This window comes from Actinocatenispora comari (assembly GCF_017312725.1).
In the GTDB taxonomy this organism is placed as follows: Bacteria; Actinomycetota; Actinomycetes; order Mycobacteriales; family Micromonosporaceae; genus Actinocatenispora; species Actinocatenispora comari.
Genome location: NZ_BOPO01000108.1, coordinates 1 through 49,806, shown reverse-complemented (window position 1 = coordinate 49,806; position 49,806 = coordinate 1). Strand labels below are relative to the sequence as shown.

44 protein-coding genes and 2 pseudogenes are annotated in these 49,806 nt (G+C 73.1%); 30 read left to right on the top strand and 16 right to left on the bottom strand.

All coding sequences use genetic code 11. The features are described 5' to 3' along the window. The 3 genes and pseudogenes from NUM_RS25795 to NUM_RS25785 form a co-directional block, all read right to left on the bottom strand. Positions 1 to 298 (bottom strand): annotated as a pseudogene (locus NUM_RS25795) (hypothetical protein); the annotation flags it as partial. Between the two features lie 336 nt (positions 299 to 634). Further along, the gene (locus NUM_RS25790) at positions 635 to 2,155 is read right to left on the bottom strand and encodes a pyridoxal phosphate-dependent decarboxylase family protein (RefSeq protein ID WP_207127514.1); all 1,521 of its coding nucleotides are present in this window, start codon (positions 2,153 to 2,155) and stop codon (positions 635 to 637) included. Continuing rightward, the gene (locus NUM_RS25785) at positions 2,152 to 3,567 is read right to left on the bottom strand and encodes an MFS transporter (protein ID WP_225918859.1); all 1,416 of its coding nucleotides are present in this window, start codon (positions 3,565 to 3,567) and stop codon (positions 2,152 to 2,154) included. Before NUM_RS25785 ends, NUM_RS25790 begins: the two co-directional genes overlap by 4 nt. A gap of 122 nt (positions 3,568 to 3,689) precedes the next feature. Here NUM_RS25785 and NUM_RS25780 point away from each other — a divergent pair, with 122 nt between their 5' ends. Next, positions 3,690 to 5,498 (top strand): gamma-glutamyltransferase, encoded by a 1,809-nt coding sequence (locus tag NUM_RS25780; RefSeq protein WP_225918858.1) that lies wholly within the window; start codon positions 3,690 to 3,692, stop codon positions 5,496 to 5,498. Positions 5,499 to 5,516: 18 nt separating this feature from the next. Here the strand turns inward: NUM_RS25780 and NUM_RS25775 are convergent, their stop codons facing one another. Continuing rightward, positions 5,517 to 6,539: a hypothetical protein gene (locus NUM_RS25775; RefSeq protein WP_225918861.1), complete on the bottom strand. Its 1,023-nt coding sequence runs from the start codon at positions 6,537 to 6,539 to the stop codon at positions 5,517 to 5,519. Here NUM_RS25775 and NUM_RS25770 point away from each other — a divergent pair. The 3 genes from NUM_RS25770 to NUM_RS25760 all read left to right on the top strand — a co-directional run bounded on the left by NUM_RS25770 (position 6,538) and on the right by NUM_RS25760 (position 8,043). Beyond that, a complete protein-coding gene (locus NUM_RS25770) occupies positions 6,538 to 6,852 on the top strand; it encodes an RICIN domain-containing protein (RefSeq protein ID WP_263975144.1) in 315 nt (104 codons plus the stop codon). The two genes, NUM_RS25775 and NUM_RS25770, sit on opposite strands and share 2 nt — an antisense overlap. A gap of 134 nt (positions 6,853 to 6,986) precedes the next feature. Continuing rightward, complete coding sequence (locus NUM_RS25765; RefSeq protein ID WP_207127511.1) at positions 6,987 to 7,601, top strand: dihydrofolate reductase family protein; 615 nt, start codon at positions 6,987 to 6,989, stop codon at positions 7,599 to 7,601. Between the two features lie 34 nt (positions 7,602 to 7,635). After that, positions 7,636 to 8,043, top strand: a complete 408-nt coding sequence (locus tag NUM_RS25760) for a VOC family protein (protein WP_207127510.1) — start codon at positions 7,636 to 7,638, stop codon at positions 8,041 to 8,043. Here NUM_RS25760 and NUM_RS25755 read toward each other — a convergent pair. The 5 genes from NUM_RS25755 to NUM_RS25735 all read right to left on the bottom strand — a co-directional run bounded on the left by NUM_RS25755 (position 8,030) and on the right by NUM_RS25735 (position 13,608). After that, on the bottom strand, positions 8,030 to 9,412 hold the full coding sequence (locus NUM_RS25755; protein ID WP_207127509.1) for a cellulase family glycosylhydrolase: 1,383 nt from the start codon (positions 9,410 to 9,412) through the stop codon (positions 8,030 to 8,032). The two genes, NUM_RS25760 and NUM_RS25755, sit on opposite strands and share 14 nt — an antisense overlap. An 89-nt stretch (positions 9,413 to 9,501) precedes the next feature. Continuing rightward, positions 9,502 to 10,326, bottom strand: coding sequence for a carbohydrate ABC transporter permease (locus tag NUM_RS25750; RefSeq protein ID WP_207127508.1), 825 nt, complete (start codon positions 10,324 to 10,326; stop codon positions 9,502 to 9,504). Beyond that, positions 10,323 to 11,267, bottom strand: coding sequence for a carbohydrate ABC transporter permease (locus NUM_RS25745; RefSeq protein ID WP_207127507.1), 945 nt, complete (start codon positions 11,265 to 11,267; stop codon positions 10,323 to 10,325). Before NUM_RS25745 ends, NUM_RS25750 begins: the two co-directional genes overlap by 4 nt. Beyond that, positions 11,264 to 12,622, bottom strand: a complete 1,359-nt coding sequence (locus NUM_RS25740; protein ID WP_207127506.1) for an extracellular solute-binding protein — start codon at positions 12,620 to 12,622, stop codon at positions 11,264 to 11,266. The genes NUM_RS25745 and NUM_RS25740 overlap by 4 nt, the downstream gene beginning before the upstream one ends. Beyond that, positions 12,619 to 13,608, bottom strand: coding sequence for a carbohydrate kinase family protein (locus NUM_RS25735; RefSeq protein WP_207127505.1), 990 nt, complete (start codon positions 13,606 to 13,608; stop codon positions 12,619 to 12,621). The genes NUM_RS25740 and NUM_RS25735 overlap by 4 nt, the downstream gene beginning before the upstream one ends. A gap of 185 nt (positions 13,609 to 13,793) precedes the next feature. Between NUM_RS25735 and NUM_RS25730 the strand changes: the two genes are divergently transcribed. Next, complete coding sequence (locus NUM_RS25730) at positions 13,794 to 14,570, top strand: DeoR/GlpR family DNA-binding transcription regulator (protein WP_207127504.1); 777 nt, start codon at positions 13,794 to 13,796, stop codon at positions 14,568 to 14,570. After that, complete coding sequence (locus tag NUM_RS25725; protein ID WP_207127503.1) at positions 14,567 to 15,925, top strand: 6-phospho-beta-glucosidase; 1,359 nt, start codon at positions 14,567 to 14,569, stop codon at positions 15,923 to 15,925. Before NUM_RS25730 ends, NUM_RS25725 begins: the two co-directional genes overlap by 4 nt. 117 nt (positions 15,926 to 16,042) lie before the next feature. On the opposite strand, the gene NUM_RS25720 is transcribed toward NUM_RS25725, so the two are convergent. Next, entirely contained in the window at positions 16,043 to 16,954 is a 912-nt protein-coding gene (locus NUM_RS25720) for a DUF6745 domain-containing protein (protein WP_225918857.1), read from the bottom strand. A 188-nt stretch (positions 16,955 to 17,142) separates the two neighbouring features. Here NUM_RS25720 and NUM_RS25715 point away from each other — a divergent pair, with 188 nt between their 5' ends. The 15 genes from NUM_RS25715 to NUM_RS25645 all read left to right on the top strand — a co-directional run bounded on the left by NUM_RS25715 (position 17,143) and on the right by NUM_RS25645 (position 38,391). Further along, positions 17,143 to 18,864, top strand: coding sequence for a peptide-N4-asparagine amidase (locus NUM_RS25715; RefSeq protein WP_207127502.1), 1,722 nt, complete (start codon positions 17,143 to 17,145; stop codon positions 18,862 to 18,864). Then, entirely contained in the window at positions 18,864 to 19,205 is a 342-nt protein-coding gene (locus NUM_RS25710) for a DUF6221 family protein (protein WP_207127501.1), read from the top strand. Before NUM_RS25715 ends, NUM_RS25710 begins: the two co-directional genes overlap by 1 nt. Before the next feature lie 102 nt (positions 19,206 to 19,307). Beyond that, on the top strand, positions 19,308 to 20,783 hold the full coding sequence (locus NUM_RS25705; protein WP_207127500.1) for an amidohydrolase family protein: 1,476 nt from the start codon (positions 19,308 to 19,310) through the stop codon (positions 20,781 to 20,783). A 224-nt stretch (positions 20,784 to 21,007) separates the two neighbouring features. After that, entirely contained in the window at positions 21,008 to 22,393 is a 1,386-nt protein-coding gene (locus NUM_RS25700; RefSeq protein ID WP_207127499.1) for a serine hydrolase domain-containing protein, read from the top strand. Further along, positions 22,390 to 23,313 carry a serine hydrolase gene (locus NUM_RS25695; RefSeq protein ID WP_207127498.1) on the top strand — a complete coding sequence of 308 codons (924 nt, stop codon included), beginning with the start codon at positions 22,390 to 22,392 and terminating at the stop codon, positions 23,311 to 23,313. Before NUM_RS25700 ends, NUM_RS25695 begins: the two co-directional genes overlap by 4 nt. Further along, positions 23,310 to 24,893, top strand: coding sequence for an ABC transporter substrate-binding protein (locus NUM_RS25690; RefSeq protein ID WP_207127497.1), 1,584 nt, complete (start codon positions 23,310 to 23,312; stop codon positions 24,891 to 24,893). The genes NUM_RS25695 and NUM_RS25690 overlap by 4 nt, the downstream gene beginning before the upstream one ends. 10 nt (positions 24,894 to 24,903) lie before the next feature. After that, the gene (locus NUM_RS25685) at positions 24,904 to 25,902 is read left to right on the top strand and encodes an ABC transporter permease (protein WP_207127496.1); all 999 of its coding nucleotides are present in this window, start codon (positions 24,904 to 24,906) and stop codon (positions 25,900 to 25,902) included. Further along, the gene (locus tag NUM_RS25680) at positions 25,902 to 27,806 is read left to right on the top strand and encodes a dipeptide/oligopeptide/nickel ABC transporter permease/ATP-binding protein (protein ID WP_207127495.1); all 1,905 of its coding nucleotides are present in this window, start codon (positions 25,902 to 25,904) and stop codon (positions 27,804 to 27,806) included. The genes NUM_RS25685 and NUM_RS25680 overlap by 1 nt, the downstream gene beginning before the upstream one ends. A gap of 68 nt (positions 27,807 to 27,874) precedes the next feature. After that, complete coding sequence (locus NUM_RS25675; RefSeq protein ID WP_207127494.1) at positions 27,875 to 28,924, top strand: ABC transporter ATP-binding protein; 1,050 nt, start codon at positions 27,875 to 27,877, stop codon at positions 28,922 to 28,924. Positions 28,925 to 28,986: 62 nt separating this feature from the next. Beyond that, positions 28,987 to 32,322: a serine hydrolase gene (locus tag NUM_RS25670; RefSeq protein ID WP_207127493.1), complete on the top strand. Its 3,336-nt coding sequence runs from the start codon at positions 28,987 to 28,989 to the stop codon at positions 32,320 to 32,322. After that, entirely contained in the window at positions 32,319 to 33,404 is a 1,086-nt protein-coding gene (locus tag NUM_RS25665) for a M20 family metallopeptidase (RefSeq protein WP_207127492.1), read from the top strand. Before NUM_RS25670 ends, NUM_RS25665 begins: the two co-directional genes overlap by 4 nt. A 145-nt stretch (positions 33,405 to 33,549) precedes the next feature. Further along, entirely contained in the window at positions 33,550 to 34,473 is a 924-nt protein-coding gene (locus NUM_RS25660; RefSeq protein WP_225918856.1) for a GNAT family N-acetyltransferase, read from the top strand. Next, positions 34,470 to 35,576, top strand: coding sequence for an o-succinylbenzoate synthase (menC, locus tag NUM_RS25655; RefSeq protein WP_207127491.1), 1,107 nt, complete (start codon positions 34,470 to 34,472; stop codon positions 35,574 to 35,576). Before NUM_RS25660 ends, menC begins: the two co-directional genes overlap by 4 nt. 126 nt (positions 35,577 to 35,702) lie before the next feature. Next, positions 35,703 to 37,370: a PucR family transcriptional regulator gene (locus NUM_RS25650; RefSeq protein ID WP_225918855.1), complete on the top strand. Its 1,668-nt coding sequence runs from the start codon at positions 35,703 to 35,705 to the stop codon at positions 37,368 to 37,370. Between the two features lie 103 nt (positions 37,371 to 37,473). After that, the gene (locus NUM_RS25645) at positions 37,474 to 38,391 is read left to right on the top strand and encodes an NADP-dependent oxidoreductase (protein WP_207127490.1); all 918 of its coding nucleotides are present in this window, start codon (positions 37,474 to 37,476) and stop codon (positions 38,389 to 38,391) included. A 7-nt stretch (positions 38,392 to 38,398) separates the two neighbouring features. On the opposite strand, the gene NUM_RS25640 is transcribed toward NUM_RS25645, so the two are convergent. Beyond that, the gene (locus NUM_RS25640; RefSeq protein ID WP_207127489.1) at positions 38,399 to 38,716 is read right to left on the bottom strand and encodes a putative quinol monooxygenase; all 318 of its coding nucleotides are present in this window, start codon (positions 38,714 to 38,716) and stop codon (positions 38,399 to 38,401) included. A 94-nt stretch (positions 38,717 to 38,810) separates the two neighbouring features. Here NUM_RS25640 and NUM_RS25635 point away from each other — a divergent pair, with 94 nt between their 5' ends. Beyond that, positions 38,811 to 39,410 (top strand): TetR/AcrR family transcriptional regulator, encoded by a 600-nt coding sequence (locus NUM_RS25635; RefSeq protein WP_207127488.1) that lies wholly within the window; start codon positions 38,811 to 38,813, stop codon positions 39,408 to 39,410. 130 nt (positions 39,411 to 39,540) lie between these two features. Here NUM_RS25635 and NUM_RS25630 read toward each other — a convergent pair whose 3' ends face one another. Beyond that, positions 39,541 to 40,401: a DMT family transporter gene (locus NUM_RS25630; RefSeq protein WP_207127487.1), complete on the bottom strand. Its 861-nt coding sequence runs from the start codon at positions 40,399 to 40,401 to the stop codon at positions 39,541 to 39,543. 43 nt (positions 40,402 to 40,444) lie between these two features. Beyond that, a complete protein-coding gene (locus NUM_RS25625; protein WP_207127486.1) occupies positions 40,445 to 41,311 on the bottom strand; it encodes a MurR/RpiR family transcriptional regulator in 867 nt (288 codons plus the stop codon). Between the two features lie 129 nt (positions 41,312 to 41,440). Here NUM_RS25625 and NUM_RS25620 point away from each other — a divergent pair, with 129 nt between their 5' ends. From NUM_RS25620 to NUM_RS25590, 6 genes and pseudogenes are all read left to right on the top strand, one after another. After that, positions 41,441 to 42,622: a phospholipase D-like domain-containing protein gene (locus tag NUM_RS25620; RefSeq protein WP_207127485.1), complete on the top strand. Its 1,182-nt coding sequence runs from the start codon at positions 41,441 to 41,443 to the stop codon at positions 42,620 to 42,622. Positions 42,623 to 42,710: 88 nt separating this feature from the next. Then, positions 42,711 to 43,945, top strand: a pseudogene (locus NUM_RS37985) (metal-dependent hydrolase family protein). Positions 43,946 to 44,042: 97 nt separating this feature from the next. Next, entirely contained in the window at positions 44,043 to 44,459 is a 417-nt protein-coding gene (locus tag NUM_RS25605) for a PaaI family thioesterase (protein WP_225918854.1), read from the top strand. Positions 44,460 to 44,571: 112 nt separating this feature from the next. Further along, the gene (locus NUM_RS25600) at positions 44,572 to 45,255 is read left to right on the top strand and encodes a DUF4232 domain-containing protein (protein ID WP_207127482.1); all 684 of its coding nucleotides are present in this window, start codon (positions 44,572 to 44,574) and stop codon (positions 45,253 to 45,255) included. A 315-nt stretch (positions 45,256 to 45,570) separates the two neighbouring features. Next, positions 45,571 to 45,774 carry a cold-shock protein gene (locus NUM_RS25595; protein WP_030448490.1) on the top strand — a complete coding sequence of 68 codons (204 nt, stop codon included), beginning with the start codon at positions 45,571 to 45,573 and terminating at the stop codon, positions 45,772 to 45,774. 194 nt (positions 45,775 to 45,968) lie between these two features. Then, the gene (locus NUM_RS25590) at positions 45,969 to 46,964 is read left to right on the top strand and encodes a fatty acid desaturase family protein (RefSeq protein WP_207127481.1); all 996 of its coding nucleotides are present in this window, start codon (positions 45,969 to 45,971) and stop codon (positions 46,962 to 46,964) included. A 49-nt stretch (positions 46,965 to 47,013) separates the two neighbouring features. Here NUM_RS25590 and NUM_RS25585 read toward each other — a convergent pair whose 3' ends face one another. Further along, positions 47,014 to 47,535 (bottom strand): DinB family protein, encoded by a 522-nt coding sequence (locus NUM_RS25585; RefSeq protein ID WP_207127480.1) that lies wholly within the window; start codon positions 47,533 to 47,535, stop codon positions 47,014 to 47,016. Positions 47,536 to 47,709: 174 nt separating this feature from the next. Between NUM_RS25585 and NUM_RS25580 the strand changes: the two genes are divergently transcribed. Both NUM_RS25580 and NUM_RS25575 read left to right on the top strand, forming a co-directional pair. Then, positions 47,710 to 48,099 carry a YciI family protein gene (locus NUM_RS25580; RefSeq protein WP_207127479.1) on the top strand — a complete coding sequence of 130 codons (390 nt, stop codon included), beginning with the start codon at positions 47,710 to 47,712 and terminating at the stop codon, positions 48,097 to 48,099. Between the two features lie 5 nt (positions 48,100 to 48,104). After that, complete coding sequence (locus NUM_RS25575; protein WP_225918853.1) at positions 48,105 to 49,325, top strand: RNA polymerase sigma factor; 1,221 nt, start codon at positions 48,105 to 48,107, stop codon at positions 49,323 to 49,325. Positions 49,326 to 49,352: 27 nt separating this feature from the next. Here the strand turns inward: NUM_RS25575 and NUM_RS25570 are convergent, their stop codons facing one another. After that, positions 49,353 to 49,499, bottom strand: coding sequence for a hypothetical protein (locus NUM_RS25570; protein ID WP_207127478.1), 147 nt, complete (start codon positions 49,497 to 49,499; stop codon positions 49,353 to 49,355). Between the two features lie 9 nt (positions 49,500 to 49,508). After that, positions 49,509 to 49,806, bottom strand: a 298-nt coding sequence (locus tag NUM_RS25565; RefSeq protein WP_207127477.1) for an integrase core domain-containing protein, incomplete at its 5' end; no start/stop codon positions are given.

The following is a 49,806-nucleotide window of genomic DNA, read 5'->3' as shown; positions in this document are numbered from 1 at the left end:
CCGGGCCCTCGGCGGCGACCGGCGACCGGCTCGCCGCCGGGTCGGCCGGGGTCGGCACCGGGCGCGGCGCGCGCCGCGGCTCGTGCAGCGTGGCGGCCAGTACCAGCAGGATCGCGGCGAGCAGCGCGCCGGCGCCGATGCCCGCGGGCCACCGCCAGCCGTACCTGTCCTGGTCGATGTGGCCGGTCACGGCGAGGCCGGCGCCGGCGAGCAGCACGCCGATGATCAGTCCGGCGAGCACCGCCGGTACCCACCAGACTCCGGCCCGGCGTCGCGGTCTCGCCGTCGTGTCCGCCACCTGTCGTCCCCCTTCGTCGCACCGCGCAGGCGCGCGGCGCAGCCCCGGTGTCGGCCGGCGACCGCTCGGCGGCCGCCGGGAGAGGTGGCGCGACGGGAAGACCGGCGCGCGCCGGCCGAGGGGCCCCGTCGACGGTACCCGGGCGAACCGGACACCGCGCCGGCGATCATACGCCGCCCGCCGGCCCGATCACCCGCCCGCCGACACCCCGCGAACGCCACGCCGCACCGCACCGGGCCACGCGTTGTCGTACCCGGAGGCTCAACGATCGACTCGCGCCGGAGACCCTGCCTGCCGCCGTTCCGGGCGGCAGGCGGCGAACGGTCGTACCGCTGGTCAGTGCGGTGGGGTCTGCAGCAGGCTGAGGAACTCGACGAGCAGGGTGGCGCGGCGCTCCGGCGGCAGCGTGGCGAGCAGCGTGTTGACGATCGCCATCGACTCGGGCAACCCGTCCGGGCCGAAGCCGGCCGCGGCGGCGAGCCCGGCCATCGTCTCCGGCCCCAGGGTGGCCGGGTCGAGGTCGGCGACCGCGGCGGCGAGCTCCGACGGTACCTGGATCGGGCCGGCGGCGCGGGCCGCGGCGACCGCGTCGGCCAGCGCCGGGCCGAACTGCGCGACCTGGTCGGCGACCGCGGCGGTGACCGACAGGTGGATGCTCGCCGGCAGCGGCGGGTACGGCAGCTGCGGCTGGGTGTGCCAGCCGCGCGCGGCGAGCTGGTCGGCCAGCACGTACGGATCGGGGTCGGTGCAGGTGAACACGACCACCGAGGTCTGCGGCTCGGCCAGCAGTCGCAGACCATCCACAGTGGACACCGCAGCGGCCAGGCCGGTGACCGCGGACAGCGTGCGCTCGGCCAACCTCAGGTACCCGTCGTCGCCGAGGTGGCGCAGCGTCGCCCAGGCGCCGGCGACCGGGCCGCCGGAGCGGGTCGAGGCGACAGTGGCGTTGAGCATCGGGTACCCCGGCCAGCCGGCGAACCCGAAGTACTGCGGGCGGCGCAACGCGGCGTCGCGGTGCAGCAGCACCGACACCCCCTTCGGCGCGTAGGCGTACTTGTGCAGGTCGACCGAGACGCTGGTGACGCCGGGCAGTTCGAAACCGAACGGCGGGATCGGCCGGCCCAGCCGCCGCAGGTACGGCAGCAGCCAGCCGCCGAAACACGCGTCGACGTGGCAGCGCACCCCGGCGTCGGCGGCGACCGCGGCGATCTCGGCGACCGGGTCGATCACCCCGTACGGGTAGGCCGGCGCCGAGCAGGCCACCAGCACCGTGTCGGGAGTGATCGCCGCGGCCATCGCGGCCGGGTCGGGCAGCAGCGTGCCGGGATCGATCGGGACCACGTCGAGGGCCACCCGCAGGTACTGCGCGGCCTTGGCGAACGCGGCGTGCGCGCTGGCGGGCACGACCAGCCGCGGGGTGGCGAGGTCGGGGTGCGCGTCCCGGGCGGCCTTGACCGCGAGCAGCAGCGACTCGGTACCGCCGGAGGTCACGTTGCCGACCACCCCGGCCGTCGGGTCGACACCGGAGGTCCCGTCGCCCACCGGGCCGGCCGTCGCCACGGCACCCGCGGCCCCCTCGCCGACACGGCCGGCCAGGCCGGAGGTGACCTGCGCGGCGGCGGCGACCAGGTCGTTCTCCATCGCCAGCAGGCTCGGGAACGCGGTCGGGTCCAGCCCGTTGACGTGCGCGGCCAGCGCGTACGCGGAGGCGGCCAACTCGTCCAGGCCGCCCACCGCCGCGTCGTACACGTACGCGAAGAGCCGGCCGCCGTGGGTGGGCAGGTCGTGCCCGCGCAACGCGCCCAGCTCCGCCAACACCTGCTCGGCCGGTATGCCCCGGGCCGGTAACGCCGTCATCGCTGTTCCTCCTGATCATCGGTACTGGCAGAGCCACGATCCGCTCCCCCACCGCCCGGCTCGGCGCCACGCGGAACGCGTCCGGTGCCCGGCGGGCGGGCACCGAGCTCGGCGCCGCCGCCCGGCGGGTACCGGCGAAGGGCCAGCAGCCCGAGCAGCATCACGACGGCGGGCAGCACGGTGAAGCCGACCAGGATCCCGGTACGGGCGCTCGCCGGCTGCGGCACACCGCCGCCGGTGGACGACACGTACCCGGTGGCCGACAGGAGCAGGCCGAACACGCCGGGGCCCAGCGCCAGGCCGAGCGTCTCGCCGGCGGTCCACAGGCCGGTGAACACGCCGGCCTGGCGCCGGCCGGTACGGGCGGAGGCGGCGGCGATGGTGTCGGGCAGCATCGACAGCGCGAACGTCTGCTGCCCGGCGTAGCCGATGCCGACCAGCGCGGTGCAGCCGTAGGCCCAGCCGGCGCCGAGCGCGCCGGCCGCGGCGAGCAGCAGCCCACCGGCGGCGAACAGGACGCTTGCGGTCAGGTACCCGGAGCGCTTGCCGAGGTGACGGCCGAGCCGGGTCCACAGCGGCATCACCACCAGGGCGGGCCCGACGAAGCAGGCGAACAGGATGGAGTTGGCGCCGGGGCGGTCCAACACGTGGTCGGCGAAGTACCGGACGCCGGCGAGCATGGTGCCGATCGCGACCGCCTGGATCACGAAGCAGGCGAGCAGCCGCACGAACGGCGGGTGCGCCGCGGCGACCCGCAGCTGGGCGCGCAGCGTACCGGCGGCGGTGGCGATCCGGCCGGTCGGTGCGCCGGCGGTGAGCGCGAACGCGGCGAGCGCGCCGACCGCGATGAGCGCGCCGACCCCGACACCCATCACCCGGTACCCGGCGAGCCCGCCGACCGCGTCGACCACGGCCGGTGCGAGCGCGCCGCTGACCAGGATCGCCAGCGCCAGGACCACGATGCGGGCACCGGCCAGCCGGGTGCGTTCGGTGGCGCTCTCGGTCAGCTCGGCCGGCATCGCCACGTACGGCACCTGGTAGGACGCGTAGGCGGTGGCGGTGAGCAGGAAGACCACCGTGACGTACGCGGCACCGGCGGCGCCGCGCGCCGGGCCGGCGAACAGCGCCGCGAACAGCACGGCGACGGCGATCCCGCCGCCCAGCAGGTACGGCCGGCGGGCGCCGAGGCGGGTCACGGTGCGGTCCGAGAGCCGCCCGGCCAGCGGGTTGGCGACGATGTCCCACGCCTTGGGCAGCAACACGAGGATGCCGCCGAGGCCGGCGGCGACGCCGAGCGTGTCGGTCAGGTAGGGCAGCAGGAGCAGGCCGGGCACGGTGCCGAACGCGCCGGTGGCGAGCGAGCCCAGCGCGTAGCCGACCCGTACCCGGGTGGGCAGCCGATCGTCGACCACCGCCACCTCCGCCGCTCGATCGTTCGTGAGAATTCTTCATGCTTTGCGCCTGGCCGCCGATGTTATGGCCACCCGGCCGCGCACGCCATCCACTGCACGTATCGTGCTTGCCAGGACACGCAATGTCTCCTGGATGGGTCAGGCGTGCCCGACCTGGAAAGTCATCGGCAGCCCCGCCTGCCGGCGCGACCGCGCCCGAGACCGGTGCGGCGATCGCACCGCCTCGCCGGCTGCCGCACGTCGAGGAGGCGAGTGTCACGCCAGCCGGTATCGCCGCCGGACATCCGGCCACCGCCCAGGCCGGCCTGTCCATCCTGGCCGCGGGCGGCTCGGCCGCCGATGCGGCGGTCGCCGCGGTACTGGCCAGCTGCGCCGCCGAGACCGTCCTGACCGGCCTCGCCGGCGGCGGCTTCGCCACCTACTACGACGCCGAGCACCGCACCGTGACCTGCCTGGACTTCTTCGTCGCGGTACCGGGGCTGGACGGCGACGTGACCCCGACGCCGATGACGCCCGTGTCGATCACGCTCGGCACCGTGCCCATCCCGTACGAGATCGGCGCCTCCAGCGTCGCCGTGCCCGGCGTGACCGCCGGCTGCGGCGCGCTGCACTCCCGCTGGGGCCGGCTGCCCTGGTCCAGCGTGGTGGCGCCGGCCGTCGACCTGGCCCGCCGCGGTACCGAACTGCCCGCCGCACAGGCACACACGCTGCGCGCGCTCGCCCCGGCGATGCTGCCCGCCGACGGCGCCCAGGCGTACGCGCCGCGCGGCCGGCTGCTCGACGGCGGCGAGGTGCTGCGCCACCCCGGCCTGGACAAGGCGATGGCCATCCTGCGCGACGAGGGACCCGACGCCTTCTACACCGGCCCGGTCGGCCGCGCCATGATCGACACCGTACGAGCCGGCGGCGGCGCGCTCGGCCCCGCCGACCTGGCCGAGTACCGGGTGCTGGAGCTGCCGGTCGGCCATGCCGGCTTCGCCGACGCGCACGTGTACGGCCGGAGCGACGACCTCAACCACACCATCGACACCCTCGCCGCGCTCGACGGCGCGGTGCTCGGCGCGGACCGTACCCGCCGGGCGGTGCTGCTCGCCGACGCGCTGCGCGACCATGCCCTGCAACGGCTCGGCGACACCACCAACATCTCCGTGGTCGACCCGGACGGCAACGCCTGCGTCGTCACCACCACCCTCGGCCTCGGCGCCGCCGTCTGGCTGCCCGGCCTTGGCGTGCACCTCAACTCGATGCTCGGCGAGGGCGAACTGATCATCGGCGCGCTGCCGCCCGGCGCCCGGATGAACAGCATGATGTGCCCGCTGGTGGTCACCGCCACCGAAGCCGGTCGGGCCCACACCGGCGTCGCCGCCGAGGTGCCCACCGGTACCGGCAGCGCCACCTCGCCCGGCGCCGGGCTGCCCGACGACACCCGGGTCGAGGTCAGTACGGTGTTCGGCCCCGACCAGCCCACCGCCCGCGAGTCGGTCGCCGAGCTGGGCGACGTCACCGCCCCGATCCCGGTACCCGGCGACGGCTCCCGCTCCGACGCCGGCTCCCGTTCCGTTCCCGGTTCGGAGGCCGGGGCAGGCGCCGAGCCGTCGCCCGCTCCCGGGCCGCACGGGGACCTGCTGCTCGCGGTGGGTGCCGCCGGGGCGTCCCGGATCCGTACCGCGCTGGCGCACACCCTGCTCGGCGTGCTCGTCGACGGGCTCGACCCGGAAACCGCGATCGGCCGGGCCCGCTTCCACGTCGTCGCCGGCACCGCGCACGCCGAACCCGGGGTACCCGACGACGAACTCGCCGCCCTCGCCGACGCCGGCTACCAGATCCACCGCTGGCCCGACCTGGACCACTACTTCGGCGGCGCCTCCGCCGTCGGCCGCACCGGCGCCGGCGGCGACCCCCGCCGCGGCGGCATCGGCATCCACCTCTAGCCCGACCGCGGCACGACGTCATACCAGCCCTGTCGAATCGACAGGTTCGGTGACGGTGGGTTGCCACTCGGCCGTCAGGTCTCGGCACGAGACGACAACGGAGCCGTTGACCGTCTTGTTTTCGTCGGAGCAGCCGCTCGCGGTCGGCAGTATCCCGTCGAGCTGAACATCACCCAGGGACTCGCCGGCGTGCCCGCCAGCATCGGTGCGCACGGCCGCCAACGAGCGGGAACGGAGAGTGGCGGCATTGCGGATCCGCTTGGTGCGCCCGTTGTCGGCCAGGTCGTCGACAATCGCGCGGTCGATTGCCTGAGAGGCCATACGCAGTTGCAGCCAGTTCGTCCAGCTGGTCGGCTCGATCTCCTCGGACGCCAGCCGCCCCACGACTGCTCGTCGCAGCATGGAGACCTCGGCCGATCTCTCCGCTGCCTTGTGCCGCAAGAGTTCTGGCACTACCGACGTCCATGCCGGGTGCAGCGCGTCGGGCAGCATCGAGATCGCCAGATAGGCAACGGACAGGACCAGCTGCGGATCGGGTTCGTGCCGCAGCGCCGCCAGCAGCAGCGGATGGTGGTCCTCGGATCCCAGTGCCTGTCGGTAGAGCTGCCAGCGACCACGGTCGGTTTCGACGTCGCCCTGAAACCTGAGGCTTTCCGCCAGCTCGTCGCGAGACTCACCGCTCGCATCGCACCTCGACACGTCGCTGCGATCCGGCACGCCGCCACTGTAGCCGTCGTCGGGGCACCGGATGACTCCGTTTCTGGCCGTGTCCTGTTTCAGGCCTGGCTGAAGCACCTGGAGCGGCGCCTCGCCGGCGCACAGGATGGGCGGCACCGATTCGTACGACCACGAAGGAGAAGCCATGCAGCTTCGCATCACGGCGCCGACCAGGATGGGTGGCAGGTTGCTGCGGCTCACGGTGCTGGTGGCGGTCGCGTTCGTCGCGTTGGTGATGGTGACCAGCCAGGCCGCGCAGGCCTCCTCGATACGCAAACTCCACAACGAGTGGACCGGGCGCTGTGTCGGGGTGGCCAGCAGCATGACGGCGCCGTACCCGAGTACCTGCGCCTACGGCAGTGCCCAGTCCTGGGTCACCACGACCGTGGCGACGCAACGGGACACGTTCAAGAACGCCATGACGTCCACCTGCCTGGACGACAGCAGCAAGGGTCTGCGGCTGGTCACCTGCAACGGACTGGACTACCAGGTGTGGCGGGTCACCTGGTACGGAGCCTGGGCGGAGTTGCGGAACGTCTACACCGGTTACTGCCTGGACGACACCAGCGGCAAGGGGTTGCGCGCGGCCCCCTGCAACGGTGGCCAGTGGCAGCGGTGGCAGCTGCCGCTGGTCTAGCCACCACCTGAGACGAGCCGTGCCGGTGTCCGTGTCGTCGGACACCGGCACGAACTCGTACCGCCACCCGCTGTCGAGGCGACGCAGGTCCCGACCGGCGATGAGTTCCGGGCGCGGGCGTCGTCGGTACCGGTATGACGCGAATCATTGCGGACATCTCGATGTCGCTCGACGGCTTCGTCACCGGTCCCGACGCCGGTCCGACCAGCGGTCTCGGTACCGGTGGGGAGCCGTTGCACAGTTGGGCTTTCTCCGACGACCCGGACGACCGGCAGGTGCTTCGGGACGGGAACGCCCGCTCCGGCGCGGTAGTGCTCGGCCGCCGGCTGTTCGACGTGGTGGACGGGCCGGGCGGCTGGGACGACGAGGTCGGCTACGGCGCCGCCGAGGTCGGCAAGCCGGCGTTCGTCGTCGTGACAAGCACACGGCCGGAGTCGGTGCGGCTGGCCGACCTCGACTGGACGTTCGTCACCACCGGGCTGGCCGACGCCGTCGCCGCGGCCCGGCAGCGCGCCGAGGCCGCCTCGGCGGTACGCGGCACCGACCTCGACGTGATTCTGATGGGCGGCGGCGCCACCGTCGGCTCGGCGCTGGCCGCCGGCCTGGTCGACGTGCTGTCGCTGCACCTGGCCCCGGTGGTACTGGGTGCCGGCACGCCGCTGTTCGTCCCCGGCGCCGGGCGCACCCTGGTACAGCGCAGCGTGCTGGCCACCTCCACCGCCACTCACCTGACCTACGACGTCGGCTGAGGACGGTCGCGGGTACGCCGAAGGGAGAGTTCCGATGCACGTGGGACCGATCATCGCGGTCAGCGATCTGGACCGGGCACGCGAGTTCTACCAGGGCGGACTGGGCCTGGCCGGTGAGCCGACCCCGGGCGGCTGGCTGCTGCACGCCGACGAGGGCACGGTGATCTACCTGCTCGCCGGGTTCTCCGACGCCGGTACGGCCAGCTGGCCGGTGGCGAGCTTCCGGGTCGCCGACGTGCGGACGACGGTCCGCACGTTGCGGTCGCGCGGTGTGGCGTTCCTCGGGCCGGCGGACCTGCCGTTCGAGGTCGACGCCGACGGCGTGTCGTCGGACACCGACGGCGTGCGGGTGGCGTGGCTGCGCGACCCCGACGGGTCGGTGCTCACCGTCTTCAGCCGCACCGACGAATCCCCGGCCGCGGCGCCGGTCAGTCGACGGTGAGGCCGTAGACCGAGTAGGGCGGCATGGTGATCGTGGTCGTCACGGTGCCGCCGTCGACGTTCGCGGTCTCGGTCCGGGTCGGCGCGGTGGCATCGTCGTCGGGGCCTGCGAGGTAGTGGGTGAGCCGGACGGTGCCGGTCTCGTCGAGGTTGGTCAGCGTCACCGACACGGTCACCGTCGCGGCGCTGTCGTTCATCGCCCACGCCGACTCCCGTCCGGTGGCGGTGACCGCGGACGACGACGCGCTGATCCCGTCGTCGGCCGTGTTCATGATGGCGTTCTCGCCGACGCCCAGGCCCATGTCCCTGGACAGCAGCCGGAAGGTGGCCGCCTTCGGGGTCAGGGTGCCGTCGCTCTCGATGAAACGGAACTGGTGGCGCAGGTACGCGTCGTAGGAGCCGGTCTCGTCGTTGCTGCCGAAGAGCATCGCGCCGGTCACGCCGGCATCCATCATGCCGGACAACCGCATCCCGGCGTACGAGATCGCCTGCGGGCTGTCGCCGTCGAGCGGGTCGTCGGCGTCGAACGACGGGTCGTGGTTCCACTCGGTGACGAACAGCGGCATGTCGGGCCGCCCGGCCGCGTCGCTGGCGTCGTGCCAGGCGCCGGCGTCGCTGTTCCAGGTGGAGCCGTAGGAGTGCCAGTCGGCGAACCGCACGTCCGGCGCGATGCCCGGGTCGGCCAGCAGCTGCTGGTACCAGTCCGGGTCGGCGCTGGCGCTCTGCGGCCCGACCGGCGTGTCGGTACCGACCTCGTTCATGCCGGCGAGCGCGGCGCGGTAGATGTCGGCGTACTCGTCGTAGGACATCTCCAGGTCGGGTTCGTTGGCGATCTCGAAGTAGTCGACCCGGTCCCAGTAGTGCGCGAAGACCTGCTTGTACGCCTCCTTCAGCGCGTCGAAGTCGGTGACCGGCAGCGAGTCGTCGCTGCCGTCCCAGGACGGCACGCTGCCCTCGGTGCCCATCCATTCCGGGAAGCCGTGGATGATCAGCATGTGCTCGAGGCCGGCGGCGCGGAACGCGTCGACGTCGCCGTCGGTCGTCGTCTCGGTCGGATCGGCCGGGTTCCAGTTCCACTCGGCGGGGCTCTGGTCGAAAACGTCGCGGCTGGGCACGATGTCGTAGAGGTACACGTCGGAGCGGACGATGGTGACGCCGGCGTCGGCGATCTCGCCGGCGTAGGCCGGGTCGAGCTTCGGCCAGGACGACAGGCCGAACATCAGGTTGCTGGAGGTGGCGATCTGATGGTCGAAGTCGACGGTGAGGGAACCGGACGTGGCGCGCGCGGCCTGCGCCGCGGTGGCGGAGCCGGTGACCGCGAGGACGGCGGCGAGGATGCCGGCGGTGAGGGTGGCCTGGAACCGTGTCATGACGTGACCTGCCTTCTCGAGCGGGGCCCGAGGCGTGCCGTCGAAGCGGTTCCGGCCGTACCGGGCGCGCCACGACAGCACGCCCCGGGTCACCGGGTGCCGATCCCGGTGAGCATGCCGGAGATGAAGCGCTTCTGGAGCACGACGTAGAGGACGACGATGGGCAGCGCGACGATCACGCCGGCCGCCGACAGCAGCGAGTAGTCGGTGAGGTGGGCGCCCTTGAAGAAGGCGAGCCCGAGCGGCGCGGTGCGGTGGTTCTCGCTGGTGACCAGTACCAGCGGCAGCAGGAACTCGTTCCAGGTCCACATCGCGACCAGCACGCACATCGTCGCGATGGAGGCGATCGAGGGCGGCACGATGACCTGCCAGAGCATCCGGACGTCACGGGCACCGTCGAGCTTGGCGGCCTCGATGATCTCGCCGGGAAACGACCGGAACTGGTTGCGCATCCAGAAGACCGCGAACCCCAGCGACTGCGCGGTCTGCGGCAGGATGAGTGCCTCGTAGGTGTCGGTGAGGCCGACGTCGCGCAGGTTGAAGTAGAGCGGGATGACGAACGCCTCTTCCGGCAGCATCAACCCGGCCAGCAGGACGAAGAACAGCACGTTGGCGCCGACGAAGTCCAGCCGCGCGAAGGCGAACCCGGCGAGTACGGCGAGGATCGCGGTCAGCAGCACGACGGCCAGCGTGACCACCGCGCTGGCGAGCAGGTAGCTGGCGAAGTGCCCTTCGGTCCAGGCGGTGGCGAAGTTGCCCAGGTCGATCCGGGTGGGCAGGGCGAACCCGCCGTGGTTGCGCGACGACGGGGTCACCGCCGAGAACAGCACGCCGATCAGCGGGATCACGGCGAACAGCGCGAAGGCGGTCAGCACCACGTAGTCGAGCGTCTTCTCGCGCGCCGACAGTCTCATCCGACCTCCTTCGGGTTGAGCCGGTGGATCAGGGCGGTGACGATCATGATCACCACGGTGAGCGCGATCGCCACGGCGGCCGCCGAGCCGACCTGCCCGGTACCGAAGGCCCGGTGGTACGCCTCGAATCCCGGCACCGTGGTCGAGTTGCCCGGCCCGCCGGAGGTGGTGACGTAGACCAGGTCGAAGGTCTTGAGCGCCGAGGTGACGGTGAGGGTCAGCGCCACGGCGACCTGGCCGCGCAGCGACGGCAGCGTGATCGCGAAGAACTCCCGTACCGGGCCGGCGCCGTCGATGCGGGCCGCCTCGTACAGCACGGGTGGGATGTTGCCGACGCCGGACAGGAAGAGCACCAGGCACAGCCCGACGTTGAGCCAGGTGCCGACGAACCCGACCGCGACCAGCGCCAGCGAGTAGTCGGCGAGCCACACCCGGGCGAGCGAGCCGAGGCCGATCAGCCGCAGCCCCTCGTTGAGCAGCCCGTCCGGGGAGTAGATCGACACCCAGATCGTCGCGACGACCACCGAGGCGATCACCTGCGGCACGAACAGCACGGTGCGGTAGACGCTCATCGCGCGCAGCCGGTGGGCCCGGGAGATCAGCGCGGTCAGCAGCAGGGCGATCGCGATCGGCAGTGCCGCGTAGAAGACCATCAGCACCAGCGCGTGACCGAACGCGGCGCGCAGCGTCGGATCGGTGACCACCGCGGCGTAGTTGGCGACGCCGGCCCAGGTCGCCGCCGACAGCCCGTCCCAGTCGTAGAAGGAGTACTGGATCGTCTGCAGGAACGGGTAGCCCAGGAACACCGCGAACACGGCGAACGCCGGCAGGATGTAGAGGTACGCGACGCGGCTGCGCCGGCGGCCCCGCGTCCGGCGGCCGGCACGCCGCCCGGCACCGGTGGGAGCCGGTGCGGGGCGGCGGGTCCGGGACACGGTCATCGGTTGCTCGTGCCGAAGGCGGCGTAGTCGGCCTGCAGTTTCTGGCAGAACGCCGCCGGGGTGAGCCGGCCGGCGACGAGGTCCTGCGCCGCGGCGGTGAGCGTGTCGTAGAAGGTCGGCGTGGTGTAGTCCAGGTACGGCGTGATGCCGTTGGCCCTGGAGATGGTCCGGTACTCGCGGGTGATGTCGGCGGCCACGCCGGCGGGCGGGGTGTCGCTGTCGGGTACCACGACCGGCAGGTTGCCGTTCTTGATCAGCGTCGCGGTCGACGAGCGCCCGGCGATGAAGTCGATGTAGGCGGCGGCCGCGTTGGCGTGCCGGGTCTTCGAGGTGATCGACCAGGACAGCCCCTCGCCGCCCATGGTGACCTGGTTGGCGGCCCCGGGCGGGGTCAGCGCGGTGAAGCCGACGTTCTTGTCGTGCAGGGTCGCCTCGTACCAGGTGCCGGTGACTAGGAAGCCGGACTTGCCCTGGCCGAACGAGGCGACCGCGTCGTCGATGCTGATGCCGTTCGCGCCGGGCGTGAGGTAGCCGGCGCGCTGCCAGCGCTGGATGGTCTTCGCCGCGTCGACCTCGCTGGCGTCCGTCCAGGCGCCACCGGACGACTTGACCAGGTCGTTGACCTTGGCACGGCCGGCGAGCGCGGAGAGCACGAAGCCGTACAGGTGGATGCCCGGGTACTTGTCGACGTCGCCGTAGCCGAGCGGGACCTTGCCGGTCGCCTTGACCTTCTTCAGGTCCGCGGTGAGTTCGGCGACCGTCTTCGGTGGCGTGCGGATGCCGGCCTCGGCCAGTACCGACTTGTTGTAGTAGAGGCCGACCAGCTCACCGGTCTGCGAGACGCCGTACAGGTCGCCGCCCTGCCAGGTCTTCCCGTCGCGGGAGAAGGAGTTGAGCTTCAGCAGGCTGGACGGGTAGTAGTCGCGCCAGCCGTACAGGTCGGCGTAGTCGTTCATCGGGCGCAGCAGGCCGGCTTTGACGAACGCGCCCATGTCCGGGTACCCCTGGTTGGCCTGCACGACGTCGGGCGGGTTGTCGCCGGACAGCGCGAGCTTCAGGGTGGTCTTGAGATCGGTGAACGAGCGGGAGACCCGCTTGATGGTGACGTTCGGATGCTTGCGGTGGAACGCGGCGTTGAGCTGTTGCTGCGCCTCGTCGATGCCCTTGTCGGTGTTCTGGTCCCAGACCGTCAGGGTGATCTTGCCGGACCCGACGTTCCTGGAGACCGGGCCGAGGCTTGCGGTGTTGCTCGCGCGGGGTGCCGGGCCGGGTGCGCAGGCGGCCACCGCCGCCAGTACCGCCGCACCCACCAGCAGCGGGATCGTCCGGATCCTCGTCCTCTGCGGCCTTGTCATCTGCGGTCCTCTCGTGCTGCGAAGAAGGCGTCGTGTTCGAGGTGCGCGTGCAGGAAGCCCCAGTCGCCGTCGGGGCGGTGCCGGGTCAGGAACTCCGCGAGGTCGCTCGGGCGGGGTGCGCTGAGCGCGCCGCCGTGCCCGGTGACCGAGAGGGCGGCGTGCAGCGTGGCGTAGCGCAGCCGCTGGGACAGCGTCCACGGGTGGCGGGCGGCGGCCATGAGGGTCGCGACGAACACGTCCCCGGCACCGGTCGGGTCGACCACCTCGACCGGGATCGCCGGCGTACGGGTGAGGGTGCCGGTGGCGGAGTCGACGGCCACGGCGCCGTCGCGGCCGCAGGTGACCACGACCAGCGGTACCCGCTCCGCGAGCAGCTTCGCGGCGGTCGCCGGGTCGTCGGTGCGGGTGTAGCGCATCGCCTCGACGTCGTTGGGCACGAACACGTCGACCTCGGCGAGCCGGTCGAGCACCCCGGTCGGCCAGCGCCCGCTGTCGTCCCAGCCGACTCCCCCGACGATGCTGGTACCGCTGCGGCGCAACCGCCCGACCCAGGCGGGGAACGGGTCTTCCAGGGCGAGGTGGGCGGCCGCGAACCGGCCCGCCCCCTCGGGCAGGTCGATCGGCCCGAGCGGTTCCTCGTAGGTGACGAAGCTGCGGTCGACGGGCCCGGTCAGCGCCACGCTCACCGGCGTCTGCCGCCCGGGTACGGAGGTCAGCAGCGTGCTGTCCAGCCGCGGTTCGGCGGCGAGGACGGCGCGGACGTGGGCGCCGAGCGGGTCGTCACCGATGCGGCCGACGATGGTGGTGGCCGCGCCCGATCGGGCCGCGGCGACCGCCCGGTTCGCCACGCCGCCGGGGGTGATGGCGAAGCCGTCGGCGTGGACCTCGGCGCCCGGCTTCGGCGCTTCGACCCCGGTGAACACCAGGTCGCAGAACACGTGCCCGGCGAACAGCAGGCCGCCGGGGTCGGGGGGTGGTTCGGGCACGGGCCCTCCTCGTCGTCGCGGGTCCGCGGGAGGCGCTCGACGGATCGCGTGAACCGGCAAGTCACGCAAACCCGAGCACCTGCCGTGCGCGTCACAGTAGCTTGACGATCGAATTTTGTTAAGTCCGCGCAGGATTGCTGACCAGGTTTGCTCGATGTCGCGCATCCTGGGCTACAGTGAGGCGCATGATCCTCCGGGAACGGCAGAACCACATCCTCAGCGCACTGCAGACCGACGGCGCGGCGTCGGTGCGCCAGCTCGCCGAGCAGCTGTCGGTCAGCGAGTCGACGATCCGCCGCGACCTCGAGATCCTCGACCGCAACGGCGAGCTGACCCGTACCTACGGCGGGGCGGTGCTCAAGCCGCGCGCCACCATGCAGGACAACGGGCCCGGCGAGATCGAGGAGCCGTTCGACGAGACGGTCGACGCCGAGCTCAAGGTGCGGCTCGCCGACGCGGCGGCCACGATGGTGCCCGACCACAGCGTCGTGCTGCTCGACATCGGTACCACCACCCCGATGCTCGCCCGGCGGCTGCACGGCCGCGACATCACCGTCATCACCTCCAACCTCGCCGTGTTCGACGAGCTGCGCGACGACGAGGCGGTGCGGGTGGTGCTGCTCGGCGGCGTGGTGCGGCGCAACTACCGCACCCTGGTCGGCTCGATCGCCGAGCTGGCGCTGCGCCAGGTCAGCGCCGACATCCTGTTCCTGTCCTGCACCGGGGTGCGGGCCAACGGCGCGGTGGTCGACAACATGGCCGTCGAGGCGCCGATCAAGCAGTCGATGATCGCCGCCTCGGACAAGGTCGTGCTGCTCGCCTCCGAGGCCAAGTTCCCCGGCTCGGGGGCGCTGCGGCTGTGCTCGGTCGAGGACGTCGACGTGCTCGTGACCACCACCGAGGCACCGGAACAGACGCTGGCGCTGTGTCGCCGGGCCGGCGGAGAGGTGGTCGTGGCGTGAAGCTGAGCATCCTCGGCGGCGGCGGTTTCCGCACCCCCTACGTCTACCAGGCGCTGCTGCGCGACCAGGGTTCCCCACGCATCGACGAGGTCACCCTCCACGACCTCGACGAGCAGCGGCTGCACACGATGGTCGCGATCCTCACCGAGCTCGCCGCCGGGTACCCGGACCCGCCGCTGGTGAAGCCGACCACGAGCCTGCCCGCGGCGGTCGAGGGCAGCGACTTCGTGTTCGCCGCCCTGCGCGTCGGTGGTCTCGAGGGGCGCCGGTGCGACGAGCACGTGGCGCTGGACCTGAACGTGCTCGGGCAGGAGACCACCGGCCCCGGCGGTCTCGCGTACGCGATCCGGACCGTGCCGGTGATGGTCGAGGCCGCGCGGGTGATCCGCGAGCTCGCCCCGGATGCGTACGTGCTGAACTTCACCAATCCCGCGGGCATCATCACCGAGGCCATGCAGGCGGTGCTGGGCGATCGGGTACTGGGCATCTGCGACACGCCGTCCGGGCTCGGCCGGCGCGTCGCCGAGCTGCTCGGGCTCGACCAGTCCCGGGTGCGGCTCGACTATCTCGGGCTCAACCATCTCGGCTGGATGCGCGGCATCCACCACGACGGGCGCGACGTGCTGCCCGGCCTGCTGGCCGACGACGCGGCGCTCGGCGCGCTGGAGGAGGGCGAGATCTTCGGGCTCGACTGGATCCGCGCCCTCGGCTCCATCCCGAACGAGTACCTGTACTACTACTACTTCAACCGGGACGCGGTGCGCCGGATCGTCGAGTCCGGCCAGACTCGCGGCGACTTCCTGGCGCGCACCCAGGACGAGTTCTACCGCGCCGCGCACCGCCAGGGCGCCGGCGTGGCCGACCGGTGGCGCGACACCGTCGCCCGGCGCAGCGCCTCCTACATGGCCGAGGCCCGGGGCGACGCGGCCGGCACCGGGCACGTCGGGCGCCCGGAGGCCGACCCCGCCGATCAGGGGTACGCCGGGGTCGCGCTGGGCGTGATGACCGCGATCAGCCGCAACGAGCGGCAGACCATGATCCTCAACGTCCGCAACAACGGCACGATCGCCGGTCTGCCGGACGACGCGGTGGTCGAGGTACCGACCATGGTCGACGCCAACGGTGTGCATCCGCTCGCCATCGGCCGGCCCGACCTGCACCAGCTCGGGCTGATGGCACAGGTCAAGAACGTCGAGCGGGCCACCATCGCGGCCGCCCTGAGCGGCTCGCGATCGGCTGCGGTGACGGCGTTCGCGCTGCATCCGCTCGTCGACAGCGTCACGGTGGCGCGGTCCCTGGTCGCCGGTTACGTGGCGCGGATCCCACAGGTTGCCGCGGTACTCACCGGTCGGTGACCGACCATCAACGGCCGAACACCTTCGGCTCGGTGCCCGGCCCGTTCGGTGACCGGCCGGGTCGCGGCTCCGCACCTCGCCGCCACGACCCGGCCGCCCGCCGGCATCAGCCGTCGTTCACCGCACCAGCGGGTGCCAGCCGTCCCGGTAGGCGACGCCACCCGGACGCAGCCGTACCTCGTCGTGCCAGGCGCCCGGGATCGGTTCGGTACGAAGGGTTTCCGGGCGTTCGGTGACCACGCAGACCCGTTCGCCGGGCCACCACCAACCGCAGGAGCGGGCCAGGTCGGCCCAGTCGACGAGCTGCGCCAGCGGGCCGGGCTGGTAGCGGGCCAGACCGACCCGTCGCAGCATGTCGTAGTAACCGATCCACGGCACGTCGTGCTGCCCGTACCAGCACACCGGCAGCGGCCGGCCGGGGCTCAACGCGGCGCGTACCGGTTCCCGGAATCCCTTGGCGACACTGCGCTGCAGCGCACCGTGCACGCTGCGGTGCAGCACCACGTTCAGCGGCGTGCCGGCGGCCAGCGCCTCGCGTGGCGGCAGCATCGGCCAGGGGTCCTTGGACTTGGGTGGACGCGCCGGTGCCAGCTCCGGATCGCCCCGGTCCACGCTCGCGCTGAGCGCGGCGCGCAACCCGGACGCGGCCATGGCCAGATCGCTGGCCAGCGGCGGTGAGACCGACGCGGGCCGGCGGATCACCTGGTAGAGGTCGTCGATCGTGGGCAGCCCGTCGAGGTACGGCAGCGCCGCGTGCGGCGAGTCGACCCAGTGAAAGCGTGGAACCGGCCGGCCGATCCGGGCGTAGATCCGGCGCAATGCACGTTCGGCGGTGGGCCGGTCGGCGGGATCGGTGCGCAGCGCGTGGCCGAGCCACTCCTGCCGGATGTCGACTGCTTCCTGCCAGAGCCGAAGGCTGTTGCCGGCGCCCGATCGCGGGCTGTCGCCGGTTCCCGGCCGAAGGCCGGCAGCGCTGGTGCGGGAGGCAGGGGAACGAAGCGCGGCGTCCAACCGCGCGGGGGCGCTCATCGCGCCTGGGCGTCGCCGCCCTTCCTGGTGAAGATCATGCGTCGATCATGCACCCCACCCGCAACCCCGCGCAACCGCCCCACGCTCGAGCGCCCATCCCCGCCGACGATGCGGGGAGCCGGAACGAAGGGTGTCGGTTGGGGGTGGTTGTCGCTATGCTGCGCGCGGTTGCGGCGGTGGGAGGGGTGATGTCGGTGTTGCGACGGGTCGTGGCGGTCGGCGCGCTGGTCGGATTGCTGGCCGGCGGCGGGATCGCCGGCGTGGCGCAGGCGGCGCCGGGCGGCGGAGCGGCCCCGGCAGCCGGGGCGCCGGGCGGTGCGGCGGCGCCGGGGTACGTCGAGGACGGTACGGACGATCCGGTGGTGGCGGCGCCGCCGGTGTCGCGGCCGGACAGCCGGCACTGCACCGTGACGCTGGCGAAGGACTTCGACTCCAACGCCGCGGACGGCAGTCAGCAGTTCTACTCCGGCACGCTGGCGCCGCCGGCGGGCTGCCGGGGGCCGTGGGCGAAGGTCGTCCTGGATCAGACGGTGACGGTCAGCGGCCGGCAGTACGACCGCAGCGGTGACCTGACGATCGGCGGCGCCGAGGTGTGGTTCGGCACCACCGAGGAGCCGTCCGGCGCGGTGCCCACCACCTACCACGTGGCCACCGACGTGACCAGGTTCGCGGCGCTGCTGCGGCAGCCGCAGCCGTTCCGGGGCGGGATCGGGAACTACGTCAGCGACGTGTACACCGGCAACTACCGGCAGACGGTGACGCTGACCTACTACGTCGCCGACCGGCGCCACCCGGCCGCGACCACGCCGGACGCGGTGTACGGATTCGGCTCCCAGCAGGCGAAGCCGGTCGGTGAGACGGTCCACTTCGGACTGTCCAGGCTGCCGCGCAACATCACCCGGGCCGCCGTCGAGGTGACGTTGAAGGGCAACGGCTGCGACGAGCAGTGGTTCTCCGCGGTTCCCGACGACGTGGCGGCGAGGTACCCGGACGCCGGGATGTGCGGGCACGGACCCTACCGGGAGGCGGCCGTCGCGCTGGACGACACGGCGGCGGGCGCGGTCACCACGTTCCCGCACATCTACTCGGGCGGGATCGTACCGACGCTGTGGCGGCCGGTACCGGCGATCGGCACGTTCGCGCTGTATCCGGAGACGCTGGACGTGACGCCGTTCGTCGGCCGGCTGGTCGACGGCGCCCGTCACGACCTGGCGGTCACGGTGCCCGGTGCGAACGACAACTGGGACGTGGTGGCGACCGTACTGCTCTACACCGATCACCACGCGGCCCGCACGTCGGGTGCGCTGACCACGCACCAGGTGGCGGCGAGCGCGCATCCCACGACCACCGAGAACCCGTTGTCCGACAACGGAACCCGGGTCGACGTGCGGGCGTCCCGGCACGACGTGACGGCCGGCTACGTGGACACCTCCGCCGGCCGGGTGCGCACCACCGTGCGATCGACGCTGTCGTACCGCAGCGTCGACGACGTGACCGCGGCCGGGATGGCGCAGTCGATCCGGCAGACGGTGACCGGCCGGCAGACCTCCACGTCCACAGTGGACGGTCGTCGGGTGGCGGCGAGCCAGCACGACTTCTCCTACCCGCTGGGCGTCGACTACAGCGCGGCCGCCTACACCGACGACCAGAACTTCTCGCTGACCGGTACGGTCGAGATGGCGCGGGTGGTGCGCACCGCGGTCGCTGGTCGGCACGGCTGGCGGACCACCGCACGCGGGCGGGAGTGGTTGCGCTCCACCGGCATCCTGACCCGCACCGACGGCGTGACCACCGCCTCGGACGGTTCGTCGCGCAGCACCTACGACGGGCTGGACGACGCGGGCCGCCCGTACCACCATCGCATCGTCACCGACCACGGCCGGATCCGGTCCGACGTGACCCAACCCTGATGTACGACCTGATCCAGTTCCTGCGCGCCCGGTTCGACGAGGACGAGCAGCTCGCCCGCCGCGCCCTGACCGGGCCGTGGGAGACCGTGGCGATGGGCGGGATCGTCGGGGTGTACGCCGTCGACGCGCACGAGATGGTGTCGCTGGCGGACTCGACCGACGATCTGGCCGCGGCGCCCAACGCCGACCACATCGTTCGGCACGCGCCGGACCGGGTGCTGGCCGAGCTGGCGATCAAGCGGCAGCTGCTCGACACGGCACCGGGTGTGGTGGCGCCGCTGCTGGCCCGGGCGTACCACCACCACCCGGACTTCCCGGCCCACTGGCTGCCGCAGGAGTGAGCCGGGCCGGGCGACCCGGTTCGTCGGGGCGGACCGGGTAGCCGCTCGGAATTCGTCGGCAGGACCGAAACGGGCGGCCGGGTACCGGGGCAGACTGGCGCGATGCAGACACTGTTGCGCAACGGGCGGGTGATCGATCCCGGTACCGGCACCGACCGGGTCGCCGACGTGCTGGTCCGCGATGGCACCGTCGCCGCGGTCGGTACCGGGCTGGCCGTGCCGGCGGGCGCGACGGTGCTGGACGTGACCGGGCGCATCGTCGGGCCGGGGTTCGTCGACCTGCACAGCCACGTGCACTCGATCGCCGGCCAGCGGCTGCAGGCGCTGGACGGGGTGACCACCGCGCTGGACCTGGAGGCCGGGCTGCTGCCGGTGGCGCGGGCGTACGCGGACGCCGCGGCGGCGGGTCGCCCGCTCCACTACGGGTTCTCCGCGTCCTGGGGTGCGGCCCGCGCGCAGGCGCACCTGGGCGTCGAGCCGGACGCGCGGTTGGCGACGCAGCTGGCGCTGCTGGGCGATCCGGGCTGGCAGCGCACCTCGTCGGCCCCGGAACGTCGTCGCTGGCTGGGGTTGCTGGAACGGGAGCTGGCCGACGGCGCGCTCGGCATCGGCGTGCTGCTCGGGTACGCGCCGCGCACCGACCCGGCCGAGTTCCTCGCCGTGGCACGGCTGGCCGCGGCGGCCGGGGCCCCGACGTACACGCACGTCCGGGAGCTGGTCGAGGCGGACCCCACCACACCGGTCGACGGGTCCGAGGAGATCGCGATCGCGGCGGCGGAGACCGGTGCGGCGATGCACCACTGCCACGTCAACAGCACCTCGCGCCGGCACATCGACCGGGTGCTGGCGATGCTGGATGCGGCCCGGTCGGCGGGCTCGCGCGTCACCGTCGAGGCCTACCCGTACGGGGCGGGCAGCACCAGCGTCGGCGCGTACTTCCTGGCGCCGGAGCGGTTGTCCGCCTGGGGCATCACCGCCTCGAACCTGGTACTGGTCGAGACCGGGGAGCGGATCGCGGACGAGGCGCGGCTGCGGGAGGTACGGGAACGCGATCCGGGCGCGGAGTGCATCGTGGAGTTCCTGGACGAGCGCGACGAGGCCGACCGGGCGCTGCTGCGGCGCTCGCTGGCGTACCCGGACGCGATCGTGGCGAGCGACGCGATGCCGGTGCTGTGGGGCGACGGGGTCATGGAGTCACGGCAGTGGCCGCTGCCGGCCGGCGGCTCGACGCATCCGCGTACCGCGGGCACGTTCGCCCGGTCGCTGCGCACGATGGTGCGCGAGTCCGGCACCTGGAGCTGGGCGGAGGCGTTCCGACGCTGCGCGTACCTGCCGGCGCGGGTGCTGGACGAGACGGCGCCGGCGGCACGGGCCAAGGGGCACCTCGGCGTCGGCGCGGACGCGGACGTGGTGGTGCTCGATCCCGAGCGGATCACCGACACCGCCACGTATCTGGACTCCGTACGTCCCTCGGTGGGCGTGGTGCACCTGCTGGTCGGCGGGGAGCCGGTGGTGCGGGACGGCGGGCTGCTGCCCGACGCCTACCCGGGCCGGCCGCTGCGCGCCGAACCCCGCTGAACCGAGCACCCCTGAACCGAGCACCGCCGAGCCGAGAACCCTGAGCCGAGCACCGCTGAGCAGAGCGCTGTCGAGCCGACACGCTGCCGCCGACGCTGCCGTATCGGCGGTGCCCGCGCCTCGTCGCGGGGCACCAAACGGCACGGCGACTCCTGTCTTGCGGGACGAACTCAGCCGCGCTGGGCGCGCCTAGGGTCGGTGGATCCTGCGACGAAGGAGCGGACATGTCCCAGCTGTCAGAGGTCGGCGGGTGGGTCGAGGAGCGGCTGCCGAAGCTGCTCGCCGACAACAGGGTTCCCGCGGCGGCCGTGGCGATCATGGTGGGCGACGAGGTCGTCGACACCGCGTCGGGCGTACTGAGCAAGGCCACCGGGGTCGAGGCGACGGCCGACTCGGTGTTCCAGGTCGGGTCGATCACGAAGCTGTGGACCGCGACGATGATCATGCAGCTGGTCGACGAGGGCCGGTTGGAGCTGGACGCGACGGTACGCAGCCACCTGCCGGAGTTCCGGATCGCCGACGAGGACGCGGCCGCGGCGATCACCGTACGGCAGCTGCTGTGCCACGTCGCCGGGTTCGAGGGTGACATCTTCACCGACACCGGCCGCGGCGACGACTGCGTCGAGAAGTTCGTCGCGACCCTGGCGGACGACCCGCAGCTGTTCGCGCCGGGCGCGATGTTCTCGTACAACAACGCCGGGTTCTGCGTGCTGGGCCGGCTGGTGGAGGTGCTGCGCGGCAAGCCGTACGAGCAGTGCCTGCGCGAGCAGCTGATCACGCCGCTGGGGTTGACGCACACCGCGCACGGCCCGCACGAGGCGATCATGTACCGGGCCGCGGTCGGGCACATCGCACCCTCCCCCGACGCGGATCCGGTACCGGCGCCGGTGTGGGCGCTGGCGCCGTCGAACGCGCCGGCCGGGTCGATGCTGACGATGCGGGCCCGCGACCTGCTCGGCTTCGCCCGGATGCACCTGGCCGACGGCACCGCCCCGGACGGTACGAGGGTGCTGAGCGAGGCGAGCGCCCGGGCGATGCGGGAGCGCCAGGTGGAGCTGCCCGACCTGGGGCTGATGGGCGACGCCTGGGGGCTGGGCTTCGAGCTGTTCGACTTCCCCGGCGGCCCGGTGGTCGGCCACGACGGCGGGACCATCGGGCAGAACGCGTTCCTGCGGATCGTCCCGGGCGCGAACGTCGCGGTGGCGCTGCTGACCAACGGCGGCAACCCGATGCCGCTGTACACCGAGATCGTCGGCACCGTGCTGCGCGAGCTGGCCGGCGTGACGCTGCCGGCGATGCCGGTACCGGCGGAGGCGCCACCGGCGGTGGACGCGAGCCGTTTCGTCGGCACGTACTCCTCGTCGGTGGCCGAGCAGGTGGTCAGCCAGGACGGCGAGGGCCGAATCTGGTTGGAGCGCACCCCGAAGGGCATCTTCGTCGAGCTGGGCGAGCCGGTGACCACGGTGGAGCTGGTGGGGTGGCGCGGGGACACGTTGCTGCCGCGCGAGCCGGAGCACGGCATGCACCTGCCGCACGCGTTCGTCGGCAACGGCTCCGGGCCGGCCCGGTACCTGCACACCGGCCGGGCCGATCCGCGGGTGTCGTCGTGATCTCCGCCGAGATCCGGTCGGTGTTCACCGCCGCCGGCGCCACCGGGTTCGTGCACGCCCGCGAGATCGGGGTACCGGACGGGCCGAGCGTCGCGGTGGCCGCCGACGAGCCGGTGGTGCTCGCCTCGGTGTTCAAGATCCCCGTGGCGGTGGCGTACGCGCGGGAGGTGGCCGCGGGCCGGCTCGATCCGCGCGAGCGCGCGACGGTGACGGCGCCCTACCGGATCGGTGGCATCGGTACCGCCGGGTGCGCCGACGACGTGCAGATGAGCTGGCGCGACCTGGCCCGCAACATGCTGACGATGAGCGACAACGCCGCCACCGACGTGGTGTTCCACCGGGTCGGGCAGGCGGCGGTCGACGCGGTACTGGCCGACCTCGGCCTCACGCACACCCGGATCCGCGGTTGCTGTGGCGACCTGTTCGCCTCGGTGGCGCACGACCTGGGAATCGAGCCGGGCGCCGACCCCGACGCGGCACTGGAGGCGGCGTCGGCCGAGCAGGTGTGGCGGCTCGCGGTGCTGGACCCGACCCGTACCACGGCGTCGACGCCGGCCGAGATCACCGCGCTGCTGGACGCGATCTGGACCGACCGGGCCGCGTCGCCCGAGGCGTGCGCGCAGGTCCGGGCGATCATGGCCGAGCAGATCTGGCCGCACCGGCTCAGCAGCGGCTTCCCCGACGGAGTCACGGTGGCGGCGAAGACCGGCACGCTGCCGGCGGTCCGCAACGAGGCCGGCGTGGTCACCTACCCGGACGGGCGGGCGTACGCGGTCGCCGTGTTCACCCGGGCGGCGAGCCTGGCACACCGGCAGCCGGCGATCGACGCCGCGATCGGTACCGCCGGGCATCTCGCGGTCGAGCAGCTGCGCCAGGAACAACCCGTACCCGTTCCGGATCTGGCTGGAGGTGGCCGATGAGGCCCGCACGTACCGTCGTGTGTCTGCTCGGGGTGGGTGCGCTCGCGCTCACCGGCTGCTCGACCGGCGGTGCCGCCGGATCGGGCGGCACGCTGGCCGACGGCAAGACGTTCACCATGTCGGTGGCCACCGACCCGGGCAACCTGGACCCGACGCTGACCACGCTGTCGGTGACCCGCGGGGTGGACCGCTTCCTGTACAGCCGGCTGGTCGAGGTGCAGAACGACGGGTCGGTGCAGGCGGGGTTGGCGGCGAAGTGGACGGCCGACACCCGTACCGCGACGTTCACCCTGCGCCGCGGGCTGACCTGCGACGACGGGTCGCCGCTGACCGCCAAGGACGTGGCCGACAACATCAGCTACCTGGGCGATGCGAAGAACAAGTCGCCGCTGACCGGGCTGTGGGTGATGCCGGGCACCAAGGCCACCGCGAACGAGGCGAGCCACACGGTGACGGTCACCAGCGGCAGCCCGGACCCGTTCCTGCTGCTGAACATCGGCTCGGTGTCGATCGTGTGCGGCAAGGGCCTGCACGACCCGAAGCTGCTCGCCAAGGGCGGCGCCGGTACCGGCATGTTCAAGATCTCCGAGGTGGTACCCAACGACCACTACACGCTGACCCGGCGCAAGGCGTTCACCTGGGGTCCGGGCGACTGGAACCCGAAGCAGAAGGGGCTGCCGGACAAGGTCGTCGTGAAGGTGATCCCCAACGAGACGACCGCGGCGAACCTGATGCTGTCCGGGGAGCTGAACGCGGTGTCGGTCAACGGCCCGGACCAGCAGCGGCTGTCGGCGCAGAAGCTGTTCCACGCCGACGTACGGGCGCCGCTCGGGCAGCTGTTCTTCAACCAGGCGGCCGGCCGCGCGACCAAGGACGAGGCGGTACGCAAGGCGCTGGTGCAGGCGCTGGACCTGCCGCGGGTGGGCAAGGTGCTCACCGACGGGCACGGCAAGACCGCGACCGGCCTGGTGACCGTGACACCCGACCCGTGCCGGGCGGACACCGTGCAGGGCAACGTACCGGGGTTCGACGCGGCGGCGGCGAAGGCGGGGCTGACGGCCGCCGGCTGGACGGTGGGGCCGGGCGGTACCCGGGTCAAGGACGGCAAGAAGCTGTCGCTGACCGTGCTCTACCAGACCGGGATCGGGTCGACGGCGGCGGCCGCGGCGGAGCTGGTGCAGCAGACCTGGCACAAGCTCGGCGTGGACGTCAAGCTCAAGGCGATCGACAGTACCGGGCTGAACGAGGTGCTGTTCAGCTCCGGCAACTGGGACGTGTCGATGTCGCCGATCACCATCGGGCTGCCGAGCACCATCGTCCCGTTCGTCTCCGGTGCGGTACCGCCGAAGGGCACGAACTTCTCGCACATCGACAACGCCGACTACACCAAGCACGTGCAGCAGGCCATGACGATGGCCGGGAACAAGGGCTGCGGCGACTGGGCGGCGGCCGAGAAGTCGCTCTACCAGCACGTCGACGTGGTGTCCTATGTGGACTCGATGGTGCCGACGTTCGGCAAGAACGCGAAGTTCGTCTCCAACGACGGCATCGACCCGGCCTCGATCCGCATGTACCAGTGAGGACCAGAGAATGACCACCGAGCTGCGACCGGCGCTGCCGGCCACCGCGGTACGGGCGTGGCGCAGCCCCTGGCTGCTGTTCGCGCTGCGCCGCCTCGGCCGGTTCGCGATCTCGCTGTGGGTACTGGTGACCGCGTCGTTCCTGATGATCCACCTGGTGCCGGGCGATCCGGTACGGGCGGCGTTGGGGATGAACGCGCCGGCCTCGGTGGTCCGGGCGCGGCGGGAGCTGCTGGGCCTGGACGACCCGCTGCCGGTGCAGTACTGGCACTACCTGCAGGGCCTGGTGCACGGCGACCTGGGTGTGTCGGTGTCCAGCAACGAGTCGGTGGCCAGCGTGATCGGCCAGCGGCTGCCGGCCACCGCGCAGCTCGCGGTCCTGGCGTTCCTGCTGGTACTGCTGATCGCGGTGCCGCTGGGCGTGACGATGGCGGTGGCGACCCGGGGCGGTCGGCGCCGCGGCGGCGAGCTCGGGTTCGCGGTGAGCGCGGTGGTGCTCGCCGCGATCCCGGAGTTCCTGCTCGCGGTGGCGCTGGTGTACCTGTTCGCGGTGAACCTGCACTGGTTCCCGGTCGCCGGCCAACAGGGGCCGCTGTCGTTCGTGCTGCCGGTGGTGGCGCTCGCGGTCGGCCCGGCCGCGGTGCTGGCGCGCATCGTGCGGGTGGAGATGCTCGCGGTGCTCGGCCAGGACTTCGTCCGCACCGCACGGGCGAAACGGCTGCGGCCGCGCCGGATCTACCTGCGACACGCGCTGCCGAACGCGGTGACCGCGACGCTGACGCTCGCCGGGCTGATGCTCACCTCGATGGTGGCCGGCACCATCCTGGTCGAGAACGTGTTCGCCTGGCCAGGCCTGGGCGCGAAGATCGTCTCGTCGATCCTGGCCAAGGACTACCCGATGGTGCAGGGCATCGTGCTCGTCTACGGGGTCGGCGTGCTGCTGGTCAACCTGGTCGTGGACGTACTGCTCGGAGTGCTCGATCCGCGTTCGACGATCCGGGAGGCCTGATGCGCCGGCTGCGCGCGCTCCTGCGCACCCCGCTCGGGGTGTGCGCGGTGGTCCTGCTGCTGCTCGTACTGGCGCTGGCGGTGGCGGCGCCGCTCGTCTGGGGCGCCCAGGCGACCGCGGTGGACACCGACGCCATCCAGCAGGGCCCGTCCGGCGCGCACCTGCTGGGTACCGACGCGCTGGGCCGCGACCTGTTCGCCCGGACGCTGGTGGCGACCCGGCTGTCGATCGGGCTGGCGCTGCTCGCGATGCTGATCGGCGTCACCGTCGGCACCCTGCTGGGTACCGCCCCGGCGGTGCTGCCGCGCCGCGCCGGCCGGGTGATCGTGGCCGTCGTCAACATCGCGGTCGCGTTCCCGGGGCTGCTGCTCGCGCTGTTCTTCGCGGTCGTCTTCGGCGTGGGTACCACCGGCGCGGTGCTGGCGATCGGGTTCGCCACCGCACCGGGTTTCGCCCGGGTCGCGCAGACCCTGTCGGCGTCGGTCGCCGGCCGCGACTACGTGGCGGCGGCCCGGATCGCCGGCGTCGGCCGGCTGCGGGTACTGGTGCGGCACGTGCTGCCCAACATCGCCGAGCCGCTGGTGGTCAACGCGACGATCGGCGCCGGTGCGGCACTGCTGTCGTTCGCCGGCCTGTCGTTCCTGGGCATCGGGGTGCAGGCGCCGTCGTACGACTGGGGTCGGTTGCTGGGCGACGGGCTGAACCGGATCTACACCAACCCGGCGGCGGCGCTCGGCCCGGGTGTCGCGGTGGTGGTGGCGGGGTTGGCGTTCAACCTGTGCGGCGAGACGATCGCCGCGGCGCTGGGGCACCGTACGCCGCTGCGCCGGCTGCTGTCGCGCACGTCCGCACCGGCCGCGCCGGTGCCGGCCGGGGCCGACGACACCGATCCGGTGCTGCGGGTCGAGGGCCTGTCGGTACGGTTCCCGACCGCGGTGGGTTGGGCCGAGCCGGTGCGCGGCGTGACGTTCACGCTGGGCGCGGGCGAGGCGGTCGGCGTGGTCGGCGAGTCGGGCTCGGGCAAGAGCCTCACCGCGCTCGCGGCCGCCCGGCTGATCGAACGGCCCGGTGTGGTGGCCGCCGACCGGCTGGAGTTCGCCGGCCGCCCGTTGCTGTCCGCCCCGGAGCGGGAGCTGCGCACGCTGCTCGGCACCTCGCTGGCGATGGTGTTCCAGGACCCGACCACCTCGTTCAACCCGACCCGGCGGATCGGCCGGCAGCTGGCCGAGGTGGCGCAGGAGCACCAGGGCCTCGGCCGGCGCGGTGCGCTGGCCCGGGCGGTCGAGCGGCTGGCGCAGGTGCGGGTGCCGGCGCCGGCGAAGCGGGCCCACCAGTACCCGCACGAGTTCTCCGGCGGCATGCGGCAGCGGGCGATGATCGGGATGGGGCTGATGGGTACGCCCCGGCTGATCATCGCCGACGAGCCGACCACCGCACTGGACGTCACGGTGCAGCGCCAGGTGCTGCGGCTGCTCGACCAGGTACGCCGGGACACCGCCGCGGCGGTCCTGCTGATCAGCCACGACATCGCCGTGGTGACCCAGACCTGCGACCGGGTCCTGGTCATGTACGCCGGGCGCATCGTCGAGGACCTGCCCGCGGCGGAGCTCACCGAGCGGGCCCGGCACCCGTACACCCGGGCGCTGCTCGCGGTGGTACCCGACCTCGCGGCCGACCGCGACCGGCCGCTGGGGGTGATCGCCGGCCGGCCACCGGAGCCGACCGCGCTGCCGGCCGGGTGCGCGTTCGCGCAGCGCTGCCGGTACGCCACGGACGAGTGCCGGTCGGCGGATCCGCAGCTGACGCCGGTCGGCGACGACCACCGGCTCGCCTGCTGGCACCCGGTCACCGACTCCGGCGCCGACACCACCGACGCCCGCATCTCGGTGGAGGGATCACGATGAGCGCGCGCACGCGAGCGAACCCGTGCGACTCGGCGCCGCATCGGGGTTCCGGTGAAGGAGGACTCGCGATGAGCACGCTGGCGTTCGAGGACGTGCGGGTGCGGTACGGCACGCACCGGTCCGGGCTGACCGCCGTCGACGGGGTCGAGCTGACGGTGCCGTCCGGCAGCGTGGTCGGCCTGGTCGGCGAGTCCGGGTCGGGCAAGTCGACACTGGCACGCGCCGCGGTGGGGCTGGCGCCGGTGACCGGTGGGCGGGTGCTGCTCGACGGCACCGACGTACGCCGGCTGCCGCGCGGTCGCCGGCCGGTCCAGCTGGTGTTCCAGGACCCGTACTCGTCGCTGGACCCGCGGATGACGGTCGGCGAGTCGATCGCCGAGGCGCTGCCGCGCCGCGCGTTCGGTGGCCGGCAGGCGTTCCGGGACCGGAAGGCGCGGCACGGCGAGGTGGCGCGGCTGCTGGAACTGGTCGGGCTGGACGCCGGCCGCTCCGGGGCGCTGCCGGGTGAGCTGTCCGGCGGGCAGCGGCAACGTATCGCGCTGGCCCGGGCGCTCGCGGCGCGGCCGGAGGTGGTCATCGCCGACGAGATCACCTCGGCGCTGGACGTCTCCGTCCAGGGTTCGGTGCTCAACCTGGTGCGCGAGCTGCAGCGCGAGCTGGGGCTGACGATGCTGTTCATCTCGCACAACCTGGCCGTGGTGCGCTACGTCAGCGACTACGTCGCCGTGCTGTACCTGGGGCGCATCGTCGAGGTGGGCCCGGCGGAGCGGCTGCTCGCCGACCCGCAGCACCCGTACACCCGGGAGCTCGTCGAGGCGGCGCCCTCGGCGCACGGTTCGCTGCTGGCGGCGCCCGACTCGCCGGTCGCCGACGCCGAACCCGGCGACCCGCACCGACCGCCGGCCGGCTGCCGGTTCCATCCGCGCTGCCCGGTCGGCCCGCTGGTAGAGGAGGCCCGGTCGATCTGCACGACGGTCGATCCGGCGACCGTCGCCGCCTCGCGCGAGCACCGGGCCGCCTGCCACTTCGCCGCGGCTGTCGGCGACACCGACACTCCGGTACCGAATTCGGTTGTCCGGACAGGGTTTCCGAGCGCGCGAAGCGACACGCTGGAGTAGCACCGAGGTGGTGGGCCGTTCCCGGGTCGGAACCGCCCATGCCAGCTGACGAGGAGGACCAGATGGCCGGACGTCCGAGCATCGACGACCTGTACGCGACGGCGCTGCCCGAACAGCCCGCCGCGGCGCCGGACGGCAGCATCGCGTACGTGCTGCGAACCGTGCGGCGCGACGCCGACCGGGACCGGCGCACGCTGTGGCTGGTACGACCGGGGCAACCGGCCCGGCAGCTGACGTTCGGCGAGTCCGACGGCGCGCCGGTGTTCTCCCCCGACGGCAGCCGGCTGGCGTTCCTGCGCGCCGCCGACGGCCCGGCGCAGGTGTGGCTGCTGCCGGTTGCCGGCGGCGAGGCCGAGCAGCTCACCTCGCTGCCGCTCGGCGCCGGGACCCCGGTGTGGAGCCCGGACGGTACCCGCATCGCGTTCGGCGCGCCGATCGATCTGCACGCGGTACCCGGCGAGGACACGGAGGCGACGGCGGCGCGGCAGCGGGCGCCGATCGTGACCGACCGGTTGGACGGCAAGGCCGACGGGGCGGGGCTGCTGCGCACCCTGCGTACCCACGTGCACGTGGTCGACGTGGCGACCCGGGAGGTGCGGCGCGTCACCGGCGGCGACTGGCATGCCGGCGATCCGGCCTGGTCGCCGGACGGCACCCGGCTGGCGTTTCCCGCCGCGCGCGACGCCGACGCGGACCTGACCCTGCGCATCGGTGCGTACCTGGTGGATGCGGTGGCGCGCAACGCGAAGCCGGTGCTGGTCGGCGGCGCCGACTGGCAGCTCGGTACGGTCGGCTTCACGCCGGCCGGCGACGCGCTGCTCGCCGTCGGCCGCACCGACACCAGGGCGGGCAACGCGGGACTGCTGCGCATCCCGCTGGAGGGCGGCGAGCCGCTGAACCTGGCCGGGCCGCTGGATCGCAACGTGATGCCCGGCGGGCCGGGCTATCCGGGAGCGCTCCCGCAGCCGACGGCCGACCACACCGGCGTGCTGTTCTGCGTGCGGGACAACGGATCCACTCATCTCTACGAGGTTCCGCTGGCCGGCGGCGCGCCGCGGCTGCTGGTCGGCGGCGACCGCAACGTCGCCGGCGTCTCCGCGGTCGGTGACACGGTGGCGTTCGTGGTCGGCACCTCGACCTCGTACGGCGAGGTCGGCACCGTCGACCGTGCCACCGGAGAGATCACCGTGCACACCGAGCACTGCCCCGCCGACGCGGTCCGCTACCCGCGCGAGGAGCGCGAGTTCACCGCACCGGACGGCACCGTGCTGCACGGCTGGCTGGTACGCGACCGGGAACGCTCCGGCCCGCTGCCGCTGCTGCTGGACATCCACGGCGGCCCGCACAACGCGTGGAACGGCGCCGCCGACCCGGCCCACCTGTACCACCAGGTGCTCGCCGACCGCGGCTGGGCGGTGCTGCTGCTCAACCCGCGCGGCAGCGACGGCTACGGTGAGGCGTTCCTGACCGCCGCGATCGGCGCCTGGGGCGAGGCGGACGCCGCGGACTTCCTCTCCCCGATCGACGATCTGGTCGCCGAGGGGCTGGCCGACCCGGACCGGCTGGCGGTCACCGGCTACAGCTACGGCGGCTACATGACCTGCTACCTGACCAGCCGCGACCAGCGGTTCGCCGCGGCGGTCGCCGGCGGCGTGGTCGCCGACCTGACCAGCATGACCGGCACCTCCGACCTGGGGTACTACCTGGCCGCCGCGGAGCTGTCCGGGGTGCCGTGGCAGGACGCGGACCGCTACGCGCGGCTGTCCCCGCTGACCCGGGTGCAGGACGTGCGGACGCCGACGCTGCTGGTGCAGGGCGAGAACGACGACCGGTGCCCGGTCGGGCAGGCCGAGCAGTGGTTCGGCGCGCTGCGGGCCCGGGGCGTACCGACCCGGCTGGTCCGCTACCCGGACGAGTCGCACCTGTTCATCCTGGACGGCGCGCCGTCGCACCGGGCCGACTGGAACCGCCGCGTCGTCGACTGGGTCGAGCGGTACGCGGCCCCGCCGGCGCGGCGCGGCCGACCGGCGCTGGACGCCGCGCACTGGCAGCGCCGGCTGACCGAGCTGGCCGCCGCGCACAAGGTACCGGGCGCCACGCTGGGGATCCTGCGCCTGGGCGAGGATCCGGTGGTCGCGCACCACGGCGTCACCAGCGTCGCCACCGGCGTGGAGGTACGCGACGACACGCTGTTCCAGATCGGCTCGATCAGCAAGGTGTGGACCGCCACGGTGGTCATGCAGCTGGTCGACGAGGGCAAGCTGGAGCTCGACGCCCCGGTCGCCGAGGTGTTGCCGGAGCTGCGGCTCGGCGACCCCGAGGTGGCGAAGCAGGTGACGATGCGGCAGCTGCTGACCCACACCAGCGGCGTCGACGGGGACGTGTTCACCGACACCGGCCGCGGCGACGACTGCGTGGCCCGCTACGTCGAGGAGCTCGCCGCGGTCGGGCAGAACCATCCGCTCGGCGTCACGTTCTCCTACTGCAACGCCGGGTTTGTGCTCGCCGGCCGGGTGATCGAGAAGCTCACCGGGCAGACCTGGGACCAGGCACTGCGGGAACGCTTGTTCGCCCCGCTGGGCCTCGCCCACACCACGACCCTGCCGGAGGAGGCGCTGCTGTTCCGCGCCGCGGTGGGGCACGTGGCCGAGGGCGATGCCGATCCGCAGCCGGCGCCGGTGTGGGGGCTGCCGCGCTCGATGGGGCCGGCGGGGCTGATCACCGCCTCGGCCGCCGACGTGCTCGCGTTCGCCGCGATGCACCTGTCCGGCGGCCTGGCCGCCGACGGCACCCGGGTGCTGGGCGAGCGGTGCGCGGCGGCGATGACCGAGCACCAGACCGACGTACCCGACCCGTACCCGCTGGGCGACTCGTGGGGGCTCGGCTGGATCCGGTTCGGGTGGGACGGACACCGGCTGATCGGCCACGACGGCAACACGATCGGGCAGTCGGCGTTCCTGCGGCTGCTGCCCGAGCAGGGGGTCGCCGTCACCCTGCTGACCAACGGCGGCAACACCCGCGACCTGTACGAGGACCTGTACCGGGAGATCTTCGCCGAACTGGCCGGGGTGGCCATGCCGGCACCGTTCGCCCCGCCGGCGCGGCCCCCGTCGTACGACCCGGGCCGGCACGTGGGCGTCTACGAGCGGGCCAGCGCCCGGCTCGAGGTGTTCCGGGCCGACGGGGAGCTGCGGCTGCGGCACACCGTCACCGGCCCGCTGGCCGAACTCGCCGCCGACCAGACCGAGGAGTACCCGCTGGTGCCGGTCACCGAGGACCTGTTCGCGCTGCGCGCACCCGGTACCCAGACGTGGATGTCGGCGGTGTTCTACCGGTTGCCCAGCGGCGAGCCGTACCTGCACTTCGGTGCCCGCGCGACCCCGAAGGTGTCCGGATGATCGCCGACATCGAGCAGCTGGTGCGCTGCGAGTCCCCGTCCGACGATCTCGACGCGGTCGCCCGCAGCGCCGAACTGGTGGCGGCGCTGGGCACCCGGCTGCTGGGCGCCGAACCGGAGCGGATCGTGCTGGCCGGGCGCACCCATCTGCGCTGGCGGTTCGGTGCCCGAGCGCGGGTGCTGGTGCTCGGCCACCACGACACGGTGTGGCCGCAGGGATCGCTGGCCACGCACCCGTTCGAGGTGCGTGACGGGGTGCTGCGCGGGCCGGGCTGCTTCGACATGAAGGCCGGGGTGGTGATGGCGTTCCACGCGCTCGCCGCGCTGCCCGATCCCGACGGCGTGACGCTGCTGGTGACCGGGGACGAGGAGCTGGGCTCACCGTCGTCGCGGTCGCTGATCGAGGACGAGGCGCGCGGCTGCGCCGCCGCCCTGGTGCTGGAGGCGTCCGCCGACGGCGGCGCGCTGAAGACCGAGCGCAAGGGCGTCTCGCTGTACGAGGTGGCGATCGAGGGGCGCGCCGCGCACGCCGGGCTGGAACCCGAACGCGGGGTGAGCGCGACGATCGAGGCGGCGTACCAGGTGCTCGCGGTCGCCGAGCTGGGTGACGCGGCGGCCGGTACGACGGTGACGCCGACCCGGATCGAGGCCGGTACCACCACCAACACCGTCGCCGCGCACGGCCGGTTCGCCGTCGACGTGCGGGTCCGCAGCGCCGCCGAGCAGGAGCGGGTCGACAAGGCGATGCACGCGTTGACGCCGCGGCTGGCCGAGGCGCGGATCGTGGTGACCGGCGGGCCGAACCGGCCACCGCTGGCCGCCGACGCCTCCGCCGACCTGTACGCGCGGGCGGTCGCCGTCGCCGACCGGCTCGGTGTCGGCCCGCTGCGCCAGGCGGCGGTCGGCGGCGCCTCGGACGGCAACTTCACCGCCGGCGTCGGCACCCCGACGCTGGACGGGCTGGGCGCGGTCGGCGGCGGCGCGCATGCCGACCACGAGCACGTGCGCCTCGACGAGCTGCCCCGGCGTACGGCCCTGCTCCGGGAGCTGGTCGCCGACCTCCTGCGCGAGGAGCAGCGGTGAGCGGGCGACGGCGAACGAACCGGATGCCGAGCCGCATCGGGGTTCCGACGAAGGAGGGCGCTCCGATGAGCGAGCGTGAGCGAGCGAACCATGAGCATCGTGCGCTCCGGTGCCTCCTCGAAGCTCCGACGAAGGAGGAGCGTCGATGAGCGCGGGGACGGATCTGGCCGGGGCGGCGCGGCATCCCGGTGCCGCGGCGGACGGGTCGGCGGCACGTACCGAGACGGCGGCGATCGCGGCCGCCGAGGCGGCGGCGGCCTCGGCCGGGGTGTACGTGCGGGCCCTGGACGGGATGGCCGAGCTGCAGCGGATGTGCGAGCTGTACGAGCGGATCTGGCGGTTCGGCCCGGACAGCATGCCGCTCAGCGTGGAGCTGGTGCGCGCGATGTCGAAGGCGGGCAACTACATCGCCGGCGCGTTCGACGGGGACGAGCTGGTGGGGGCCTGCGTCGGGTTCTTCGCCCCGCCGGCGCACCGGTCGCTGCACAGCCACATCGCCGGGGTCTCGCCGCGTACCCGGGGGCGCAGCATCGGTTTCGCGTTGAAGGTGCACCAGCGGGCGTGGGCGTTGGGGCACGGGATCGCCGAGATCGCGTGGACCTACGATCCGCTGGTGGGGCGCAACGCGTACTTCAACATCGGCAAGCTCGGCGCGCGCCCGGTGGAGTACCTGGCGAACTTCTACGGGCCGATGCACGACGGGCTCAACGGCGCCGACGAGACCGACCGGCTGCTGATCGAGTGGCGGCTGGAGGATCCGGGCGTGGTCGCGGCCTGTGCCGGTACGCCGGGCCGGTTCGACGCGGCGGCCGAGGAGGCGGCAGGCGCCCGGTACGCGCTGCGCCGCTCTGCCACCGGTGAACCGGAGCCGGCGACCGCCGGGACGCCGACGGTGCTGGTGGCGGTCCCGCGCGACATCGAGGGGCTGCGCGGGTCCGATCCGGCCTGCGCGGCGCGCTGGCGCGAGGCGGTCCGCGAGGTGCTCGGTGGGTTGCTCGCGGCCGGTGGCCGCATCCGCGGGTTCGACCGCGGCGACTGCTACATCGTCGACACAGGAGGGCATTCGTGAAGCTGACCGGGGTGGAGCTGCGCACCGTCGAGATGCCGCTGGTGGCGCCGTTCCGGACGTCGTTCGGCACCCAGCAGGTACGCGAGATCCTGCTGCTGCGGGTGGTGACGCCGGAGGCGGAGGGCTGGGGCGAGTGCGTCGCGATGAGCGATCCGCTGTACAGCTCGGAGTACGTGGCGGCGTGCGCCGACGTGCTGCGCCGGTTCCTGGTGCCGACGCTGGGCCGGATCCGTGACCTGGACGCGACGCGGGTGGCACCGACGCTGGCCGGGTTCAAGGGGCACCGGATGGCGAAGGCCGCGCTGGAGATCGCGGTACTCGACGCCGAGCTGCGCGCCCGCGGTGTGCCGCTGTCCCGGGAGCTGGGCGCGGTACGCGACCGGGTCGACTGCGGCGTGTCGGTGGGCATCATGGAGTCGATCCCGCAGCTGTTGGACGCGGTCGCCGGCTACCTGGACGCCGGGTACCTGCGGATCAAGCTGAAGATCGAGCCGGGCTGGGACGTCGAGCCGGTCCGCGCGGTACGGGAACGGTTCGGCGACGGCGTGGCCCTGCAGGTAGACGCGAACACCGCCTACCACCGCACCGACGGCCGGCACCTGGCCCGGCTCGACCCGTTCGACCTGCTGCTGATCGAGCAGCCGCTGGACGAGGAGGACGTGCTCGGCCACGCCCAGCTGGCCCGGCAGCTGACCACACCGATCTGCCTGGACGAGTCGATCGTGTCGGCGCGGGCCGCGGCGGACGCGATCGCGCTGGGCGCCTGTTCGATCGTGAACATCAAGCCCGGCCGGGTCGGCGGGTTCCTGGAGGCGCGGCGCATCCACGACGTGTGCGTGGCCCACGACGTGCCGGTGTGGTGCGGCGGGATGCTGGAGTCGGGGATCGGTCGGGCGGCGAACCTGGCGCTCGCGGCGCTGCCCGGCTTCACGCTGCCCGGCGACACGTCGGCCTCGGACCGCTACTACGCCCGGGACGTGACCGAGCCGTTCCGGCTCGACCAGGGGCAGCTCGCGGTACCGACCGGGCCGGGCATCGGCGTCGACCCGATCGCCGAGGCGCTCGACGCGGTCACCATCCGTACCGAGTGGATCGCGGCCTGATCCTCGTCGCGGCGCCCCGGCCGGACTCGAACACGTTCGGGTCCTGTCGGGGTCGACGAAGTCCACCTAGGATTTCGTCATGCTCGCCCAAACCCGGGCCCGGCCGCACGCCCTACCGTCGGGGACGTGCTTGTCGCCGTGACCGCCGGACGACCGCGGGCTAGCCTGGGCCGGATCCTGGAGGATCTCGGCGCGACCCTGCTCGAGCTCGTCGCGGGCGACCCCGAGTCGGTCGACGAGGTCGGCGGGGTGGTCATCCACGACCCGCTCGACGAGCCGGCGACGCCCCGGCGCGCGCTGGTGCTCGGCGTCGGGATGCACGAGCCGGCGGAGATCGCCGCGCTGCTGACCGAACTGGGTGAGCACGGCGCGGCCGGGCTGGTGGTCCGCGCGCCGGTGGCGCCCGACGAGCGGCTCTCCGCCGCGGTACGGCGGTCCGGGGTGGCGCTGCTGGGTCTGACCCGCGGCGCGTCCTGGACCCAGCTCGCGGCGATGCTGCGGTCGCTGATCGCCGAGGGCGACGTGGGCGACACCGGCCCGGAGACGCTCGGCGGGATGCCCTCCGGCGACCTGTTCGCGCTGGCCAACGCGATCTCCACGCTGCTGGATGCGCCGGTCACGATCGAGGACCGCAACTCGCGGGTGCTCGCCTTCTCCGGTCGGCAGGACGAGGCCGACCCGTCCCGGATCGCCACGATCCTGGGTCGCCAGGTGCCGCAGCGGTTCACCCGCGTCCTGGAGGAGCGCGGCGTGTTCCACGAGCTGTACCGCAGCGACGACCCGATCGCGGTGGCGCCGATGCCGGTCGAGCCGCCGGAGATCGCGCTGCCCCGGGTGGCGCTGGCGATCCGCGCCGGCGACGAGATCCTCGGCTCCATCTGGGCGGCGGTGCGCTCCCCGCTGTCGGCCGAGCGCACCCAGGCGTTGCGGGACGCGGCGAAGCTCGTCGCGCTGCACCTGCTGCGGCTGCGCGCCGGCGCCGACGTGGAACGCCGGCTGCGCGCCGACCTGGTCGCGACCGCGCTGGAGGCCGGGCCCGGCGCCGCGGACGCGCTGACCCGGCTCGGGCTGGCCGAGCAGAGCTGCCTGGTCCTGGCGCTCACGCCGGTCGGCCGCGCCGAGGACGAGGGGTTGACCGCCACGCACGCCCAGCTGGTCGCCGAGCGGCAGCGGCTGGCCGACGCGTTCTCGATGCACCTGAGCGCGGTGTACCCGCGGTCGGCGGTCGCGCTGATCGGCGACGTCGGGTACGGCATCGTCGGCTGCCGGCCGGACCGGGGCGACGCCGAGCAGCGCGCGGTACGGGTGACCCGGGAGTTTCTGGGCCGGATCGGCAGCAGCCGCCGGGTGCTGGTCGGGGTCGGTTCGGTCGCGCACGACCACGCCGGGTTGGCCCGGTCCCGGGCCGGCGCCGACCGGGCGCTGCGGGTACTGCGTCGCGGTCGCGAGGCGACCGGGGTCGCCCGGATCGCCGACGTGCACGTCGAGGCGCTGCTGATCGAGCTGGCCGACCTCGCCGCGGCCCGCGGCGACCAACCGAGCGGTCCGGTGGCGCGGCTGCTGGCCTACGACGCCAAGCGGCGCACCTGCCTGGTGGAGACGCTGCACGCGTGGCTGACCGCGTTCGGCGACGTGGCCGCCGCCGCTGCGGCGCTGCACACCCACCCGAACACGTTCCGGTACCGGCTGCGGCGGCTCACCGAGGTCGGCGGCATCGACCTGACCGACCCGGACGCCCGCTTCGCCGCCATGCTCGAACTGCGCCTGATGGACTTCCCGCCGCCGTCCTCGTGACCTGGGTCTCGAACCGTCGTTCGGGGGAAGCCAGCCCCCGCCGGCGAGGTTGGCGACGGTGCCGGCGGGCGCCGGTACTCGCGAGGAAGGCGGTGGCGGCGCGATGAAGGCGGTGCGGTTCCACGAGTACGGCGGGGTCGACGTGCTGCGCGTCGAGGACGTGCCGCGCCCGGAGCCGGGACCCGACCAGCTGCTGGTCGAGGTCCGGGCGGCCGGCATCCAGCCGGGCGAGGCGCACATCCGCTCTGGCGGGCTGCACGCCCGCTGGCCGGCGACGTTCCCCTCCGGGCAGGGCAGCGACCTGGCCGGGGTGGTGGTCGCGCTCGGCTCGGAGGTACGCGGGTTCGCGGTCGGCGACGAGGTGCTCGGCTTCACCCACCGGCGGGCCAGCCACGCGCAGTACGTGGTGGCCGACGACGTGCACGTGGTGCACCGGCCGCGGGGCCTGTCCTGGGATGTCGCCGGGGCCCTCTACGTCGCCGGTACCACCGCGTACGCGACGGTGTTCGCCACCGATCCCACGCCGTCGGACACCGTCGTGGTGTCCGGCGCGGCCGGCGGGGTCGGCTCGCTGGCCGTGCAGCTGGCGCGCCGGCGGGGAGCGACGGTGATCGGGCTGGCCAGTACCCGCAATCACGGCTGGCTGGCCGAGCACGGCGTGGTGCCGGTGGCGTACGGGGACGGGGTCGGCGACCGGATCCGGGCCGCGGCCGGCGGTCGGGTGGACGCGTTCATCGACACGATCGGCAACGGGTACGTCGAGTTGGCGGTGTCGTTGGGGGTGCGGCCGGAGCGCATCGACACGATCCGCGACTGGCAGGCGGCGGCGAAGGTCGGCGCCCGTACCTACGGCGAGGGTTCGGCGGCGTCCGCGGTGGTGCTGGGCGAGCTGGCCCGGCTGGCCGCCGGCGGCGAGCTGGAGGTGCCGATCGCGCGCGCCTACCCGCTGGAGTCGGTCCGCGAGGCGTTCCGTGACCTGGAGCAGGGCCACACCCACGGCAAGATCGTCCTGCACCCCTGACGTGCCGCTAGCCGGCGCGCACGTCGTGCAGGTGCGCGACCCGGCCGTAGGAGCCTTCGGGCGGCGCGGCCACCAGCTCCAGCACCCGGCCGGTGGCCGCGACGACGGCCTCGGACCGGGTCTCGGCGTCGTGGGTCACCTGGTCGGTCCAGATCTCGGTGACCCAGATGGTGTCGGGGTCGTCGAGTGCGGTGTGGATGCCGCACCACTCCAGGCCGGGGGTGTCGAGCCGCAGCAGCTCCGCCAGCCGCGCGACGAGCTCGTCGCGCTGGCCCGCCTTCGCGGTCATCTTCCCGTACACGCTGAACCTGCTGTCCGCGGTCATGGCGTCTCCTCTGAACTGGCCATCAGTGTCTCTTTATGAGACATCACTGTCTTACAACGAGACCTTCTTGTCAACCTGCCGGTACGATGCGGCCATGAGCAAGGGGGACGCCCTGCGGGACCGCACCGCGGCCGCGATCGTCGACAGCGCCGCGGCGAGCCTGGCCGAGCGGGGCCGGATCGTGAGCATGAACGAGGTCGCGCGCGCCGCCGGGGTCAGCCGCGCCACGCTCTACCGGTACTTCCCGAACCGCGAGGCGCTGCTGCGCGCGATGGCCACCACCGGCGTCGAGGAGCTCGCGGCCCGGGTGGCGGACGCGGATCTGCAGGGCCTCCCGGTCGACCAGGCCATCGCCCGGCTGGTACGCGGGTTCATCGCGGTCGGCAGCAAGTACGTGGCGCTGTCCGCCGGCCAGGCCAGCACCGACGACCATCCCGACGTCGACGCCCTGCTGACCGAACCGGTACGGGACCTGTTCCGGCGGGGGATCGCCGACGGCGTGCTGCGCCCCGGCCTCGCCCCGGAGCTGCTGACCGAACTGCTCAGCGGCCTCGTCAAGGCCGCGCTCGGGATGGTCGCGGACGGCCAACTCGGCGCCGAGGAGGCTGCCGCGGGCGTGGTCGCGGTGTTCCTCGACGGGGCCCGTGCCGGTACCCGGTCACCGGAGCCCGCCCGATCGTCGCGGGCGCGGTAGCCGGCGCCCCGGCGGGCCCGGCCCGGCGCCGAGCCACCGGTGGCGCCGCGCCCGCTTCCCCGCCGGCCGGGTACGGCCCGGGTACGACCCCGCCGCGTCGCCGTGATCGGCGAGGGCGGGGCCCGGGTTGTCAGGCCAGCGCGATCAGGGTGATGCCGGTGAGCACGACCAGCGCGCCGGCGACCCGGCGCAGCGGCTGCGCCTCGGCGAACAGCCACCAGGCGAGCAGCGAGCCGACCACGATGGACGACTCGCGGGCCGGCGCCACGATCGTCACCGGCAGCCGCTGCATCGCGACCAGTACCAGGATGTAGGCGGCCGGGGACAGCACGGCGACGGTCGCGATCTCGCGCCAGTGCCGGGTGAGCGCCGGCCGGATCGCGTCCCGGCGGCGCACCGCGGCCGGGGTCAGCAGCGCGGCCTGCATCGTCACCGCGAGCCCGAAGTACACGATCGGGGCGATGTCCCAGCGGGTGACGGCGTGGTCGTCCCACAGCGTGTACGCGGCGATCATCGCGCCGGTGGCGGCGCCGTACCCGAGGCCGTTGGCGAGGGGGCGTCCGGCGTGTTGGCGCTTGAGGGTGGTGACCACGGTGATGCCGGCCAGCACCAGCGCGGCACCGGCGAGCGCCGGCAGGCCGGGCCGCTCCCCCAGCGCCGCGACGGCCACGACCATGGTCAGCAGCGGACCGACCCCGCGGGCGACCGGGTAGACCACCGTCAGCTCGGCCCGCCGGTACCCGGCCTGCAGGACCAGCGAGTAGACGATGTGGATCAGCGCGGAGACCAGCGGGCCGATCAGCAACCGCCACGACCAGGCGCCGGGATCGCGGGCCAGGGCGAGCAGGGCCAGCGGCAGGCACAGCACCGCGCCGAGCACCATGTAGCTCCACACGAACACCGACCCGTCCCCGTGGTACCGCTTGGCGGCCAGGTTCCAGATCGCGTGCAGCACCGCGGCCGCGAGCACCAGCCCGATCGCCGGTGACATCAGCGCGCTCCGCGGCCGCGGTCCGGGCGCGCGACGAGCGGCGTCACGCCGTACCGTCGGGCAGCTCGATGCCGAGGCGCTCGGCCCGGCGGGTGCGGTCCATGTCGGCCCGGGCGACGGCGGCGTGCAGCAGGTCGACGACGGCGAGGTGGGCCAGCCGGCTGCTGGCGGCGGCGAGTTGCCGGCCGAGGTTCTCGCCGCCGGCGATCAGCGTGACGTCGGCGGTGCGGGCCAGCGGCGAGGCGGTGAAGCTCGTGACGGCGACGACGCGGGCGCCGGCGGCCTTGGCCGCCTCGACGATGTCCATCGTCTGCGGCGTCACGCCGGTGTAGCTGACGGCGACCAGCACGTCAGCGGCGGTCAGCAGCCGGGCCACCACCATCGCGGACAGGTGGTCGGCGGAGGCCTGGGCGATCAGCCCGATCGAGGTGAACCGGAACGCGGCGTCGAGCGCGACCGACGCGGAGGTGCCGGACCCGGCGACGAGGATCCGGCCGGCGCCGTCGAGCAGCGTCACCGCGCGCTCCAGCTCGGCGGTGTCGAGGGTGCCGCGGATCGCGGCGATGCTCGCGGCGTGGCTGGACAGGATCGCCTCCTGCAGCTCGCCGGTGGTGGCGGCCTCGGACAGCTGCCGCGGCGGCACGAAGATGCTGACGCCGCCGGAGGCGCGGGCGAGGGCGAGCTTGAACTCGCTGAAGCCGTCGTAGCCGACCGCACGGGCGGCCCGGACGACGGTGGCCGGGGAGACGCCGGCACGTTCGGCGGCCTCGGCAGTGGTGGCCGACACCAGGAAGGTGGGCTCGTCGAGCGCGAGCCGGACCACTGCGGCGTCGCTGCGCCGCAGCCCCGGCAGCCGGGCCTGCAGCCCGGCCCGCAGTCCGGCGAGGTCGAACGGGAAGGAGGAAGTCACGTTTCCAAACTACACGATGATTGGAAACAGAGTTTCCTCGACGGCAGGCACCTTCAGTCAGCGCCCGCATCTCGACATAAACCTTCCAACGGTGTACGAAGAGTTCAGTTCGGACGTCGGGAGGCCACGATGCGGTATCCGATCCGTGCCGGCGCGGTCGCGCTGGCGCTGCTGGCCAGCACGCTGTTCGGCGCCGACCCGGCCGCGGCCGGCCAGGCCCCCGTCAGTACCACCATCGGCAGCTCGCCGGTGGACATCGTGTTCAACGACCCGGTCGACCACGGCGGGCAGGACACCGCCCAGCTGCAGAAGATGATCGCGCTGATCAACGGCGCGCCGGCCGGCTCCAGCATCCGCATCGCGCTCTACTCCATCAGCGCGAACATCGTGTACGACGCGATCGCCGCCGCGGTGTCGCGCGGCGTGCACGTGTACGCGGTGCACAACGGCGAGGACCAGAAGTCCACCGACGACTCTCCCGCCGCGCTCGCCACGTTGCTGGGCGCCAACCACCACTGGTGCGACCACGGGAGCGCGTCGCTGGCGTACGGCGGGGGCTGCCTGTCGACCAGTTCCACCGGGCTGATGCACGCCAAGTACATGCTGTTCTCGCAGACGGCGGACGCCGCGGGCACCCAGCACCAGTGGGTGACCTGGTTCGGCTCGCCGAACATGACCTACGCGTCGGGCGCGAACGAGTTCAACAACTCCTTCACCGTCTACGGCGACAAGACGCTGTACGACGGGTTCAGCACGCAGCTGTGGGACCCGATGTGGGCGGAGAACTCGTACCCGGACAACGACTTCTACGTCGCCTCCGCGCCGCGCGGCTACTTCGGTTCGGCCGCCTCCAACGTGCAGGTCTACGCCTCGCCCGAGCAGACCACCGATCTGGTCGTGAACCGGCTGAACTATCTCGACGCCGACGACAGCTGCCGGGTGCGGGTGATGGAGGCGTCGATCACCAGCGGCCGGATGGCGGTGGTGAACAAGCTCGTGTCGCTGCACCAGCAGGGCTGTCACACCTGGGTGGACGTCGGCTCGATCGACAGCCAGCCGCTGTCGACGCTCAAGGCCGCCGGGATCCCGGTGCACACCTCCCCGGTGCACGACAAGGCGATCATCGTCTACGGCCGGTATGCCGGGTCCACCGCCGACCGCACCCTGGTGTTCACCGGTTCGCACAACCTGACCGCGTCCGCGCTGCGCTACAACGACGAGATCCTGGTCAAGGTCGAGGACAGCCAGGCCATGTACGACGCCTTCTACGCCCACTTCAACGACGCCTACAACACCGGCAGCAGCCTCTGACCGGCGCCGGTGTGGGTCTTTGCGGTATCGCCGTCGGCGGGGCGCCGGGGCCGCTAGCGTCAGGGGCGGCCGAGGGCGGGGGTGACTGATGACGGCGACGCTGATCACCGGGGCGAGCGTGTGGGACGGGATCGCCGACACGGCGGTGCCGCGGCAGGTCCTGGTCGTCGGCGACCGGATCGAGCGGATCGCCGAGACGATCGACGCGCCGCCCGGCGCCGAGACCATCGACCTGCCCGGGCACACCCTCACGCCCGGATTCATCGACTGCCACACCCACGTCGGGTTGACTCCGAACCTGCTCGAGCTCGGGCCGCTGTCCAGCCCGGCGAAGACGCTGCGCGCGCTGCCGATCCTGGAAGCCTTGCTGGACAACGGCTTCACCACGATCCGCGATCTGGGCTGCGGCGACGTGGACCATCCGACCATCGACCTGCGCAACGCGATCGCCGCCGGGTTGGTACGGGGGCCGCGGATGCTGGTGGCGCCGCACATCCTGTCCGCCCGCGGCGGGCACGGTGACTTCAGCGCCAACCTCGCCGACCAGTACCAGCCCGGCATCCGCGGGCTGGAGTTCGCGACCGCCGACGGGCCGGACGAGATCCGTACCCTGGTGCGGCAGGAGATCCGGGCCGGCGCCGACTGGATCAAGTTCGCCGCGACCGGCGGATTCAGTTCGCCGTCCGACGATCCGAACACACCACCTACAGCCAGCAGGAGATGGACACGCTGGTCGCCACCGCGGCCGACCTCGGCGTGCCGGTCACCCCGCACTGCTACGGCGACGAGGCGGCCCGGCGCGCGGTGCGGGCCGGGGTGCGCAGCATCGACCACGGCAACCTGGTCTCCGCCGAGGGGCTGGCGATGATCGAGGACGCCGGGGTCTTCCTGGTGCCGACGCAGTACACCATCCTCACCGACGCGCGCCGAGCCGGCGACGACGCGTACTGGCGGGGCAAGCCGCCGTACAAGCGCGCCAAGTTCGTGCGCTACGGCGCCGAGCTGGAGGCCGCCGCCGAAAGTCTGGCCGCCAGCGACGTCAAGATCGCCTTCGGTACCGACGCCGGGATGTTCCCGCACCGGGACAACTGGCGGGAGTTCGGCGCGATGGTCTCGACCGGGATCAGCCCGCTGCGGGCGCTGCGCGCCGCCACCAGCGTCGCCGCCGAACTGCTGCGGTTGGACGAGGTCGGCGTGCTCGCCGCCGGCAAGATCGCCGACGTGGTCGCGATGCCGGGCAACCCGTTCACCGACATCCAGGTCACCGGCCGGGTCGACTTCGTCATGCGCTCCGGCACCGTCCACAAGCGACCCGCCGGCTGATCGCGAGCCACCGCCGGCCCGGGTCCGGCGGGCGATGTCGTTTCACCGCCCGCCGTGCGGTCGCGGCGGGCTTGCGGGCCGGGGCACAATCGCGGCCGTGACGATCTCTCTCGACCAGGCGCGGGCGGTACTGGCCGCGCAACCGTTCAGCCGGCTGCTCGGCGCGGAGCTGATCGCGTTCGCGCCGGGGATGGCCGAACTGCGCATCCCGCTGCGCGACGACCTGCTCCAGCAGTTCGGGTACGTGCACGGCGGGGTGCTGGCGTACGCGGCGGACAACGCGATCACGTTCGCCGCCGGCAGCGTGCTCGGCCCCGCGGTGCTCACCCGCGGCCTGGCCATCGACTACGTGCGGCCGGGCACCCCGGACGTGCTGCGCGCGGTCGCCTCGGTGCTCACCCACACCGACCGGCAGGCGGTCTGCCGGGTGGAGCTCTACACCGGTGTCGGCGCCGACGAGACCCTCTGCGCGGCCGCGCAGGGCACCGTCAACACCAGCAGGCGCGTCGGCTGAACGCACGGCTCGGTGCATGAAACGCACCCGAGTCGGGCAGTACGAGAGAGGGAGGCAGCTACCGCTCGGGGCGGCTGCACGAGCGCCGCCCGGGGCCCGGGGAGGCGGAGTCATGAAGCTCTCGCACGGGACCAGGAACTGGAGTGTCGCCTGCGCGGCGGCCGGTTGCGTGGCACTGCTCGGATCGGCGGGCTGCACCGGCGGCGGTGGTTCGCCCTCGGCGGAGGGCACGCACACCGCGGCACCGACGCCGAGCACGACCGCGGCGCACCCGGCGGCAACGGCGACACCGAGTACGGCCACGTCGAGCCCGGCGACCTCGGCGGCGACCGGTGAACCGGCCGGCAGCCCCGGGCACGGCATCGCCACCTGCACGACCGGCCAGTTGCGCGTCACGACCGGGCAGCGCACCGGGGCGATGGGCTCGGTGCAGGTGCAGCTGGTCTTCACCAACCGGGGTGAGCGCAGCTGCGTGACCGCGGGTTATCCGGGTGTCTCGTTCGTGACCGGCGACCAGGGGCGCCAGGTCGGCAGCGCCGCGAGCCGTCAGGGCGGCAGGTACCAGAGCGTGACGCTGGCGCCGGGCGGCACCGCGCACGCCGCGTTCCGGTACCCGCAGGTCGGCAACCTTCCCGCCGGCACGTGCAAGCCGACGACGGTGCGGGGGCTGCGGGTGTACCCGCCGGACCAGACGGCCGCCGTCTACGTGCCGCTGGCGGTCCGGGCCTGCGGGACGCACGGGGTCGGCGTCGGCGAGATCACCGCGATGCGCTCCGGTACCGGCACAGAGCGGTGAGGTGCCTGCCGGCCGCGTCGGATGCAGCCCGGTCCCGCACCCGCGGCGTGGCCCCGACCAGCGACGACACCGAAGGCGGGTGGCCGCGGTGGATGCCGGGGCACGTGTCCGGTGACATCGGCACGTCGGGTTGACGGTGCCGGCCGCGCGTGCTGTACTCGACATGGTTCCACGGTTTTTGTGGTCGTTTTTTTGAGGGCGCTCGCAAGAATTGACAGCGGGCGCGGTTTCTTTTCTCGAATTTCTTCGTGAGCCGTGTGCGTTGACCGGCGTACGTGCCAGTGCTGCGCCGTAAGGCAATATCGAGGGAGACACATGCCTCAGGGCACCGTGAAGTGGTTCAATGCCGACAAGGGTTTCGGGTTCATCAGCCCGGACGACGGCGGCGAGGACCTGTTCGTTCATTTCTCCGCCATCCAGGGCTCCGGTTACCGCAGCCTGGACGAGGCGGCTCGGGTCGAGTTCGAGGTCGAGCCGGGCAATCGCGGCCCGCAGGCCGTGCGAGTCTCGGTCGTCTGATTCGTGACGAAAGGGGCGTCCGTTCGGCGGGCGCCCCTTTCCTGCTATCGAGCCACGGGCGCCGCCGGACAACGGTTCGGCGCCGGCCCCGACACAACCAGGGAGCGGCTATTTCCACGTCAGGTACGGGTACGACGCAGGACCGCGCGGAACGAGCAACCGAGTTCACCGGCTCGTACCAGGCGGTCGCACGGGTGGTGCGGGAGCTGGGTCTGCTCCGCCGCGCCCGCTGGTTCTACGCGCTGGTGTTCGCGGTGCTGTGCCTGACCGTCGCCGGTGCTGGTGTCGGCTTCGCGCTGCTGGGCGACTCGTGGTGGCAGTTGCTGATCGCCGGCGTGCTCGGCGTCGTGTGCACCCAGTTCGCGTTCCTGGCGCACGAGGCGTCGCATCGGCAGATCTTCGCCTCCGGACCGGCCAACGACCGCGTCGGGCGGCTGCTCGGGACGCTGCTGGTCGGCATCAGCTACTCGTGGTGGATGGGAAAACACACCCGGCATCACGGGAATCCGAATCGGGTCGGCAAGGACCCCGACATCGCTCCGGGTGTCGTGTCGTTCCGGCCCGAGGACGCCGCCGCCCAGCGCGGATTCCTGGCCATGATGAACCGGCGCCAGGGCTATGCGTTCTTTCCGCTGCTGACCCTGGAAGGCGTCAATCTGCACGTCAGTTCGATCCGGTTCCTGTTCGGCCGCGGCAGGGTCACCGGCCGGTGGACCGAGATCGGGTTGATCGCCGCGCACCTGGCGCTGCTCATCGTGCCGGCGTTCGTGTTCCTGTCGCCGGGCGTGGCCGCCGCATTCTGCGGTGTGCAACTTGCCGTCTTCGGCGTCTACATGGGCGCGTCGTTCGCGCCCAACCACAAGGGCATGCCGGTGGTCGGCGCGAACGAGAAACTCGACTTCTTCACCAAGCAGGTACGAACCTCGCGCAACATCCGGGGGCGTTTCTGGGCGAGCGCGCTGATGGGCGGGCTGAACTACCAGATCGAGCACCACCTGTTCCCCAGCATGCCGCGGCCCTACCTGGCCCGCGCCCGCGCCATCGTGCGCGAGTACTGCGAGGGCAGGGACATCCCCTACACCGAGACGTCACTGCCCCGCTCGTACGCGATCGTGATCCGCTACCTCAACCAGGTGGGGCTGGCCGCCCGCGACCCGTTCGAGTGCCCGATGCTCGCCATGCGCCGCTGACCCCACCGTCGCGACCTCCGTACCCCGGCACCGGCTGCCGGGGCGCGGATCAGGCCGGGCGGCGGATGCCGTTGATCGCGTAGTCCCACACGCCGCCGTCGATGGCCTCCCGGGCCAGGTCGAGGTGCCCGGTGTGGGCGACGTTGTCGTTGAGCAGGTGCACCAGCACGCCGAGCACGGTGTCCTGCCGGTAGCCGCCCCAGGCCCCCTCCGGCCACCAGCCGGGCGCGTCGGTGCTGTCCCGCGGGGCGACCGCGGCCAGGCCGCGCGCCGTGTCCTCCCGCAACCGCTCCAGCAGCTGCGGGAACGGCAGGTCCGGATCGTTGTCCCACTCGTCGTCGTCGCGAAACTGCATCGGGTTGCCGGCGATGACGTGGTGCAGCCAGAACCAGGTCGAGTCGTGTACGTGCCCGACCAGGCCGGCGATGGTCCAGCCGGACCGCGCGGCCGGGGTGCGTACCTGCTCCTCGGTCAGCCCGTCGACGGAGCGGCAGATGCGGTTGGTGGCCTGCTGGATCCAGGCGATCAGTTCGGTGGTGACCGGGTCGGGCTGGCTTCGATGCTGTGTCATGCCCGTAGGTCGAAGCTGCGGCCGCCCGCTTCGACATCGCGGCGGAGAAATCTTCGAGATCGCGGATCCGGAGATCGTCGAGGACGGGCGATGTCGAGAACCCGGCGACCGGCCCCGACATGATGGTGGAGGCGATGCGCCTCCGGACCGATCCGACGCGTCAAGGAGCACTCGATGAAGTACGTCATCCTGATCCACTCCAACCCGCAGCCCTGGGGCCACCCCACCTCGGACTACCTGCCCGAGCACCAGGCGCTGCCCGAAGCCCAGCGCACGCGGCTGAACAAGGACTTCGAGGACGGATTCGCCCAGGTGATGGAGCGGGGCGAGTTCGTGCACGCCGAGGCGCTCGGCGCGCCGGCCACCTCCCGGCTGTTCCGGTGGCGCGACGGCGACCGGGTCGTCTCGGACGGCCCGTACGCGGAGGGCAAGGAACACTTCGCCGGGTTCTTCCTGATCGACGTGGAAAGCCAGGAACGCGCCGAGCAGATCGCCGAACTGTTCGCCGGGCCCGGCGAGACCGTCGAGCTGCGGCCGGTCATGAGCGTCGGCCCCGAGGACTGAACGCGGTGTCCGAGGCGCGGTACGAGCACGTGTGGCGGCAGGAGGCGCCGCACGTGCTCGCCGCCCTGTCCCGGCGGTACGGCAGCTTCGCCGACTGCGAGGACGCCGTACAGCTGGCGCTGGTCGCGGCGGCGCAGCAGTGGCCGCGCGACGGGGTACCGGACAACCCGGCCGGCTGGCTGCTGCGGGTGGCATCGAGGCGACTGGTCGACCAGCAACGCTCCGACGCCGCCCGCCGGGCGCGGGAGGAGAAGGCGGCCCGCCTCGACGGCGCCGCCCCGGCCGAGGTGCCGACCAGCGGCGACGACATGCTCGACCTGTTCGTGCTGTGCGCGCATCCGGCGCTGACCCCCACCTCGCAGCTCGCGCTGATGCTGCGCGCCGTCGCCGGCCTCACCACCGCCGAGATCGCCGCCGGACTGTTCGTACCGGAGTCGACGGTGGCGCAGCGCATCAGCCGGGCGAAGGCGACGCTCAAGCGGGCCGGTGCCCGGTTCGCGCCCGCACCGCCGGCCGAGCTGCCGGTGCGCATGCTCGCGGTCCGGCACGCCATCTCGCTGCTGTACACCCGGGCCCACCTCGCCGCCGACGGCCCGCAGGCCACCGATCCGCTGCTCGCCGAGACGGCGGTGCGGCTGGCCCGTACGCTGCTGCACCGCGCCCCCGCCGACCCGGAGAACGCCGGCCTGCTCACCCTGCTGCTGCTCACCCACGCCCGCAGCCCGGCCCGGCTGGACCGCGCCGGCGACCTGGTACCGCTCGACGAGCAGGACCGCGGCCGCTGGCAGCGCGCGCTGATCGACGAGGGCGTCGCGCTGCTGGAACGCACCCTGCCGGTCGGGTACGTCGGTGCCTTCCAGCTGCGCGCCGCGATCGCCGCGGTGCACGACGAGGCGCCCGACGCCGCCGCCACCGACTGGCCGCAGATCCTCGCCCTGTACCGGATGCTCGACCGCGTCGAGCCTTCCCCCGCCACCGCGCTCGGGCTCGCCGTGGCCACCGCCGAGGTACACGGTGCCGCCGCCGGGCTCGACCTGCTCGACCAGCTGCCCGACACCAGCCACCGCGCGCACGCCGCCCGCGGGCACCTGCTGGCCCGGCTCGGCCGTACCGAGCAGGCGCGCGCCGAGTTCCGGCGGGCCGCCGAGCTGACCCGCAGCATCCCCGAACAGCGCTACCTCAACCGTCTCGCCGGCAGCGGCGAGCCCCGCGCCACCGGCCGGTAGCGACGGGGCCGTCCGCGTCGGACCGGTCTAGAACGGGTTGTTGCCGCGGAAGCGGGTGTCGTACTTCGCGATCTGCTCCTTGCCCCTGGTGCGGACCGAACCGATGGTCTCGGCGCCCGGATCGGGTCGCCGCCACCGGCGCCACAGCCGCTGCCACCACGCACGAACGCCCATCTCGCACCCCTAGCTGTTCTGGGTCATGACGTTGGTGACGCCTGCGTGCAGCCGTGAGGCTGGTGGGCGGTCTCCGATGGCGGTGTGTGCTCGATGGTAGTTGTAGTGAACGTTCCATACGTCGATGGCGGCGGCGCGTTCGGCTTCGCTGGACCACGCTCGGGTGTAGAGCAGTTCGTCGGCCAGGATGCGGTTGTAGCGTTCGACCTTGCCGTTGTGTCGGGGTGTGAACGGTCGGATGCGTTGGTGGCGGGCGCCGTGGCTGGCCACGATGCGGGTGAAGCGGTGCGCGCGGTAGTTGGCGCCG

What these genes read in the sequence shown, in the direction of transcription:
- NUM_RS25790 (WP_207127514.1), bottom strand. Translation starts at nt 2,155, where the DNA reads ATGACGGCGTTACCGGCCCGGGGCATACCGGCCGAGCAGGTGTTGGCG.
- NUM_RS25780 (WP_225918858.1), top strand. Translation starts at nt 3,690, where the DNA reads ATGTCTCCTGGATGGGTCAGGCGTGCCCGACCTGGAAAGTCATCGGCA.
- NUM_RS25770 (WP_263975144.1), top strand. Translation starts at nt 6,538, where the DNA reads ATGACGGCGCCGTACCCGAGTACCTGCGCCTACGGCAGTGCCCAGTCC.
- NUM_RS25775 (WP_225918861.1), bottom strand. Translation starts at nt 6,539, where the DNA reads ATGCTGCTGGCCACCCCGACACAGCGCCCGGTCCACTCGTTGTGGAGT.
- NUM_RS25765 (WP_207127511.1), top strand. Translation starts at nt 6,987, where the DNA reads ATGACGCGAATCATTGCGGACATCTCGATGTCGCTCGACGGCTTCGTC.
- NUM_RS25760 (WP_207127510.1), top strand. Translation starts at nt 7,636, where the DNA reads ATGCACGTGGGACCGATCATCGCGGTCAGCGATCTGGACCGGGCACGC.
- NUM_RS25755 (WP_207127509.1), bottom strand. Translation starts at nt 9,412, where the DNA reads ATGACACGGTTCCAGGCCACCCTCACCGCCGGCATCCTCGCCGCCGTC.
- NUM_RS25750 (WP_207127508.1), bottom strand. Translation starts at nt 10,326, where the DNA reads ATGAGACTGTCGGCGCGCGAGAAGACGCTCGACTACGTGGTGCTGACC.
- NUM_RS25745 (WP_207127507.1), bottom strand. Translation starts at nt 11,267, where the DNA reads ATGACCGTGTCCCGGACCCGCCGCCCCGCACCGGCTCCCACCGGTGCC.
- NUM_RS25740 (WP_207127506.1), bottom strand. Translation starts at nt 12,622, where the DNA reads ATGACAAGGCCGCAGAGGACGAGGATCCGGACGATCCCGCTGCTGGTG.
- NUM_RS25730 (WP_207127504.1), top strand. Translation starts at nt 13,794, where the DNA reads ATGATCCTCCGGGAACGGCAGAACCACATCCTCAGCGCACTGCAGACC.
- NUM_RS25720 (WP_225918857.1), bottom strand. Translation starts at nt 16,954, where the DNA reads ATGAGCGCCCCCGCGCGGTTGGACGCCGCGCTTCGTTCCCCTGCCTCC.
- NUM_RS25715 (WP_207127502.1), top strand. Translation starts at nt 17,143, where the DNA reads ATGTCGGTGTTGCGACGGGTCGTGGCGGTCGGCGCGCTGGTCGGATTG.
- NUM_RS25710 (WP_207127501.1), top strand. Translation starts at nt 18,864, where the DNA reads ATGTACGACCTGATCCAGTTCCTGCGCGCCCGGTTCGACGAGGACGAG.
- NUM_RS25705 (WP_207127500.1), top strand. Translation starts at nt 19,308, where the DNA reads ATGCAGACACTGTTGCGCAACGGGCGGGTGATCGATCCCGGTACCGGC.
- NUM_RS25700 (WP_207127499.1), top strand. Translation starts at nt 21,008, where the DNA reads ATGTCCCAGCTGTCAGAGGTCGGCGGGTGGGTCGAGGAGCGGCTGCCG.
- NUM_RS25690 (WP_207127497.1), top strand. Translation starts at nt 23,310, where the DNA reads ATGAGGCCCGCACGTACCGTCGTGTGTCTGCTCGGGGTGGGTGCGCTC.
- NUM_RS25685 (WP_207127496.1), top strand. Translation starts at nt 24,904, where the DNA reads ATGACCACCGAGCTGCGACCGGCGCTGCCGGCCACCGCGGTACGGGCG.
- NUM_RS25680 (WP_207127495.1), top strand. Translation starts at nt 25,902, where the DNA reads ATGCGCCGGCTGCGCGCGCTCCTGCGCACCCCGCTCGGGGTGTGCGCG.
- NUM_RS25675 (WP_207127494.1), top strand. Translation starts at nt 27,875, where the DNA reads ATGAGCACGCTGGCGTTCGAGGACGTGCGGGTGCGGTACGGCACGCAC.
- NUM_RS25670 (WP_207127493.1), top strand. Translation starts at nt 28,987, where the DNA reads ATGGCCGGACGTCCGAGCATCGACGACCTGTACGCGACGGCGCTGCCC.
- NUM_RS25665 (WP_207127492.1), top strand. Translation starts at nt 32,319, where the DNA reads ATGATCGCCGACATCGAGCAGCTGGTGCGCTGCGAGTCCCCGTCCGAC.
- NUM_RS25660 (WP_225918856.1), top strand. Translation starts at nt 33,550, where the DNA reads ATGAGCGCGGGGACGGATCTGGCCGGGGCGGCGCGGCATCCCGGTGCC.
- NUM_RS25645 (WP_207127490.1), top strand. Translation starts at nt 37,474, where the DNA reads ATGAAGGCGGTGCGGTTCCACGAGTACGGCGGGGTCGACGTGCTGCGC.
- NUM_RS25640 (WP_207127489.1), bottom strand. Translation starts at nt 38,716, where the DNA reads ATGACCGCGGACAGCAGGTTCAGCGTGTACGGGAAGATGACCGCGAAG.
- NUM_RS25635 (WP_207127488.1), top strand. Translation starts at nt 38,811, where the DNA reads ATGAGCAAGGGGGACGCCCTGCGGGACCGCACCGCGGCCGCGATCGTC.
- NUM_RS25630 (WP_207127487.1), bottom strand. Translation starts at nt 40,401, where the DNA reads ATGTCACCGGCGATCGGGCTGGTGCTCGCGGCCGCGGTGCTGCACGCG.
- NUM_RS25620 (WP_207127485.1), top strand. Translation starts at nt 41,441, where the DNA reads ATGCGGTATCCGATCCGTGCCGGCGCGGTCGCGCTGGCGCTGCTGGCC.
- NUM_RS25600 (WP_207127482.1), top strand. Translation starts at nt 44,572, where the DNA reads ATGAAGCTCTCGCACGGGACCAGGAACTGGAGTGTCGCCTGCGCGGCG.
- NUM_RS25595 (WP_030448490.1), top strand. Translation starts at nt 45,571, where the DNA reads ATGCCTCAGGGCACCGTGAAGTGGTTCAATGCCGACAAGGGTTTCGGG.
- NUM_RS25585 (WP_207127480.1), bottom strand. Translation starts at nt 47,535, where the DNA reads ATGACACAGCATCGAAGCCAGCCCGACCCGGTCACCACCGAACTGATC.
- NUM_RS25580 (WP_207127479.1), top strand. Translation starts at nt 47,710, where the DNA reads ATGAAGTACGTCATCCTGATCCACTCCAACCCGCAGCCCTGGGGCCAC.
- NUM_RS25570 (WP_207127478.1), bottom strand. Translation starts at nt 49,499, where the DNA reads ATGGGCGTTCGTGCGTGGTGGCAGCGGCTGTGGCGCCGGTGGCGGCGA.